At 70.9% G+C, this 57,671-nt stretch carries 58 protein-coding genes, 1 tRNA gene and 1 riboswitch (1 of these 60 running past the window's edge); of the genes, 39 read left to right on the forward strand and 20 right to left on the reverse strand.

What is annotated here, in order from left to right:
- The first annotated feature begins 675 nt into the window (after positions 1-675).
- From ACZ303_RS07445 to hemC, 32 genes are all read left to right on the forward strand, one after another.
- Entirely contained in the window at positions 676-1,197 is a 522-nt protein-coding gene (locus ACZ303_RS07445; protein ID WP_467336043.1) for a helix-turn-helix domain-containing protein, read from the forward strand.
- Positions 1,198-1,201: 4 nt separating this feature from the next.
- Complete coding sequence (locus ACZ303_RS07450; protein WP_467336045.1) at positions 1,202-2,458, forward strand: PBSX family phage terminase large subunit; 1,257 nt, start codon at positions 1,202-1,204, stop codon at positions 2,456-2,458.
- Entirely contained in the window at positions 2,455-2,631 is a 177-nt protein-coding gene (locus ACZ303_RS07455) for a hypothetical protein (protein WP_467336047.1), read from the forward strand. The genes ACZ303_RS07450 and ACZ303_RS07455 overlap by 4 nt, the downstream gene beginning before the upstream one ends.
- Positions 2,618-4,099 (forward strand): phage portal protein, encoded by a 1,482-nt coding sequence (locus ACZ303_RS07460; protein WP_467336049.1) that lies wholly within the window; start codon positions 2,618-2,620, stop codon positions 4,097-4,099. The genes ACZ303_RS07455 and ACZ303_RS07460 overlap by 14 nt, the downstream gene beginning before the upstream one ends.
- Positions 4,100-4,737: 638 nt before the next feature.
- Positions 4,738-6,984: a phage minor capsid protein gene (locus tag ACZ303_RS07465; RefSeq protein ID WP_467336051.1), complete on the forward strand. Its 2,247-nt coding sequence runs from the start codon at positions 4,738-4,740 to the stop codon at positions 6,982-6,984.
- Between the two features lie 8 nt (positions 6,985-6,992).
- The gene (locus tag ACZ303_RS07470; RefSeq protein WP_467336053.1) at positions 6,993-7,163 is read left to right on the forward strand and encodes an Rmf/CrpP fold protein; all 171 of its coding nucleotides are present in this window, start codon (positions 6,993-6,995) and stop codon (positions 7,161-7,163) included.
- Between the two features lie 97 nt (positions 7,164-7,260).
- Entirely contained in the window at positions 7,261-7,578 is a 318-nt protein-coding gene (locus ACZ303_RS07475) for a hypothetical protein (RefSeq protein ID WP_467336055.1), read from the forward strand.
- Positions 7,579-7,701: 123 nt separating this feature from the next.
- Complete coding sequence (locus tag ACZ303_RS07480) at positions 7,702-8,397, forward strand: hypothetical protein (RefSeq protein ID WP_467336057.1); 696 nt, start codon at positions 7,702-7,704, stop codon at positions 8,395-8,397.
- A 14-nt stretch (positions 8,398-8,411) separates the two neighbouring features.
- Positions 8,412-9,242 carry a N4-gp56 family major capsid protein gene (locus ACZ303_RS07485; protein ID WP_467336059.1) on the forward strand — a complete coding sequence of 277 codons (831 nt, stop codon included), beginning with the start codon at positions 8,412-8,414 and terminating at the stop codon, positions 9,240-9,242.
- Positions 9,243-9,256: 14 nt separating this feature from the next.
- Entirely contained in the window at positions 9,257-9,400 is a 144-nt protein-coding gene (locus ACZ303_RS07490) for a hypothetical protein (protein WP_467336061.1), read from the forward strand.
- A gap of 1 nt (position 9,401) precedes the next feature.
- On the forward strand, positions 9,402-9,791 hold the full coding sequence (locus ACZ303_RS07495; RefSeq protein ID WP_467336063.1) for a hypothetical protein: 390 nt from the start codon (positions 9,402-9,404) through the stop codon (positions 9,789-9,791).
- Positions 9,788-10,105 (forward strand): hypothetical protein, encoded by a 318-nt coding sequence (locus tag ACZ303_RS07500; RefSeq protein WP_467336065.1) that lies wholly within the window; start codon positions 9,788-9,790, stop codon positions 10,103-10,105. Before ACZ303_RS07495 ends, ACZ303_RS07500 begins: the two co-directional genes overlap by 4 nt.
- The gene (locus tag ACZ303_RS07505) at positions 10,102-10,455 is read left to right on the forward strand and encodes a hypothetical protein (protein ID WP_467336683.1); all 354 of its coding nucleotides are present in this window, start codon (positions 10,102-10,104) and stop codon (positions 10,453-10,455) included. Before ACZ303_RS07500 ends, ACZ303_RS07505 begins: the two co-directional genes overlap by 4 nt.
- On the forward strand, positions 10,448-10,870 hold the full coding sequence (locus ACZ303_RS07510) for a minor capsid protein (RefSeq protein ID WP_467336067.1): 423 nt from the start codon (positions 10,448-10,450) through the stop codon (positions 10,868-10,870). Before ACZ303_RS07505 ends, ACZ303_RS07510 begins: the two co-directional genes overlap by 8 nt.
- An 11-nt stretch (positions 10,871-10,881) precedes the next feature.
- Positions 10,882-11,346, forward strand: coding sequence for a phage tail tube protein (locus ACZ303_RS07515; RefSeq protein ID WP_467336070.1), 465 nt, complete (start codon positions 10,882-10,884; stop codon positions 11,344-11,346).
- A complete protein-coding gene (locus ACZ303_RS07520; protein WP_467336072.1) occupies positions 11,343-11,795 on the forward strand; it encodes a hypothetical protein in 453 nt (150 codons plus the stop codon). The genes ACZ303_RS07515 and ACZ303_RS07520 overlap by 4 nt, the downstream gene beginning before the upstream one ends.
- A gap of 11 nt (positions 11,796-11,806) precedes the next feature.
- Positions 11,807-12,001 carry a hypothetical protein gene (locus ACZ303_RS07525; RefSeq protein ID WP_467336074.1) on the forward strand — a complete coding sequence of 65 codons (195 nt, stop codon included), beginning with the start codon at positions 11,807-11,809 and terminating at the stop codon, positions 11,999-12,001.
- Between the two features lie 18 nt (positions 12,002-12,019).
- The gene (locus tag ACZ303_RS07530; protein ID WP_467336076.1) at positions 12,020-14,335 is read left to right on the forward strand and encodes a phage tail protein; all 2,316 of its coding nucleotides are present in this window, start codon (positions 12,020-12,022) and stop codon (positions 14,333-14,335) included.
- Positions 14,332-15,216: a phage distal tail protein gene (locus ACZ303_RS07535; RefSeq protein WP_467336078.1), complete on the forward strand. Its 885-nt coding sequence runs from the start codon at positions 14,332-14,334 to the stop codon at positions 15,214-15,216. Before ACZ303_RS07530 ends, ACZ303_RS07535 begins: the two co-directional genes overlap by 4 nt.
- Before the next feature lie 12 nt (positions 15,217-15,228).
- Positions 15,229-16,221: a hypothetical protein gene (locus ACZ303_RS07540; RefSeq protein WP_467336080.1), complete on the forward strand. Its 993-nt coding sequence runs from the start codon at positions 15,229-15,231 to the stop codon at positions 16,219-16,221.
- Positions 16,222-16,233: 12 nt separating this feature from the next.
- On the forward strand, positions 16,234-17,334 hold the full coding sequence (locus ACZ303_RS07545; protein WP_467336082.1) for a hypothetical protein: 1,101 nt from the start codon (positions 16,234-16,236) through the stop codon (positions 17,332-17,334).
- On the forward strand, positions 17,334-18,053 hold the full coding sequence (locus ACZ303_RS07550; protein WP_467336084.1) for a hypothetical protein: 720 nt from the start codon (positions 17,334-17,336) through the stop codon (positions 18,051-18,053). The genes ACZ303_RS07545 and ACZ303_RS07550 overlap by 1 nt, the downstream gene beginning before the upstream one ends.
- A 35-nt stretch (positions 18,054-18,088) precedes the next feature.
- Entirely contained in the window at positions 18,089-19,597 is a 1,509-nt protein-coding gene (locus ACZ303_RS07555) for a phage tail protein (RefSeq protein WP_467336086.1), read from the forward strand.
- Between the two features lie 72 nt (positions 19,598-19,669).
- Positions 19,670-20,458 carry a peptidoglycan-binding protein gene (locus ACZ303_RS07560; RefSeq protein WP_467336088.1) on the forward strand — a complete coding sequence of 263 codons (789 nt, stop codon included), beginning with the start codon at positions 19,670-19,672 and terminating at the stop codon, positions 20,456-20,458.
- A 22-nt stretch (positions 20,459-20,480) separates the two neighbouring features.
- Positions 20,481-20,714, forward strand: a complete 234-nt coding sequence (locus tag ACZ303_RS07565) for a hypothetical protein (protein WP_467336090.1) — start codon at positions 20,481-20,483, stop codon at positions 20,712-20,714.
- Positions 20,711-21,034, forward strand: a complete 324-nt coding sequence (locus tag ACZ303_RS07570; RefSeq protein ID WP_467336092.1) for a hypothetical protein — start codon at positions 20,711-20,713, stop codon at positions 21,032-21,034. Before ACZ303_RS07565 ends, ACZ303_RS07570 begins: the two co-directional genes overlap by 4 nt.
- 143 nt (positions 21,035-21,177) lie before the next feature.
- The gene (locus ACZ303_RS07575) at positions 21,178-22,407 is read left to right on the forward strand and encodes a helix-turn-helix domain-containing protein (protein ID WP_467336094.1); all 1,230 of its coding nucleotides are present in this window, start codon (positions 21,178-21,180) and stop codon (positions 22,405-22,407) included.
- A 75-nt stretch (positions 22,408-22,482) separates the two neighbouring features.
- Complete coding sequence (locus ACZ303_RS07580) at positions 22,483-22,779, forward strand: hypothetical protein (protein WP_467336096.1); 297 nt, start codon at positions 22,483-22,485, stop codon at positions 22,777-22,779.
- Positions 22,780-22,787: 8 nt separating this feature from the next.
- On the forward strand, positions 22,788-23,207 hold the full coding sequence (locus tag ACZ303_RS07585; RefSeq protein ID WP_467336098.1) for an ATP-binding protein: 420 nt from the start codon (positions 22,788-22,790) through the stop codon (positions 23,205-23,207).
- An 83-nt stretch (positions 23,208-23,290) separates the two neighbouring features.
- Positions 23,291-23,800, forward strand: a complete 510-nt coding sequence (locus ACZ303_RS07590; RefSeq protein ID WP_467336100.1) for a hypothetical protein — start codon at positions 23,291-23,293, stop codon at positions 23,798-23,800.
- A gap of 337 nt (positions 23,801-24,137) precedes the next feature.
- Positions 24,138-24,638, forward strand: a complete 501-nt coding sequence (locus tag ACZ303_RS07595; protein WP_467336102.1) for an NUDIX domain-containing protein — start codon at positions 24,138-24,140, stop codon at positions 24,636-24,638.
- Positions 24,635-25,600: a hydroxymethylbilane synthase gene (gene hemC / locus ACZ303_RS07600; RefSeq protein ID WP_467336104.1), complete on the forward strand. Its 966-nt coding sequence runs from the start codon at positions 24,635-24,637 to the stop codon at positions 25,598-25,600. The genes ACZ303_RS07595 and hemC overlap by 4 nt, the downstream gene beginning before the upstream one ends.
- A gap of 239 nt (positions 25,601-25,839) precedes the next feature.
- Here the strand turns inward: hemC and ACZ303_RS07605 are convergent, their stop codons facing one another.
- From ACZ303_RS07605 to ACZ303_RS07650, 10 genes are all read right to left on the reverse strand, one after another.
- Positions 25,840-26,811, reverse strand: a complete 972-nt coding sequence (locus ACZ303_RS07605) for a Ppx/GppA phosphatase family protein (protein ID WP_467336106.1) — start codon at positions 26,809-26,811, stop codon at positions 25,840-25,842.
- Complete coding sequence (locus ACZ303_RS07610) at positions 26,808-27,338, reverse strand: DUF501 domain-containing protein (protein ID WP_467336108.1); 531 nt, start codon at positions 27,336-27,338, stop codon at positions 26,808-26,810. The genes ACZ303_RS07605 and ACZ303_RS07610 overlap by 4 nt, the downstream gene beginning before the upstream one ends.
- A gap of 48 nt (positions 27,339-27,386) precedes the next feature.
- Positions 27,387-27,851, reverse strand: coding sequence for an FtsB family cell division protein (locus tag ACZ303_RS07615; RefSeq protein ID WP_467336110.1), 465 nt, complete (start codon positions 27,849-27,851; stop codon positions 27,387-27,389).
- 77 nt (positions 27,852-27,928) lie between these two features.
- The gene (eno, locus tag ACZ303_RS07620) at positions 27,929-29,209 is read right to left on the reverse strand and encodes a phosphopyruvate hydratase (protein WP_467336112.1); all 1,281 of its coding nucleotides are present in this window, start codon (positions 29,207-29,209) and stop codon (positions 27,929-27,931) included.
- 286 nt (positions 29,210-29,495) lie between these two features.
- Positions 29,496-30,233 (reverse strand): transglycosylase family protein, encoded by a 738-nt coding sequence (locus ACZ303_RS07625; RefSeq protein WP_467336114.1) that lies wholly within the window; start codon positions 30,231-30,233, stop codon positions 29,496-29,498.
- A gap of 3 nt (positions 30,234-30,236) precedes the next feature.
- Positions 30,237-30,419, reverse strand: a riboswitch (cyclic di-AMP (ydaO/yuaA leader).
- A 261-nt stretch (positions 30,420-30,680) separates the two neighbouring features.
- On the reverse strand, positions 30,681-31,682 hold the full coding sequence (locus ACZ303_RS07630; protein WP_467336115.1) for a transglycosylase family protein: 1,002 nt from the start codon (positions 31,680-31,682) through the stop codon (positions 30,681-30,683).
- Between the two features lie 166 nt (positions 31,683-31,848).
- Positions 31,849-33,102 (reverse strand): cytochrome P450 family protein, encoded by a 1,254-nt coding sequence (locus ACZ303_RS07635; RefSeq protein ID WP_467336117.1) that lies wholly within the window; start codon positions 33,100-33,102, stop codon positions 31,849-31,851.
- 33 nt (positions 33,103-33,135) lie between these two features.
- On the reverse strand, positions 33,136-33,585 hold the full coding sequence (locus tag ACZ303_RS07640) for a DUF6479 family protein (protein WP_467336119.1): 450 nt from the start codon (positions 33,583-33,585) through the stop codon (positions 33,136-33,138).
- 100 nt (positions 33,586-33,685) lie between these two features.
- A complete protein-coding gene (locus tag ACZ303_RS07645; protein WP_467336120.1) occupies positions 33,686-34,654 on the reverse strand; it encodes a nucleoside triphosphate pyrophosphohydrolase in 969 nt (322 codons plus the stop codon).
- 34 nt (positions 34,655-34,688) lie between these two features.
- On the reverse strand, positions 34,689-35,309 hold the full coding sequence (locus ACZ303_RS07650) for a SurA N-terminal domain-containing protein (RefSeq protein WP_467336122.1): 621 nt from the start codon (positions 35,307-35,309) through the stop codon (positions 34,689-34,691).
- 261 nt (positions 35,310-35,570) lie between these two features.
- On the opposite strand from ACZ303_RS07650, the gene ACZ303_RS07655 reads away from it, so the two are divergent.
- On the forward strand, positions 35,571-37,037 hold the full coding sequence (locus tag ACZ303_RS07655) for a DUF2079 domain-containing protein (protein WP_467336124.1): 1,467 nt from the start codon (positions 35,571-35,573) through the stop codon (positions 37,035-37,037).
- Here the strand turns inward: ACZ303_RS07655 and ACZ303_RS07660 are convergent, their stop codons facing one another.
- From ACZ303_RS07660 to ACZ303_RS07685, 6 genes are all read right to left on the reverse strand, one after another.
- Positions 37,038-37,781, reverse strand: a complete 744-nt coding sequence (locus ACZ303_RS07660; RefSeq protein ID WP_467336125.1) for an HNH endonuclease family protein — start codon at positions 37,779-37,781, stop codon at positions 37,038-37,040. It lies immediately after the preceding gene.
- 267 nt (positions 37,782-38,048) lie between these two features.
- Complete coding sequence (mfd, locus tag ACZ303_RS07665; RefSeq protein ID WP_467336127.1) at positions 38,049-41,603, reverse strand: transcription-repair coupling factor; 3,555 nt, start codon at positions 41,601-41,603, stop codon at positions 38,049-38,051.
- A gap of 128 nt (positions 41,604-41,731) precedes the next feature.
- Positions 41,732-41,995 (reverse strand): hypothetical protein, encoded by a 264-nt coding sequence (locus ACZ303_RS07670; RefSeq protein ID WP_467336129.1) that lies wholly within the window; start codon positions 41,993-41,995, stop codon positions 41,732-41,734.
- Complete coding sequence (locus ACZ303_RS07675) at positions 41,988-42,347, reverse strand: hypothetical protein (protein ID WP_467336131.1); 360 nt, start codon at positions 42,345-42,347, stop codon at positions 41,988-41,990. Before ACZ303_RS07675 ends, ACZ303_RS07670 begins: the two co-directional genes overlap by 8 nt.
- A gap of 150 nt (positions 42,348-42,497) precedes the next feature.
- Positions 42,498-45,059, reverse strand: coding sequence for an ABC transporter permease (locus ACZ303_RS07680; protein ID WP_467336133.1), 2,562 nt, complete (start codon positions 45,057-45,059; stop codon positions 42,498-42,500).
- Entirely contained in the window at positions 45,056-45,844 is a 789-nt protein-coding gene (locus tag ACZ303_RS07685) for an ABC transporter ATP-binding protein (RefSeq protein WP_467336135.1), read from the reverse strand. The genes ACZ303_RS07680 and ACZ303_RS07685 overlap by 4 nt, the downstream gene beginning before the upstream one ends.
- A 541-nt stretch (positions 45,845-46,385) precedes the next feature.
- Here ACZ303_RS07685 and ACZ303_RS07690 point away from each other — a divergent pair.
- Positions 46,386-48,149: a lytic transglycosylase domain-containing protein gene (locus ACZ303_RS07690; RefSeq protein WP_467336137.1), complete on the forward strand. Its 1,764-nt coding sequence runs from the start codon at positions 46,386-46,388 to the stop codon at positions 48,147-48,149.
- A gap of 39 nt (positions 48,150-48,188) precedes the next feature.
- Here the strand turns inward: ACZ303_RS07690 and ACZ303_RS07695 are convergent, their stop codons facing one another.
- From ACZ303_RS07695 to ACZ303_RS07705, 3 genes are all read right to left on the reverse strand, one after another.
- On the reverse strand, positions 48,189-49,094 hold the full coding sequence (locus tag ACZ303_RS07695) for a cellulose-binding protein (protein ID WP_467336139.1): 906 nt from the start codon (positions 49,092-49,094) through the stop codon (positions 48,189-48,191).
- Positions 49,095-49,288: 194 nt separating this feature from the next.
- Positions 49,289-52,363: an SUKH-4 family immunity protein gene (locus ACZ303_RS07700; protein WP_467336141.1), complete on the reverse strand. Its 3,075-nt coding sequence runs from the start codon at positions 52,361-52,363 to the stop codon at positions 49,289-49,291.
- An 8-nt stretch (positions 52,364-52,371) separates the two neighbouring features.
- A complete protein-coding gene (locus ACZ303_RS07705) occupies positions 52,372-53,349 on the reverse strand; it encodes an HNH endonuclease (protein WP_467336143.1) in 978 nt (325 codons plus the stop codon).
- A gap of 372 nt (positions 53,350-53,721) precedes the next feature.
- Between ACZ303_RS07705 and ACZ303_RS07710 the strand changes: the two genes are divergently transcribed.
- Positions 53,722-54,261, forward strand: coding sequence for a YwqJ-related putative deaminase (locus ACZ303_RS07710; RefSeq protein WP_467336145.1), 540 nt, complete (start codon positions 53,722-53,724; stop codon positions 54,259-54,261).
- 8 nt (positions 54,262-54,269) lie between these two features.
- Entirely contained in the window at positions 54,270-54,776 is a 507-nt protein-coding gene (locus ACZ303_RS07715) for an SUKH-3 domain-containing protein (protein ID WP_467336147.1), read from the forward strand.
- A gap of 107 nt (positions 54,777-54,883) precedes the next feature.
- Here the strand turns inward: ACZ303_RS07715 and ACZ303_RS07720 are convergent, their stop codons facing one another.
- Positions 54,884-56,266 carry a sensor histidine kinase gene (locus ACZ303_RS07720; protein ID WP_467336149.1) on the reverse strand — a complete coding sequence of 461 codons (1,383 nt, stop codon included), beginning with the start codon at positions 56,264-56,266 and terminating at the stop codon, positions 54,884-54,886.
- 155 nt (positions 56,267-56,421) lie between these two features.
- Here ACZ303_RS07720 and ACZ303_RS07725 point away from each other — a divergent pair, with 155 nt between their 5' ends.
- From ACZ303_RS07725 to glmU, 3 genes are all read left to right on the forward strand, one after another.
- Entirely contained in the window at positions 56,422-57,120 is a 699-nt protein-coding gene (locus tag ACZ303_RS07725) for a hypothetical protein (protein WP_467336151.1), read from the forward strand.
- A gap of 11 nt (positions 57,121-57,131) precedes the next feature.
- Positions 57,132-57,202 (forward strand) — tRNA-Gln (locus tag ACZ303_RS07730).
- Between the two features lie 115 nt (positions 57,203-57,317).
- Positions 57,318-57,671: the beginning of a bifunctional UDP-N-acetylglucosamine diphosphorylase/glucosamine-1-phosphate N-acetyltransferase GlmU gene (gene glmU / locus ACZ303_RS07735; RefSeq protein ID WP_467336153.1), read on the forward strand. Its footprint extends 1,110 nt past the window's final position; the window shows 354 of its 1,464 coding nt (coding positions 1-354); its start codon is at positions 57,318-57,320; its stop codon lies off the right edge, out of view.

The following is a 57,671-nucleotide window of genomic DNA, read 5'->3' on the forward strand; positions in this document are numbered from 1 at the left end:
GTTGGGCCCGTCTTCGGCGTGCCCGCGAACGCGAGGGTCCTGCCGACCACCTCGCCACATGACGACCCACGCCACAGCGTCAGCTAACTCCGGGATCAGCGGGTGGTTGCGGAGGAGGCTGAGGATTGAGCGACTGACGATTTCTCCGCTCAATAGAAATCGCCAGAGCCAACGCTCCCACCGCCGCCATCCCAGCCGTCAGGCTGCCGAAGGCAGCCAAAAGTTGATCCACGCCCCCGTCCTCCTTCTGCACGATGATCGTGCGGTCGCCTCCTCCCGTCGGCGGAGGGTCAGAGACAGGCCCGCGGGATCGACTGGGCGAAGGCATAGGGAGTGGAGTGGAAGGGGCGTTGGAACTTGGTACCGGCACCTGAGTTGTGGGCTTTCCCGCAGGCCGCTCACTAGGGGCCCGAGTGCCCGGTGTTCGAGTAGTGGGCGCCCTGGTATACGCCGACTCCTGTGGGCGGCCAAGGCTCGGCAAATCAGTCGGCCGGCCAGTAGGTGCGGATATCGGCGGCCCTCCGCGCTGACCCATTGATCCGTTGGTCGCGACCATGAGCAAAACCAGACTGACCCCAAACAGCCCAAATGCCAATAAAACCCAGAAACCGGACCGATACCACACACGCTTTACCATGCGAGCCCCCTGGCCCCATGATATGGAGGCGCCCACCCATGCCGCACCCAATCAACGATAATGACCGCGCACGGGTGCGCAGCCTCCACGCCCAGGGCAAGACCCGGAACGAGATTGCCCGTGCCATCAAGCGTGCACCAGCGACCGTGTCGAAAATCGCTCGAGAATCGAATCTCATTTTCGAGCGTGGCCCCGAGGTCGTGGCCGCCACCGAAGCTCGCCGAATCGATCTCGTTGCACGCCGAATTCAGCTTGCAGAAACGCTACATCGGGACGCAGAACGGCTACGGGCACAACTGTGGTCGCCATGCGTCATCGGCGCTTTTGGCGGCAAAGACAACATTTGGTCAGAGGCTCATCTCGACCGGCCCCTTTTCGCCGATCAACGCGCCATCATCGCGGCGACCGGAACAGCGATCGAAAAGTCCCTCAAACTCTCGCCGGTCGAGGGCGGTGGAGGCGCCGAGCAGGTGCGTTCAATGCTCGGAGCGCTCGGCGAAGCACTGACCCGCGCAGCCGACGATGACGTCGAGGACGACGGGGGCACCGACGGGGGGTGAGCTGGTGCTCAACCTCGACGCGTTGCCCCTGTCCCGCAAGCAGCTGCGGAGCGTCGGGCAGGCCACCCGCCGCATCAACCTGTGGCACGGCAGCGTCCGGAGCGGCAAGACAATTGCGAGTCTGCTCGCATTCGTTATCGCCGTTGCGTCGGCCGGCCCGTCCGGTCTGATCATCATCTGTGGGCGCAGCTTGCAGACGATCGAGCGAAACGTCTTCGAGCCGCTGCAAGACGCCGCTCTCTTCGGGCCCCTCGCCCGGCACGTGCACCACACCCGCGGCGCCACCACGGCGACGATCCTCGGCCGCACCGTCCACCTGATCGGCGCCGCGGACACCCGCGCGGAGGGCCGCCTACGCGGCCTCACCGCGCAGCTCGCGTACGTCGACGAGGCCACCCTCGTACCCGAGGGATTTTGGACGCAGCTGCTCGCCCGCCTATCCGTACCGGGCGCCCGCCTGTACGCGACGACGAACCCTGACTCGCCGCGGCACTGGCTCAAGACCGGCTACCTTGACCGCGCCGGCGAGCTGAATCTCAGCTCGTGGCACTTTCGGCTGAGCGACAACCCATCGTTGTCGCCGCAGTACGTCGCCGACCTCGCCGCCGAGTACGTCGGCTTGTGGCGCCGCCGCATGATCGACGGCGCATGGGTCGTTGCCGAGGGCGCCATCTACGACATGTGGGACGAGTCCCGGCACGTCGTGCGCGACCTCCCCGAGATGCGCCGCTACTGGTGCGCGATCGACTACGGCACGACGAACCCCTTCGCCGCGCTCCTGCTCGGCGAGGGCGTCGACGGCCGCCTGTACGTGTGCTCAGAGTGGCGCCACGACTCCCGCGCCGCGCACCGCAGCATGACCGACGCGCAGTACAGCACCGCCGTCCGCACGTGGCTGCACGACCTCGACGTCGCCCCCGCGTGGACGTTCGTTGACCCGTCCGCCGCCTCTTTCATCACGCAGATGTGGGCGGACGGACACCCCGGCATCGCGCGCGCCAGCAACGAGGTTTCCGACGGAATTCGCTCTGTGGCCGCCGCCCTCGCCGCCGACCGCCTACTCGTCCACGAGTCGTGCACGGGCCTGCTCGAGGAAATGCCCGGATACAGCTGGGACCCCAAGGCCACGGAACGCGGGGAAGACGCGCCGCTCAAGATCGATGATCACTCGGCGGACGCATTGCGGTACGTCCTGCACTCGACTCAGCACGAATGGCGCCACCTGCTCACCGCGCCGACCGAGGAGGCCGCCGCAGCATGACCGCCCTCACCCTGCCCGTGCGACTGTCCGTCGGCGAGCACGAGGCCGAAGTCGCCACCCTCACCCTCGAGCCCGGCGACGACATCCGGACCGCCCTCGCCGCACTGCTCCACGCCGTGGCCGAGGCCATCACCCACGCCCCCGAGGAGGTGACCCCCGATGGCACTGCCTGAGAACGGCTCACCGTGGCCACCGCCCGCATGGGTGCCGTACTACGACGAGATGCGCCTCGCTGATGCTTGGTACTCCGGTGACCGCAAGCGCCTCGCACGCGTCTACGGGCATAACCCGCGCCCCTCGGAGCGCCGCCGCCTGTGGGGGCGCCGATCGTTCGAGCACCGCGTCGACCGGCGCGACAACCGGCTACACGTGCCCCTCGCCGGCGACATCGCCAGCACTTCGGCTGACCTGTTGTTCGCCGACATGCCCGCGATCACCGTCGAGGACACAACGACACAAGGCCGCGTTGAGCAGCTGCTCGACGAAGGCCGGGCGCAACAGACCTTTCTCGGCGCCGCCGAGCAGGCCGCCGCCTTGTCCGGCGTTTTTCTGCGCGTCACATGGGATCGAGAGCTCGCCGACCGCCCCCTTCTCACCGTCATGCAGCCCGACGGCGCCATCCCTGAATTCCGGTTCGGCATGCTGCGCGCCGTCAACTTCTGGCGTGAGCTCGAGGGCAGCACCACAACGACCGTGTGGCGCCACATCGAACGGCACGAGCCCGGCCGTATCGTGCATGCCCTGTACCAAGGCACCGGCGACCACGTAGGCCGCGCCGTCCCGCTCACGGAGCACCCTGAGACGGCCGACCTCGCCGAATCGCTCGACACCGACGGCGACGGGCAGACGATCAGCACCGGCATCCGCGACCTCACCGCCGCGTACGTCCCCAACATGGGGCCTAACAGGCTGCACCGCAGTTCCCCGATCGGGCGCAGCGACTACGCCGCCCCGATCTACGACCTGTTCGACAACCTCGACGAGACGTGGACATCGTGGATGCGCGACATCCGACTCGCCCGCGCCCGGTTGATCGTGCCGGATGGCTACCTTCGCAACGAGGGCGCCGGCGCCGGCGCGTCGTTCGACGACGATCGCGAGGTATGGCACTCGCTGAAGATGCCGCCCAACGAGGGCGCGGGCATCACCCTGAGTCAGTTCGAGATCCGGGTCGAGGAGCACCGCGCCACCGTTGAGGCGATCACGCGGACAGCCGCCCAGGCCGCCGGCTACTCGCCTCAGTCATTCGGCCTCGACGGCGACGGTCAGCCCGTCACCGCTACCGAGGTCGACAGCCGCGACCAGCGAAGCATGATCACCCGGAAGAAGAAGGCCGGGTACTGGCGGCACGCCCTCGCCGACATGGTGCACGTCATGTTGCAGCTCGACGTGGTCGTGTTCGGGCAGCGCATCACGCCCGCCCGGCCGAGCGTGGAATTCGGCGACGGTATTGCCGAGTCCGAGCAGACGACCGCAACGACGCTCGACCTGCTCAACCGCGCCGGCGCCGTCAGCACTGGGACCAAGGTCAAGATCCTGCACCCCGAATGGGACGACACCGCAGTGCAGGCCGAGGTGAAGGCGATTCTCGCCGAGACCGGAGCCGCCGCACCCGACCCCGTCGGAAATTTCCCTATTTAAATTCCCCTAGCTCCCTGCGAATGTTATCCATTAGGTCATCTCGCAGCTGATTGTCTAGCGGTCGCCACTTGCCGTCATAAGCAGCCGTAGACACTTCTCTGAGCTCCCCAATGTATTTTTGGGCAGCATCCCGCAGCGGCTTCTGCGCCACAGATTCAAGCGCCAACTGAGCGCGCCCCATGCTTGACGCGACGACCCCCATTCTTTCCCTATATGTGAGCCCAACGTCCCTGATCGGCAAACGAAAGCGGTGCCTCCTCTCCAGGGAACGTATACGTATGCGCGACTCCGCAAATAGGTCATTCGACAGTTGCCAATACTCATTCGTAGCGATCAGGAAATCATTAACCGCTTCTATCTTCCTTTCTGCCCTCCTCGCGTATGCCTGCATATCTGCGGTTTCCCTGGCTACGGCTCGGTTGGACCTGGATGTAATAACTGGGCTCAGAAGAGCCACAACAAGCGCGAGACCGGCAAACCAAGGGTTGGCATCGGACGTAAATTCAGCCGCGTGAAGAGTCATATGCACACTCCCTGTTGCGATCCTTGGCCCACCGTTCCAGTAGCCGCCTGGGAACCCAGCCATGCAACCGGAGCGTCTACACAGGGCCTCACTGAGGTTGTTTTAAGGAGGTCGCATGCCCATCCATCCGGGCATGGTCGAACCCCTCGCCGAGCGCACCCGCGACCTGTACGCCGAGGCCGAGACCCGCCTACTGGACATCGTCGCTCGGCAACTCGCCGCCGACCTCGAGGCGCCCGGTTGGGCTACGCGCAAGCTCGCCGCAGTACAGGCGTTGCGCCGCGCGTCTCAGGCCGTCGTCACAGAGTTGGGCCGCGCCGTCGAGCTCGAGGTGTTCGACGTCGTCGCCGAGTCCTACAACCGCGGGCACCGCGCCGCCGTCGCCGAGCTCGGCGCCCTGTCCGACGACGCGCGCCGGCTGGTCGACGACGTCACCCCCAATGCACAGGCTGTGGACCGCCTCGCACAGGAAACGGTCGATGTGGTCACCTCGACGCACCGCTCGATACTGCGGGCCGTCGTCGACCGCTTCCGGGCGATCGTCGCCCAGGTCACCGCCACACCTCTACTCGGCACCGGCACCCGCCGACAGGCCACACAGGACGCCATGACGAGGTTCGCCGACGAGGGCATACGCAGCTTCACCGACCGCGCCGGCCGCCGATGGCAGCTCACCAGCTACGCCGAAATGGCCGTACGGACGAGCACCGCCCGGGCTGCGACCGAAGCACATATGCGCACCCTGTCCACGGCCGGTATCGAGCTGGTCATCGTGTCCGACGCACCGCGCGAGTGCCCGCTCTGCCGCCCGTGGGAAGGCCGTGTACTGGCCATCAACGGCCCGGCCGGCGCGCGCACGGTCGAGGTCGAGCACGCCGTCGACGACGGCCGGATGATCCCCGTCACCGTCGCCGGCACCCTCGACGAGGCCCGCCTCGCCGGATTCCAACACCCGAATTGCCGGCACAGCGTGAGCGCCTACACCCCCGGGCTCACGCGCACGGAGCAGGCCGAGAGCGACCCCGCCGGGTATGAGGCCGGGCAACGACAGCGCGAGATCGAGCGGCGCATCAGGAAGTACAAGCGGCGCGAGGCCGCCGCCGTGACCGCCGAGGCGAAGAAGGCCGCGGGGGCGAAGGTGCGGCAGTGGCAGGGCGCCATGCGCGACCACCTCGCCGCACACCCCGACCTGCGGCGTCTGCGTCACCGTGAGCAGCCCGGCGCCTCCAACCTCCCCACGCCCCAGCCTGCCCCTGGCGACGCGTTCGTCGAGGCCGCCCGCATCCGGTCCGGCGACGGGCAGACCACGCGCGAGATGACCGACCAGCAGCTCGCCGACGCCCTGCACTCCGGTGCGCTCGACGAGCGCGACCGGGCCCGTATCGAGGCCGAGGCCGACCGCCGCGACCTCGAGGACCTGCTCGCCCGCGTACGACCGGCCGGCCGCCTCGCCGACGACCTCACCTCTCTTTCCGACGACCAGCTCAGCCGCGCCGCCCCCCACCTCGACGACGAGGACGCCCTACGCGTCTTGGCAGAGGTGGGCCGACGCGACCTCACTGCGCCGCTCCCTGCCGTACGGCCCGAGCTAGTGGACCTGTCCGTGACCGAGCTCGCCGAGCGGACCCGGACGGCCGAAGCCGCCGAGCTCGAGCAGCTGATCGCCGAGGCCACGCGCCGCGCCCTGCTCGGCCGCCTGTTCCCCGCCGGGCACCTGCTCGGCGACCTCACCACCACCGGCGACGACGAGCTCGCGTGGTGCATGCAGTACGCGACCGCCGACGAGCTCGCCCGTATCGCCGCGGAGATGGACCGCCGCGACGAGCCGGCGCCGCTCCCGACACCGGCCGCCACCGGCGACACGGTCCTCGACCTGCTCGCCGACCGCAACGCCCTCGCCGCCGCCCTCGACCCCGCCCCGGCCCCCGACGGGTGGGGCGCCTATGCCGACGACGACGTATGGAACACCGCGGCCGGTACCGCCACCACGGCCGCCACCGTCGGTGACGACCAGGCCCTCGACGACACCGCTCCCGCCGAGGAGGAAGGGCCGCGGCTCACCCGTCGCGAGGCCCGCGCCCTCTACGACGAGTACGCGTATCGGCAGTACCTCGCCGCAGAGGAAGACTGCCGCGGATACCTGCTCAACAAGAAGGCGCAGACCGAGGGCGCCGACCCGGTGAGCCTGTTCCGCGGGCCCGCACGCATCGCCTACGCCCGCGCATCCGACGAGCTGAAGGAGTGGTGGGCGCAGCACGGCCGGTTGACTCAGGCCGAGTTCATCGAAAAGGCCACCGGCGAACGGCAGCGATGGGCCGCGGGCGCCCGACAGAATGAGTCCGAGCACCAGGCCAAGCGATAGGGGCGGACATGGGCACCCGCGAGGAGATCACCCGCGCGCTCACCAGCGGCGCCGAAGCGGGCCGCACAGGCGAGTCCCCGACCGCGTGCCCGTACCCGCGCACGAGCGTGCTCCGTACGGCATGGATCAAGGGATACGTGGCCGGCCGCCGCCCGAGCCCGCAAGGCGGCAACGAGTAGCGCTCACCGCCGGTTGCGTGCCCATACCCACCCACTCACGCCCCCAAGATGGGAAAGGCGCCCGCGAAGGGATTGGGCGTCCCCTACGGTCTGCCGCATGACCCAGGAACCGAGGGAAATCCGGCTGCGGTTGGGCTTTTTCGAGAACTTCGAAACTGTCGCCGGACTACTGCGCGACACCGGAGCCCGCCGCGAAGACTCACGGGTCTTCGTTCTCAACCAAGACATGAAGATCGAGCAAGTTGTCGCCCTCGTTCGGCTACTCGAATACAGCCGGCAGGACGCCAATCGCCCCGTGAACGTCAAGACACACCCACCCGTACCCACCAGCCTTTCCCTTGAATATCGGGACCAGAGCAAAGACCTGTACGACTGGTGGGGAACTGTCGCCGACCACAAGTGGGCGCAGCCATAGCCGTAAACCCTGGTCCACCGCACGATCAATCGAGACACCCCGGGGGCCCGCCGAGAGCGGGCCCCTTTTGCATGCCCCCAAGCCCGCCAGGAGCGGGCCCGAAAGCCCCGGGAGGGCGACCCCATGAGCAACGACGACACCGGCAACGACGGCACCCCCAGCGGACAGCAGGGCGGCGACCCCGGCACCGGGCAGGACCCGACCGGCACCGCGCCGAAGCCCGCCCCGCCCGCACAGCCGCCAGCCCCGGCCGCCGGCGACGGGCAGGAGGACACCGCCGCCACCATCACCCGTCTCGAGGCCGACCTCGCCGCCGCCCGCGCCGAGGCCGGCAAGTCCCGCGTCACCGCCAAGCAGAAGGCCGCCGATGACGCCCGCGCCGAACTTGCCCAGCAGATCGGCCGCGCCCTCGGCATCGTCGAGGACGACACCCCGCCCGACCCCGCGAAGCTCACCCAGCAGCTCGCCGACGAGCAGGCCCGCGCCCGACAGACCGCCGTCGAGCTCGCCGTCTACCGCACCGCGCGCGACGCCGGCGGCGACCCCGACGCCCTGCTCGACTCCCGAAGCTTCGCCGCCACCATCGCCGACCTCGACCCCACCGACACCGACGCCGTGCGTGCCGCCATCGCGGCCGCCGTCGCCGCGAACCCCAAGCTCGCCGCCACCCCCGCAGCCCCCACCCGCAGCGGCGCCGAGTTCAACAGCTCGCCGGCGGGAGTGACGGCCGCCCAGTTCGCCGCCATGGACTACGCACAGCGCGCCGAGCTGTTTCTGTCCGACCCCGATACGTACCGGCGCCTCGCCGGATCTGAGTAGCAAGGAGGGCCACCGTGCCCATCACCCCCGCCGCGAACATGATCGTCCCCCCGGTTTGGGCCGACATGGTTCAGGCCCGATTCAGGGGCGCCCTGATTCTGGGCAACCTCGCCACCACCGACAACCGCCTCGAGGGCAGCCCCGGCGACACCGTGCACTTCCCGAAGTTCGGAACCCTCAGCGACGCCGATGACCTCACCGAGGGCGTGGCCATGGGCACCGAGGCACTGACCACGAGCGACAGCACCGCCGTGATCAAGGAAGCCGGCAAGGGCGTCGAGATCACCGACAAGGCCCTTCTGACCGCGTTCGGCGACCCGCTCGCCGAGATCCGGCGACAGCTGGGCGTAGTCGTCGCCCGGAAGGTCGACACCGACCTTAAGGCCGCGGCCGAGGCCGCCGGCGCCTACACCGCCTCCGCCGCCGCCGTGATCTCGTGGAACGCAATCGTCTCCGCGATCGAGACTTTCGGCGACGAGTGGGACCCCGCCAACATGGCTGGGATCGTCGTGCACTCCAAGCAGCACGCCGACCTGCTGCGCGATCCGAACTTCATCAGCCGCGACAAGCTGGGTGACGCCGCCACCATCACCCGCGGCATGGTCGGCCGCGTCGGCGAAGTCGACGTGTTCGTCTCCGACCGCACGACCAAGGTCACTGGCACCCCGAACACGTACAAGGCACTCGTCATCAAGCGCGGCGCCCTGGGCCTGCTCTACAAGCGACAGCCCATCGTCGAGACCGACCGCGACATCCTCAAGCGGTCGACCGTGGTCACCACCAACGTGCACTACGCCGTCAAGCGCCTCGCCGACGACGGCGTATGCGTCCTCACCACCCAGTAAGGAGGACGCCCCGCATGTTGCTCCGCCGCCACCACCTCGACCCGCCGCCCGACACCGCGCCGCCGCCCCCCGCCAACAGCGCCCCGACCGACGCCCCGCAGACCAAGAAGCCTGCGGGGCGTTCGACGTCTCGCAACAAGGACGGCAAGGAGGGGTGACATGGGCCGCGTCTACGCCACCCCCGAGCAGCTGAGCGCATGGACCGGCCAGCCAGCCCCCGCGGGCGCCGACCGCATGCTCGCCCGCGCGTCCGAGGACATCACCGACGCCCTGCTCACCGCCGTGTATGCCACGGACACGGCCGGCATGCCCACCGACCCCGCCGTCGCCGCCGCTATGGCCGATGCCGTCTGCGCCCAGGTCGAGTACCAGCTCGCCGCCGGCGACGACGGCACGGGCGCGGCCGGCCGATGGGACAGCGTCAGCATCGGCCCCGTCAACCTTTCCGGCCGAAAGCAGGGCCCGACGGCCGCCGGCGACGTCGAGCTCGCCCCCCGCGCGCACCGCGCCCTGACGCGGACCGGACTCCTGCCGGGGGTGATCTGGTGAACGTCCCCCGGTGGCTATTGCGGCACCGGATCAAGGTCGAGCCGTATCTCGGCGACAGCGCGTACGGCCAGCAGTACGGCCCGCTCGTCGAGGACGTGCCCGCCCTGGTCGCCGAGACGATCCGGACCGTGCGCGACCGCGAGGGGCGCCAGGTCACCAGTACCGCGCAGATCATCACCGAGCCCGGCCTCGACTGTCCGGCCGAGTCGCGGATCACCCTCCCCGATGGCCGCACCACCAAAGCGATCAGCGTCGCCCACCACACCGCGCCGGGCCTGCCCGTGCCGCAGTCCACGGAGGTGATGTGCGAGTGACCCAGCGCGCCCGCCTCAGATGGAACGGCGCCGCAGCCCTGCGCGGCACCCGCGAGGGCGCCGCCCGCGGCTTGCGCATCGCCGCCGAGCACGTCCTCGCCGAGTCCCGCCGCCGCGTGCCGATCGAAGAGGGAACCCTCGAGCGCAGCGGCACCGCGTCCCTGGACGAGTCCCAGCTCAAAGCCGCCATCGCCTACGACACCCCGTACGCGATCAGACAGCACGAAGAGCTGAACTACCGGCACGACGCCGGCCGCAGTTCGAAGTACCTCGAGCGCCCGCTCACCGAGGAATCCGCGACCGTCGCCGCGATCATCGCCGCCCAGCTGCGGAGGTCGCTCCGTGGCTGACCTGCTCGACGGCATCGCCCGCTACCTCGCCGCCGCCAGTCACGGCACCTACGACCCCACCGGCACCGGCGGCGACATGTTCGTCGAGGCCCTGCCGCCGGCCCCGGACCGCGCCATCGGCCTGTGGCTCTACGACGGCGATGCCCCCGACGCCCGCAACGCCTACGACCGCCCCCGCCTACAGGTGCGCGTGCGCGGCACCGCCGACCCGCGCGTATCCCGCGTCCGGTGTCAGGCGATCTACAGCGAGCTGCACGGCCTCGCCGGCGTCCAGCTCGCCGACGGCACGTGGCTCGTGCTCGCCGCCGCCCGCGGCACCCCCGCCCCCATGGGCCCCGACACCACCGGCCGACACGAGCACGTCGTGAATTTCGACCTCGACGTGTCGGCCCCCACCCAACACCGCACCGAATAGGAGACGCACCCATGGGCCGACCCATCGACGCCCGCGGCTGGACATTCGAAGTCCGCGACGAGGTGGCCGCCACCGAGAAGTGGATTCCCATAGGGAACCTCACCAGCTGGTCACGCAACGAAGGCGAGAACGAAGAGACCGCCGACACCACGACTTTCGACAGCGTCGGCTACTACGAACAGGACGTGATGCAGCGCGGCGCCACCATCGACGTTGAGGGGCTTTACGCGCAGGTCACCACCGGCGTGCCCGACCCCGGACAGGCGTACGTCGACAACGAGTGGAGTTTCCGACTCGGCTCCGAATCCCGCGGTCGTCTCCGGTGGCGCCACAAGACGCAAAACGTGTGGGTCATCTGGGAGGCGACCGTCACCCCGGGCGAACAGTCCGGTGGCACCAACGACAAGACCTCATGGAACGCGACGTTCACGCGCTGCGGAAAGCCCACCACCGCCCCCGTGGTGGTGGCCCCGTGACCGAGCTCGACCAGGAGCAGCCGCAGCCGGCCGCCGCGGACTTCGACGCGTTTTTCAGTGAGCACGCCGAGCAGCGCGAGGGCGCCCGGCTACGCCTGTACGGGCGCGAGTATGTCCTTCCGACCTCGCTTCCACTCCTCTTCACGCTGCAAATGGAGCGACTGAAAGATTCCTCCGACCCGGGCGACATTCGCCGCCTACTGGCCAGCCTGTTCGGTCCTGATGCGCTCGACACGTGGGCAGAGCACGGCATGACCGACCGGCAACTCGGCGTCGTGCTGGTCTGGTCGACCGCGAATTGCCGGACCCCGGGAAGCGTCGACATGGCCGAGGCCGCCCGCCTCTACGACGAGCGCGAGAACGGCCCGGCGGGAAAAGCACCAGAGAACCGGGCAGCGCGCCGAGCGGCCCCCAAAGCGAAGCGGGCGACCTCTGGCAAGCGGTCCTGACGCATTGGGCCGTGATCGAGGCTGACCTCGCCCGCACATACCAGCTCGACGGCGCCCAGCTCGCCCGCATGTCCACCCGGCGCTTCCTTGTCCTACTCGGCGGACTGCCGCCCGAGTCCGGATTCGCGCGCCGGTGGCAGCGCACCCCGCGCACCGTGACCAGCCCCGCAGAAATCGCCGCCCTCACTGGCGTGGCCCCTGCCTGACGCCGAGGGGGTGAGCTGGTGTCGCTCACCATCGGCGAACTTACCGGGTACATCGACCTCGACCCGTCCGGCGCCGAGCGGGGTGTCGCCCGCGCTGACGCCGCGCTCAACGACCTTCAGCGCGGTGCCGATGGGCGCCTACGCGATATCCGCGGGCGTTTCGTCAGCGAGGCCGCGCAGATCGGCGCCGCGGTCGGTGCCGGGATCGGCGACGGCATCGCCGAGGGCGCCGACCGGGCCGAGGCCAGTCTCGCCGACATCGGCGACGCGCTCGACGAGGAGATCGGCGCAAGCGCCGACCGGGCCGAGGGCAGCGCCGCGGGTCTGGGCGCCGCGCTCGGCGACGAGGTTGGGGGCGGTGCAGACCGGGCCGAGGGCAGCATCGCCGGTCTCGCGAAGGCCGTCATAGCGCTGGGCGCGGGCGCGCCCGCCGTCGCAGCGGTTGGTGTCGCCGTTGGTGGACTGGCCGCGGCCGGCGCCGCGGCCGGTATCGGGGTGAAGGCGTTCACGGCCGCCGCCAAGCCTCAGTTGGAGTCGGTCACCGGCGCATACGACCTGTACAGCAAGGCGCAGGATGCGGCGTCCGAGGGCGGCAAGAAGGCTGCTGCCGCGCAGAAGGCGTACACGGACGCCCTCGCCGATATGCCCCCGGCGACCAGGACGACGGCGAAGTCGTTCATCGGTCTGAAAGAGGACGTCAAGGACTGGTCCGATTCGCTTTCCGGTACCACGATGCCCGTCTTCACCAAGGGCATTGAGCTTCTGCGCGACCTGCTGCCGACCCTGACCCCGTTCGTGCAGGGTGCCGCAAAGGCCCTGGGGGGTTTCCTCGACGAGATTCGGGCCGGCGTCGAGTCCAAGCCGTTCAAGAAGTTCGCGGCCGATATGGGCGAGGCGTCCGGGCCGAACCTGTCCAACTTCCTCACCGTGGTGAAGAACATCGCGATCGGAATTGGTGGAATCCTCGCTGCGTTCCTGCCCGTGTCGGCCGGAATGTCGGGCGGCCTCGCCGACGTAACCGGCAAGTTCGCCACGTTTGGGGCGGGTCTCGGAAGCTCGCCAGGGTTCGAGCGCTTCCTCGACTTCGCGCGCACCGGCGCGACCACACTCGGAAACCTCGGCGCCGCCGCGCTTCGGCTGCTCGTTGCTCTGTCGCCGCTGCTGGGCACGACCGCGCTGCTGGTGAACTCTTTCGCCGAGCTCGTCTCGGCCATCCCCGTCCCGGTGTTGTCGGCCTTGGCTACGGTCTTGACCGTCGTCGGAATCGGTATGAAGGCGTACGCCCTCTATCAGACGATCGTGGCGACAGCTACGCGCGCATGGGCTGCCGGACAGGCCGTACTCAACGCCGTGATGGCGGCGAACCCCATCGTCTTGATTCTGGGTCTGCTCGCACTGCTCGTCGCGGGCGTCGTGCTCGCCTACCAGAAGTCCGAGACCTTTCGGCAGGTCGTACAAGCCGCGTGGGCCGGCATCCAGTCCGCCGCGGCGACAGCGTGGCAGTGGCTGAAGTCGGCGTACGAGGGGATCGTTGCTGGCGGCGCCGCCGTGGTCGATTGGCTCGGTGCGCACTGGCCGCTGCTGCTGGCGATCTTGACGGGCCCCATCGGCATTGCCGTCTACCTCATCGTCCAGTACTGGGACAAGATCAAGTCCGCGTTCGTGGCCGCGTGGCAGAGCGTGTACTCGACCGGAGCATCGGCCGTGGCATGGGTCGCAGCGCTTCCGGGCCGCATCGTGGGCGCCCTGTCGGCCCTTGGCTCGCGGCTGTGGGGTGTAGCGACCGCCGCCTTCCGCCGCTTCCGTGATGGGTCGGTCGAGGTCGCACTCGCCGCCGTCGATTGGGTGCGCGGACTGCCTGGCCGGATTTCCGGCGCTCTCGGCAACCTCGGGTCCCTGCTCGTCGGCAAGGGCCAAGATGTCGTTCGCGGCCTGTGGCGCGGCATACAGAGCATGGGCTCGTGGCTGCGCTCGACGTTGTCGAGCTGGGCGCGCGACCTGATCCCTGGGCCCATCGCGAAAGCGCTCGGCATCGCCTCTCCCTCCAAGGTCATGGCGCGCGACGTGGGCCGGTGGATTCCCGCCGGTCTGGTCAAGGGGATCGAGGGCGGGCAGGGCGCGGTCGAGCGGACCATGCGGAACCTGGTCACCCCGCCCGCGGTCCCCTCGCTCTCCCCCGACCTCGCGGGCGCGGGCGCCTACGGCTCCCCGTTCGCCCCGGCCGCCGCGTCTGGCGGTCCCGCGGTTCACGTCGAGCACTGGCACGCCGCGGAGAACGGCACCCCGGACGACAACGCGCGCGCCCTGCAATGGCTCGCGAAGGGGAGGGGGTGACCGTGGCACCGGGTGACCTCCTCACCTCCCCGGGGCAACTCCAGTACGGCGGGCTCCTCCTCGGCCGCGGCACGCCGTACCGGTGGCAGAAACTCACCGGCTGGGGTGACCTGCCGGGGCTGGATTCCGGCACGGTGGCGCGCTCGGACGCACACGGCGCCTTCCCCGGGCCGCTGCTGTCACAGGCGCGCACGATCGGCCTCGACGGGCTGATCGTGCGCGCGCCCCGCGCCACAATCGGCGCCGTCATCGACGCGTTCGAAGTGGCGACGGTGCCCGTTGCTGACGAACTGCCCCTCGTCATCTGGTTGGACGACCGCGGCCCGCGCATGGTGTGGGCCCGGTGCCTGCGCCGCGCGCTCCCGGTGGAGAAGGGTTACGCGGTGGGCACGCTGCTCGGCGGCGCGGTCGAGTTCGAGGCGACCGACCCGCGTCGTTTCGAGCTTCCCGAGCGCACCGCGTCCGCGCGGCTTCCTGCCCCCGAACCGGGCCTGTCCTGGCCGCTCGAGTGGCCGTTGTCCTTCGGGACTCCTGGCAGTACGGGGAGCATGACCGCCCTGAACACGGGGTCCGCCGCGACACATCCCCTGATCGAGTTTCGCGGCCCCGTGACGCGGCCGGCGTTGACGAACCTCGGCACCGGCGACGTGCTCGAGTACGACCTCCCGCTCGCCGCCGGCGACCTGCTCGTCGTCGACACCCGCGCGGGCACGGTCGTGCTCAACGGCAGCGCGTCGCGCATCCACACGGCGACCTCGCGCTCGGTGCCGGAACAGACCTTCACTCTCGCCCCGGGCACCTCGGATCTCCACTTCCGCGCGGCCCCCGGGTCCGATCCCGCCGCGTCGGCGACCGTGCGCTTCCGCTCGGCCTACTGGTAAGGAGACATCCCCTTGACTGTGCGCACTGCATGGCTTCTGCCCGGCGGGGCCGGGCCCGGGCAGACCCGCGAGGACACCCGACTCGCGCCTACCGGCACCATGACCCCCGAGGGCGAGCTCATCACCCGCACTGGAGTGATTCCGGGCGGCGCCCCCTTCGCCGCCACGGGCGCCGGCGCCATGACGCTACAGATCGGTGTCGGCCGCGGCGCGGTACAGGGCACCACGGCACAGGGCGCCTACCCGGTGACCCTGGACGCTCCCGTCACGGTGACGATCGCCGACGGCGACGCGCTCTTTGCCCGCATCGACACCGTCGTCTTTCGCGTCTACGACCAGTTGTTCGACACCTCCGGGCAGACCCTCGCCCGTATCGAGATCGTCGCCGGAACCCCTTCCGGGGCGCCGGCCGCGCCACCCCTGCCCGCCGCGTGCCTGCCCCTGTGGGACGTGGCCGTGCCCGCGGGCGCGTCCGCGGGCGTGGGCGGCCTCAACTGGAACGCCGCTCTCACCGACCGGCGCCGCTACACGGTCGCCGTCGGGGGCGTGCTCCCCCGCGGGTCATCATCCGACATCGGCGCCTACGACGGGCAGTACAGGGACAACGGTGCGGGGCTCGACCGGTGGTCGACCTCGGCCGCGGCGTGGCAACCGCTCGAGCGGTCCGTCGGATGGACCGCGGTAAGCCTCGCGTCCGGCTACACGAACGCCGGCAACGCACAAGGGACTGTCCGGTACCGGAAGATCACCATCGCCGGCGTCCCGCACATGCAGTGGCGCGGTGGCGTGAGCTGGTCCTCGACGCCCCCGAACAACGCCTACGTGCTGTCCGCCGCCGTGCCTGCCGATTGCCGGCCGGCGAATCTGGTGTCGGTCCCCATCGCCGCCGCCGGGGTCGACATCAAGGCCGATTTTCAAACGGGTGGCCTGCTGCGCCTGATCACCTCGACCGGTGTCGGGCAATGGGCGTCGCTCATGGGCGTGCTCTACCCGCTCGACAGCTAAGGGGGGTGAGTCGTGCCCGCGGCACCTCCGTACCGCCTGCTGTTCTGCGACCTGCGATCCGACACCCTGCTCGACGCCCTGCCCGTCCAGGGCGTATCCCTCGACGACTACATCGGGAAGACCGGCCGTCTCACCGGCACCGTGCCGATCCCCAACCGGGCCGTCGCCGACCGGGCACGCCGAGCGCTCGTTCCGGGGCGTACGGGCGTGTGGGTCGAGCGCGGACGGGATCTGTGGTGGGGCGGCATCCTATGGACGACCCGGATCGCGAGCGATGCCCGGGGGTTCCTCGGCGCACAGATTCAGGTCGGCGGCTGGGAAAGCTACCTGTACCGACGCCTCCTCTACGAGACCAAGCTCGCCGCCGGAGTCGACCAATTCGACATCGTCCGACAGCTGGTCGACTACGCGCAGTCCCTGCCCGGCGGCGACATCGGCATCACCTACGACATGGCCGTATCGGGCGTGTCGCGCGACCGGACGCTTCTCCGCTACGACCTCCACCACATCGGCGACCTGATCGACGACCTTGCCACCGTCGAGGACGGTTTCGAGTGGCGTATCGCCACCTACCGCGACGAGGACGGACAGCGCGTCAAGCGGCTCCAGCTCGGACACCCCATCCTGCGCACCGGCGCCGCCGAGCTCGTGCTCGACCACCCCGGGCCGGTGCTGGAATACACGTGGTCCACCGACGCCACCGGCAAGGCGAACACGTGGCAGTCCCGCGGCGCGTCCATCAACCGCAATCAGGCCGTGACCAGCTACCCCCTGACCTCGCCCGTGCTGGTCGCCGACGCCGACCTCGACGCCGGATGGCCACGTCTGGACGGCACCAGCGACTACACCACCGTTGAGCGACAGGACACGCTCGACGCACACGCCCGCGCCGACTGGGCCGGCGCACGCAACCCGGTGACCATTCCGGAGGTCACTGTCGCGCTCGGCGGCACCATCACGCCCGCGCTGCTCGGCGCCACCGTGCGACTGCGCATCCGCGACCTCTGGCACCCCGACACCCTCGACGCCCGGTACCGCGTCGTCGGCATGTCCATCAGCCCACCCGAACGAGGCCGCCCCGAAACAGCCCGTTTGTATCTGGAGGTCTCGTAATGCCCTATGTTCCACAGGACTTGCTCGACCGGATCGCCCTGCTTGAACGGCAGGTGCGGCAGCTCACCGGCCGCGCCAACATCCGACCCGCGCTCAATCAGATTCTGAGCGGCGACGTGATTGTCGGCGAGGGCGGACAGCTGCTCGTACGGGCCCCGGGGGGCGTGGAACACCTCACCCTCGGCCAGCTGTACACCAACTACGGCGAACGGGAATACGGGCTGGTCATCCGGCGCCGCGACGGCACGGTCGCGATGTCGATCTTCAACGGTGACGACGCCACGAACCCGCAGGTTCTGAGGACCTACGACGCAAAGGGCAATCCGTTGTTGATCGAGGACATCGCCGCCGGCGGCCTGTACCGACCACACATCCCGTACACCATCCACCGCGCGCAGCTCGGCGACTGGCCGAGCACGACCTCCAGCGACTGGACGCCGCTGTGCCAGTCGTGGGCCGAGACCCAACACCCGCGCATCTTCGCCTACGCCGGCATCGCCACCGAGGCCGGCAAGGGTGGCGGGCAACACCGGCTGATCATCGATGGAACGGTCGTCTCGACGCAGACCTATCCGAACTCCATCGACGGTACGTGGAACGTCCCGAACTACCAGTTCGGCAAGACGGTCGAGGTCGTGCTCGAGGCACGCATCAGCGGCGCCACCTCCCGCGTGTGGGCCCAGCTCGAACGCCTCACCGGCGTTGGCTCGGCCGGCTGACCCTCCCACCACCATCCCCGTTAGGAGTGCCTTTCGTGCTGCCCCCGGGCATACCCACCGTCACCGTCACCGGCCGGTACCTCGCGCCGGACGGCCGCCCCCTCGCCGGACAGATCGTGTGGCGCGCCCCCGCCCTGCTGACCTTCGCCGCGGCCGACGTGATGCTCTCGGGACCGGTCACCGCGCCGCTCGACGCGAACGGCGAATTCGCCGTCATCCTGCCCGCCACCGACGCGCCCGGCATGAACCCGAGCGGCTGGTCGTACACGGTCACCGAACAGCTCACCGGCGTCGCGTCCAACCGCGCCTACCAGGTCCTATTGCCCTCGGATCACCCGAACGTTGACCTCGCCGACCTCGCCCCGACCGACCCCTCGGCCCCCAACTATGTGCCGGTCAAGGGCGCAAGCGCCTACGAGGTCGCCGTCGCCCAGGGATACACCGGCCCGGTCACCCAGTGGCTCGCCTCGCTGGTCGGCCCCGCCGGGCCCCAGGGCGCCACGGGGGCAACCGGCGCGACCGGGCCGCAGGGCGCCACGGGTGCAGCCGGCCCGCAGGGGGCGCCCGGCGTCGTGCAGTCCGTCAACGGCAAGTCCGTCGCCGCGGTCGTCCTGTCCGCGGCCGACGTGCACGCCGTGCCCGACACCGCGCCGGGCGCCCCGAACGGCGTTGCCCAGCTCGACGCGTCCGGCAAGGTCCCCGCCGCCCAGTTGCCCGCGGGCGGAGGTGGGGGCGTCCAGTCCGTCAACGGGGATGCCGGACCGGCCGTCACCCTCGACGCGGCCAAAGTCGGCGCCGCCCCCGCCAGCCACACCCACACCGCCGCCGCCGTAGGCGCCGAGGCCGCCGGCACCGCTGTTCTGCTCGCCGGCACGCAGACGATCACCGGAACCAAGACGTTCAGCACCGTCCCCAGCTCGACCGCGGCCCCGACCGCGCCGGACCACCTCGCCCGCCGAAGCTACGTCGACGCCGGCGACTTCGCCGGAAGCTGGAGCCCTGCCGACCACGGCCTCGCCGCGTGGGCATTCGACCCCGCCCTCGGCAAGTCAATCGCCATCTACCCAGGGTCCGGACCCATTCGGGTCACGGCCGTCATGCTCCGCCAGACGACCACGATCAACCGGATCGTCTGGTTCGCCACCGGGTACGCGGGCGGCCTCACCACCGGATCATGGGCCGCCATCTACAACAGCGCCGGAACCCGCGTGGGACAGACCGGCGACATGTCGACCGCCACGTACGAGCCGGCCGAGGTCCACAACGTCGGCGGGGCGACGATCTTCTCGCCTCTCACCGCGCCCGCCTCACTGCCCGCGGGCGTGTACTACCTGGCGTGGCGCTTGCAGTACAACACCACGACCAACGACGGTCCGATGATGCTCGCCGCTGAATCCGACGCCGGCGCCCCACCGAACGTGTTCGGATACACGGCCGTGAAGCGGTTCGGCGTGTACTCCACCGGCGCCGCGTCCGCCCCCGCGACGATCACCGTCGCGTCGATGGAGAACGGCGCCAACCGCTTCTGGGCAGCTCTCGCGTAGACCGCGCCGACCCGCTTACCTTCCGCCCCCGCGCACCGCGCCGGGGCGTTCTTCATGCCCGAGGAGGGCCCAGTGCAGTTCGTTTCCCGCGCCCAGTGGGGCGCCAGCCCGTCCCGCTACGCGCTCACCTACATAGGCAGCACCCGCGGAGTGAAGATTCACTACGAGGGGTCCCCCGTCCCCGCCAGCCTCGCCCGGCCGGAGAATCACCACCAGTGCGCCGGCCGCGTCCGCGACATCCAGGCGAGCCACCTCGCCAACGATGAGGAGAACTACTCCGACATCGCGTACTCGGCCATGGTCTGCCCCCACGGCTACGTGTTCGAGGGCCGCGGCGCCCACAACAAGACCGGCGCCAACGGCACAGCCTCGCTCAACGCCGCCCACTACGCCGTGTGCGCCATGGTCGGCGACGAAGGACTCACCACCCCCACCGACGCCCAGCTCGCAGGACTCCGCGATGCCGTCGAATGGCTGCGCGCGAGCGGGGGCGCCGGCCCGGAGATCAAGGGCCACAAGGACGGGTACGCGACCGAGTGCCCCGGGCCCGCCCTGTACGCGTGGGTTCAGCGCGGCGCGCCGCGCCCTGGCACCGACGGCACGCCGACGCGGCAGTACGAGCCGTTCCCCGGGACGGAGTGGTTCCAGGACGAGCCGTACTCGGACGTCGTGACCGCCATGGGCCGCCGTCTGGTCGACGAGAGGTGCTCGGCCTACTCGGAGGGCCCCGGGCCCCAGTGGACGGACTCGGATCGGCGCTCCTACGCCCGGTGGCAGCGGAAGTGTGGGTTCAGCGGCGCCGACGCCGACGGGTGGCCGGGCCCGACCTCATGGGCAGCACTCAAGGTCCCCCACGTCTGACCCCCACCTGAACGGAACCCCCATGACCGACCAGACCCGACGCACCATACGAACCGTCGTACAGACCATCGTCGGCCTCGCCGCCGCACTCCCTGTCCTCCTGCCCACACTCGGCATACCGCAGACCGCAGCCGGTTACGGCCTCACCGTCGCCGTGGCCGCCGGAATTACTCGCCTCATGGCCTCGCCGACCGCACAACGGTTCCTGCCCGTATGGCTCCGCACCGCGCCGGACACCGGAGGCGGTAAGGAGTGACGACCCCTGCCTCGCCCGCCGACCCGGCCGCCGTGGCGCTGGAGCTCGAGCGCATCCGACGAACGATCGAGGTTGGTTTCACGCGCACCGACGGCGCCCTCGCGCTGCTTGTGCAGCGCAACGAGCAGACCGACCGGCAGATCGGAGAGCACGGGCACCGCCTCGACGTGCTCGAGCGAGGCGAAACCGAGCGGCAGAAGCGCGATACGGCGCGTATCGACGGCCTTGAACGCGCCCGGTGGCCGTTGCCCAGCCTCGCCGCCCTCGTAGCAGTCACTGGCCTCGTGCTCTCCCTCTGGCAAACCACATATGCACACTGACGCAACGGTGCCCCCGTCACGGCCTCGCGCCGTGGCGGGGGCCGTTCCTCGTTGATCCGCGGCAAATACCGCCGCCCACTTGACACTCGGCGCGCGTACGCTGGCAGTAGTCCCGCGTCCTACCCACAACACAAGGGGTGCCGGTGAACGCCTTCACAAGTGAACTCACCACCGGCGACCGCATCAAGCTCTACCGAACGCGCTCAGGGCTGTCTCAGGCCGCGCTCGGGGGTCAGATCGGCCGCTCGGAGGATTGGGTAAGCAAGGTCGAACGGAACTTGATCCCGGTTGACAAGCTGTCCGTCCTGCTCGACATCGGGCGAGTGCTCGGCATCCGGGAACTCGTCGAACTGACGGGGCGCAGCATCGCGCTTACCCCCGATGGGTCACCAGAGCACGAGTCCGTACCAGCTATCCGCCGAGCTCTGAACACCATTCCCTCACAGCTCGGCGCCGACTTGCCCGGCGCCCCCCTCACAGCCGACGAGCTCGCCAACCGCGTCGGCGAGGCATGGCGTGCCTACGAGAAAGACAAGAAGCGGTACGCCATCGTCGGGCCGCAACTTCCCACCCTGCTAGCCGAAGCGCTCTACGCCTCACGCAACACCGCCCCCAGCGACGAATCAATCGTTGCCCGTACCGTCATCAGCCTGTACCACCTGCTACAGGTCTACTTGCGACGTGTTGGGGAACGGGACCTGTCAAGGGTCGCCGCCGACCGCGCCCTATCGATGGCCGACGCCACCGGCGACCCCGTACTCGTCGGCGCATCAGCGTGGAACCTGTGCAGCGTCCTGACGAGCAAAGGCGAAGTGGCCGAGTCCCGCGAACTCGCACTATCCGCGATGGACGCCACACGGCCCAACAGCGACGCGTCTCCCGAACATCTCTCTGTGTACGGTGCCCTGCACCTCGCATGCGCCGTGGCAACGATTCGGGACCGCAAGGCGCCAGCTGCATGGGACCTGCTTCACTCCGCCGACGAGGTCGCCAATCGGTTGGGAGAAGACCGGAACGACTGGCGAACGTCTTTCGGGCCGACCAACGTAGCGATGCACGGCGTTCACCTTGCTGGGGAGGGCGGCGACGCATCCGAAGCGCTGCGCCTCGCCGACAACGTCGAGGTGAACCCCGCACTGCCTCTCGAACGGCGCACGCGGTACCTCGTCGAGGTCATGAACGCGAACCGCATCAAGCGCGACGACTACGCCACGCTGTTCATGATCGGACGTATCCGCGAGACATCCCCCGAAGAGATCAAGTTCTTCCCTCTGGTGCGTGAGGCGTTGCGCGACCTGATGAAGCGCGAACGCCCCACCTACCGGGCCGAACTCCGGGATCACGCCGAGCATGTGGGAGTGTGCACCCCCTGATCACACACCCCGGAATCGAGGCGCCCCAGAACTTTTTCCGGGGCGCCTTTCGCTTGCAGCCCTACCGTCTGACGGATGGTGAACTCTGAAGAGACACCGGCCGATCACGGCGGAGAGGTCAGCGTGCACCGGGCGACCGGCTGGCACGTCGTACGGGCCCCAGGAACGCCCGCGGAGCGTACCCGCGCCGGCCGCTTCGCCATCCACCTATCCCTGTTCCGCGATGGCGCGCACGAATCCGACCTCGCGCTCGTGCTCAGCGGCACGGAGGTTGAGCAGATGTCCGCCGAGCTGGCGCGGCTGCTGAGCGGGCCGACTTCCACCGCACCGCCGGCCCCTTCGGTGCAGCCGTACCCGGCAACCGAGTGGTGATGGCAGGCATGCCCAGCACCTCGCGGAAATTCCGACGCGACCCCACCGCGATTCGTGCCGCCCGTTCCTTCACCCGCGCGGTACTGGAAACGCCCCCAGGGGCCGACCTTCTCGACGACGTCCTCGTGTGCGTTTCCGAGCTCACGACCAACGCTGTACGCCACGACGCCCGGCGCATCTGGCCCAACGCTCAGTTCCGTCTCACCGTCGACGCCGACGCCGAGCGCGTACGCGTGGAAGTACACGACCGCAACAGAGGAAGACCTCAACTGCGCCACCCCACAGGAGACGACCCGACCGGGCGCGGCCTGCTGCTTGTCGACGCCATCGCCTCACGGTGGGGCATTGCCCGCGGCCTACTCGACAAGTTCGTGTGGTTCGAGCTCGACCTCAAGAGACCAATCGATCCGCGAGGTAAGACATGGTGACTGCAACCCCGCCCGCCCCCACAGCAGGTCTGCTCTCCACTGTGGTGACCTCGAATTGGGTCGAGAACACCACCCTCGGCCGCATGGCCTATCTCCTCATCGGTCACCCGCCCGCCCGCCGCCAGAACGAGACGACCGAATCTCTCGAACAGGCCATGCGCGGACTCGGCTCGGCCCTTGGGCTGCGCCCGGCGTCCGAGCCGATCCAGCACGCCGGCGACCGCGTCATGGTGAGCGACGGCGGCACCCGAGCCGCACTCATGATCAACGACAGTAGCCAATGCCTCCGACTTCGGCCCCCCGTCGCCGAATGGTCCCGTCACGTCAAGGGCGGCGGGCTCATCTGTATCGTGCTCGGACTCCTTCCGCTCCCGCCATATGCCGATCATCGGAAGATCTCCGAGTACGTGCAGACGGCCGTCATGGCTGACCGCGCCCTGATGGGGGCCTCATGGATCACCAGTCCCCGAGAATGGGAGACCAGCGGAGGCAGGCCCGTCATCCAACCGGGCCACCCGGCCGACGACGAACCCGTGCGGCGCCGCGCGTTCATCAGCAGCCTCGCGGGCATCGCGAACGGATCGCCCCTGTGACCCGCCCCGACATCACCGCGCGCGCCAATAGGGGCATCCTCTGGCGGTTATGGTCCTGGCTCCGCCCCGGCGCAGGGAGGCGCCCGGCGCCGGCGATTACTCGTGATGCGGAAGGGCGCGAAACGAGCCCCAGGTCGCCAGTCCGCGGACCGACCCGGAGCCACGTAACTTCGCTTCCCCACACCTCCGGCCCGCCCGCCATGCCGACTCCCTGCATGCCCGCCGCGGTCCGCGCCCACTACGCGCCCGTCATGTGCAGCTGCGGGATCGCGCGCCACGCACGAGGGACGCGGTTCGTCCCTTCGACCACCCCGTGAATCCGAGAGGAAGGCGACCCATGTTGGTGAACCCGGCCGCCGAAGGTAGAAGCCGCGCTCCTGGCCACCCGATCACCGCTTCGGTGCTGTTCACGAACAGCCGAAGGCAGATCCTGATCGTGCGACCTACGAAGCAGGATGCACCGTGGCAGTTACCGGGCGGAATCGTTGAGCACGGGGAATCTCCGCTCGACGCCGCCCGCCGGGAGGTACGTGAAGAACTCGGCCTCAGCATCGACATGCGCCGCCGCGACCTCATCGCCGTCGAATGGCTAGCAGCCTCCAGCCACGAACGACGAGACCGCCTAGCGTTCGTCTTCGCCGGTCCCGAACTGGACTCCACCAAAGACGAAAGCATCACCTTGCAGCGCACCGAGCTCGCCGCGTGGCGATGGGAGCCGCCCGACAGCGCTCTGCGGCTCCTCCACCCACGGATCGCCCACCGCGTCGCGGGCCCGCTCCACAGCACCGACATGAAAACCACCTACCTCGAGACTCGACAGGCGGAAAAGACATCATGACGGACTTCCCCGAGCGCATCTTGCGTATCGGTACCCGAAGCTCACCCATGGCACTTGCCCAAACCGAACACGTATCGGCCTTACTGCGCGATCTCGTGCCCGACCTCCACATCGAGGTGAAAGCCACCACGACCGAGGCCGACCTGTGGCAAGGCGACCTCGCCCAGCTCGGCGGCAAGGGCCTCTTCGTCAAGGCCATCGATCAGCAGCTCCAGCGCGGCGAGATCGACATGGCCATCCACTGTCTCAAGGACGTGCCCGGCGACGTAGCGATGCCCGAGGGGCTGATCTTCGCCGCCATGCTCCCCCGAGCGGACGTTCGGGACGTCCTCTTGGCCCCGGAGGACTCGCCGGTGAAGTCGCTCGACGACCTCGACGCCGGCGCCACCGTGGCCACCACAGCCGTTCGCCGAAAAGCTCAGATCCTCGCGGTGCGCCCCGACCTCAACGTCGTCAGGGTCCGCGGCGCCGTCGGCACCCGGCTGGAGAAGCTGGACGGCAAAAAGGGGGACCTCAAGGCGGACGCGATGGTTCTCGCCCGTGCCGGCCTCGAGCGCCTCGACCTCGCCGACCGCATCCGGTACGAATTCCCCATTCACGAGATGCTGCCGGCCGTCGGCGCGGGCGTGCTGGCTCTGGAGTGCCGCCGCGACGACGGTCCCGTCGCCGGCCTGCTGGAGCGGCTGAACGATCCCAAGACGCAGACGGAAGCCACCGCCGAACGAGTGATGCTGCACGGCCTGCGTGGCCACTGCAACAGCCCCATCGCCGGGTACTGCGTCACCGAGCCCGACGGACAGCTCTCTCTCCGGGGCATGGTCTTCTCGCGGGACGGTTCGAAGTTCGTCCACGCCCACATCTGGGGCGAGCGAAGCAATGACCCTGGCGTCCTCGGCGCCCGTGTCTGCGCCGAGCTGCTGCGCCAGGGCGCCCGCGACATCATCGAGGGCATCCCCCACTGACGAAGGACCCGACACGATCCCCGCCCGCGCCCCTCCCCCGGGGCCGCGGGCGGGGCTCTTCTATGGCCACGGCGACATGAAGCGGGCCGGCCTGGGGGTGATCGCCCCGGGCCGGCCCGCTCTGCTGCTGTCCGAGCGCCCGCCTCAGCACACAAGAACGGGCCACCCGTGATCCTCATCACGGATGGCCCGTTCTCTTCTCAACGCCGTGCCGCCTCAGGTCGAGGCATCACCGCAGGTCAGCGGTCTGCCTTCTCGGCCCACACCGCTTCTGCTGTTTTGGCGGCAATGCCGTCCAGGATGTCGTGCTCGCTCACGACGACCTCCTCGGCCCCCGTCCGCTCCATCACGCACTGCAGGACGAGCGCCCCGGCGGCGATGACGTCGACCCGGCCCGGGTGCATCACGGGGATGGCCGCGCGCTGTTCGTGGGTCGAGGTCAGCAGCATCGCGGTGATCTCCCGGACGCGCTCCAGCGGGATGCGCGAGTGGTGGATCACCGACCAGTCGTACGCGTCGAGGCCCAGCGCGATCGCCGCGACCGTGGTGACCGAGCCGGCCAGGCCCACGAGCGTACGGGCCTCCGCCAGCGGAACTGTCTCCTCCGCCAGGTCCAGCGCCGCCTCGATATCGGCCCGTATCGCCGCGATCCGGTCGGGCGTCGGCGGGTCGACGACCTCGCCGTCCACGACGAGGTGACGCTCGGTCATCCGCACACAGCCCACGTCCACGCTGCGGGCGGCCCGCACATGGTCGTCGCCGACGACGAACTCCGTGGAGCCGCCGCCGATGTCCACGACCAGATACGGCTTGGCCAGGTCGTCACGGCCCGTCAGTTCCTTGGTGGCGCCGGTGAAGGAGAACTCCGCCTCCTGGTCACCGCTGATCACCTCGGGCTCCACGCCCAGGATCTCCACGACGCCGCGCACGAAGTCCGCGCGGTTCTCCGCGTCGCGGGACGCGGACGTCGCCACGAAGCGGGTGCGCTCGGCCTTCAGGTCGCGGATGACGTCCGCGTACTCCCGGCACGCGGCGAACGTGCGCTCCAGCGCCTCGTCCGCCAGCCGGCCGGTGCGGTCCACGCCCTGGCCCAGCCGGACGATCCGCATCCGCCGGTCGAGCTCGGTCAGCTCGCCGGTCGCCGGGTCCAGATCGGCGACCAGGAGCCGGATGGAGTTCGTACCGCAGTCGACCGCCGCGACACGCGTCACTTCTCGTCACCTCCGCAGGGGTTCACGCACGGGCCCTTCGCCCACCACTCGGGCAGCATCGCGATGGCCTCGTCGCCCAGCGGGTTGACGCCCGGGCCGGCGGCCAGCGAGTGACCGACCAGGACATGCAGGCACTTCACGCGGTCCGGCATGCCGCCGGCGCTCGGGAAGCCCTCCAGCACCTCGATGGCGTCACGGCGCGTGATGTAGTCCTCGTGCGCGGCGCGGTAGGCGGCGGCAAGCTCGGGGTCCGTCGCCAGCCGGGCGCTCATCTCCTTCATGACGCCGTCCGCCTCCAGCGTGCCGATCGCGGAGGCCGCGCGCGGGCAGGTGAGGTAGTACAGCGTCGGGAACGGCGTGCCGTCCTCCAGCCGCGGCTGGGTCTCGACGACGTCGGGGTTGCCGCAGGGGCAGCGGTGGGCGATGGCGCGCAGGCCGCGCGGCGGCCGGCCGAGCTGCTCCTTGAACGCCGCGATGTCCGCGTCGGTGGGCTCGGTGGGCTCGGTCTTCGGAGGAGGGGTGTCCATGTGCTCGCTCGTGCTCGGTCTTCTCGGAATCGGGGTTCGGTGGGCGGCTCAGGAGGCGTCCGCGGTGTCCACGCCGTCCCAGAGGTTGCTGTACCAGGGGCGGTCCGCGGTGCCCTGGTCCCTGGGCCGCTGGGCGGAGGCGCTGCCGTCGACCACGCTGTAGCCGGTCTCGCCCGGGCGTACGTAGTGCAGGTGCTCGCGCGCCTGTTGCTCGACGTACGCCGGGTCCTCCAGGCGCGCCTTGCGGTCCAGCAGCAGCTGGACCTCCTCGCGCGCCCGCTCGGTCTGGTGCCGTTGGTCGGCGATGTCCGAGCGCTGGGTGACCCACTGGCGCATGGGGTAGGCGAGCGCGACGACCAGCGAGCAGACGACGAGCGCGAGGAGGGCCGCGCGGCCGGTGAGCCGGGAGCGGCGGGGCGGCTTGGCGCGGTAGACCCGGGCCGTGGGGCCCTGGATGAGCGCCGAACCGAGCGCCTTGAGCCTGACAGCGGTGGAGAACCGGTCAGCCGCCACATCGCCTCCCCGTTACGAACGTACGTCCCCGGCCACGGTACGGGACCGTGGCCGGGGACGTAGTGAGGCTAAGCCCTTCAGCCCTTGAAGCGCGGGAAAGCGCTCCGGCCGGCGTACACCGCGGCGTCGTCGAGGATCTCCTCGATGCGCAGCAGCTGGTTGTACTTGGCGACGCGCTCGGAGCGGGCCGGGGCGCCGGTCTTGATCTGACCGCAGTTGGTGGCGACGGCCAGGTCGGCGATGGTGACGTCCTCGGTCTCGCCGGAGCGGTGGGACATCATGCACTTGAAGCCGTTGCGCTGGGCCAGCTCGACGGCGTCGAGGGTCTCGGTCAGCGAGCCGATCTGGTTGACCTTGACCAGCAGGGCGTTGGCGGCGCCCTCCTCGATGCCGCGGCCGAGGCGCTCGGGGTTGGTGACGAACAGGTCGTCACCGACGATCTGCACCTGGTCGCCGAGGCGGTCGGTGAGGGTCTTCCAGCCGTCCCAGTCGTCCTCGAACAGCGGGTCCTCGATGGAGACCAGCGGGTACGCGGCGACGAGCTCCGCGTAGTAGTCGGTCATCTCGGAGGCCGAGCGGGTCTTGCCCTCGAAGTTGTACGAGCCGTCCTTGTAGAACTCGGAGGCGGCGACGTCCAGCGCGAGCGCGATGTCCTGGCCGGGGGTGTAGCCGGCCTGCTTGATGGCCTCGAGGATGAGGTCGAGGGCCTCGCGGTTGGAGCCGAGGTTCGGGGCGAAGCCGCCCTCGTCGCCCAGGCCGGTGGAGAGGCCCTTGTCCTTCAGGACGGCCTTCAGCGTGTGGTAGACCTCGGCGCCCCAGCGCAGGGCCTCGGAGAAGGACTCCGCGCCGATCGGCGCGATCATGAACTCCTGGATGTCCACGTTGGAGTCGGCGTGCGACCCACCGTTGAGGATGTTCATCATCGGAACGGGCAGCAGGTGCGCGTTCGGGCCGCCCAGGTAGCGGAACAGCGGGAGGTCGCTGGCCTCGGACGCGGCGTGCGCGACGGCGAGGGAGACGCCGAGGATGGCGTTGGCGCCGAGCGAGCCCTTGTTGTCGGTGGCGTCCAGGTCGAACATGGCCTGGTCGATCAGGCGCTGCTCGGTGGCGTCGTAGCCGACGAGCTCCGGGCCGATCTGCTCGATGACGGCGAGGACGGCCTTCTCGACGCCCTTGCCGAGGTAACGGTTCTTGTCACCGTCACGGAGCTCGATGGCCTCGAAGGCACCGGTCGAGGCGCCGGACGGCACGGCGGCACGGCCCGTGGAGCCGTCGTCGAGGCCGACCTCGACCTCGACCGTGGGGTTGCCTCGCGAGTCGAGGATCTCGCGAGCTACGACGACGTCGATGGACGGCACGAGGGTCTCCTTCATGTGTGTCTGGAGTTCTGCACCCCGAGCCTAACGGGCCCCGGAGGGTCCCCCTGCCGTCGGATCGCCTTCTCGGGCCCGGAAAGCGGAAAGAACAACACAAACGCCGAGATCACGGGACGAATGGCCGGGGTGTTCGCCGAGCGGTGAACCGGAGCGGGAACCCTCGGGAAACGGCGGAGCCCCGCTCCGGCGCACGCCCGGGGGGCGCGTCGGAGCGGGGCGGTCCGCTGCGGGTGGAACGGGGGCGCGGCGCGGGGGCCGGCCCGCCGGGTCAGCCGAGGTGCAGCTGCTGGCCCGGGAAGATCAGGTCGGCGTTCTCGACGACGTCCTTGTTCAGGTCGTAGAGCTTCTCCCAGCCGCCCTTGACCTTCTTGGCCTCGGCGATCTTGCCGAGGGTGTCGCCTTCCTTGACCTGGTACTCGCCGTCGCCCTTCTTGAAGGACTTCGGGGCGGCGTGCTTCGGGGCGCTCTGCTTCGGAGCCGGGGCCTCGTCCTCTTCGACGGCCTGCGGCGCGGCGTGCTTGGGCGCGGCCTTCTTCGGCGGCGTCTGGCGCTCGCTGCGGTCGGCGTGCGACTTCGTGGAGGTGGTGGAGCGGTCGGCCTTGGCCGAACCGGAACCGGTGTCGACGTTCGCCTTCGCACCACCGGCGGCCAGACCGGTGCCGGGGGCGCAGCCCCAGGCACCCGGGCCCTGCATGGCGAGCAGCTTCTCGGCGACGGCGATCTGCTGGCTCTTGGAGGCCTGGTGCGGGTACGCGGCGTACTTGCCGCCACCCGCGGCGTCCCAGGAGCTCTTGGAGAACTGCAGGCCGCCGTAGTAGCCGTTACCGGTGTTGATGGACCAGTTGCTGGTCGACTCGCACTGGGCGACCTTGTCCCAGGTGTCGACGGAGGCGGCGTTCGCGGACGAGGCGATCATCAGCGGGGCCGCGACCGCGGCGCCGGTGACACCGGCGAGCGTGACGATGCGGACGGCCTTGGACGGACGACGGTGCTTGCCCTTGGACATGAGTCGTTTCCTCACCGACGCCTACGAGGTGAGCTGTCGGGTTCGGGCTAGTGAGTTCGCCCGGCCGGCTGTGCGAGCACATCCGGCTTCACCCCAAGCCGTTCCGGCCCCCGCCGGTCGCTGACCGACGGACCGTTCCGGCGCCTACCTTGGTTCCCCCGCTCCTGCCTACGGCGCTTAACGCGACGACTCCGCCGGCCGCCGGCAGGATTCGGCGTGGCGGCCGTGGTGCTCGCGGTGGCGAGCGGTCACGACGGTAAACACAGTCGGGCTGAGGGTTCAAACCCCTCTTTCCAGCCACAGTTGACCCAAGTTACCCCCGGAAACATGACATTTGCGCAGGTGGGAGCAGGTGGCTGAAGTTCGGGAGGATGCCCTTCCGTCAAAAGGCAGGGAGACCCATGTCTCACTTTCGACTGGAACGGACATTCCCCCCGAACTATCGCACTATTTACCTATCTCAAGGCGCTGACCAGGAAGGATCAGATCCGGATCGGATCCGACCACCTTCTCGTTGCCCTCGTACAGCGAATGCCAACCACCCTTGACGGAGTGCTCCTCGGCGATGGCTGACAAGTTGTCACCCGGACGCACGGTGTAGTCGCCGGCCTTCGGCTGCTCCGTACGGGCGTCGCCGCGGGACGGGCGCCCGTCGTCCGAACGCGGCGGTTCCGCGCGGTGCTTGCCCGTGCCGTCCGAGCCGTCCGCATCGTCCGAGCCGTCCATGGCGGAGCTGCCAGGGAGGTGCGAGGGGGGCGGAAGGGGCAGCGGGGGCATGCTCGACGGGGAGTTGGAGGGCGACGGCGTGGACGAGTCGCCGGGAGCCGGGATTTCGGTGGGGTCGTTCGTGGGATCACCCGTGGGGTCGCCCGTGGGCGTGGCGCCGGGGTCCTTGCGGTGCTTGCCGCCCTCCGGCTGACCGCTCGTCGGGGCGGAGGGCTCGGGCTTCGGCGAGGTGGGCGCGGAGGGGGTGTGCTCCGGCGTGCGCGAGGCGGGCGCCTCCTTGGCCGGCGCCTCCTTCGTGGGCTCGTCCTTCGCCGGCTCGTCCTTCGCGGGCTCCTCGGCCGGCTCCTCCGCGGGCTCCGGGGACTTCGCGCTTCCGGGGTTGACCTCGGGGGCCTTGCTGTCCTTGGCCAGGCCGGCCGACGTACCGCAGTTCTGCCAGGTATCCGCGCCGCCGCTCTGGAGGATCTTCTCCGAGACGGCGATCTGCTGCGAGCGGCTCGCCAGGTCGGGGCGCGGGGCGTACACCCGGCCGCCGTACTGCTCCCACAGCTCCTGCGTGAGCTGGAGTCCGCCGTACGAGCCGTTGCCCGCGTTGGCGCTCCACATCCCACCGCTCTCGCACTGGGCGACGCGGTCCCACGTCGGGGCGTCGGCCGCGTTCGCACCGGTGGCCGCGAGCAGCGGCATGGCGAGCGCGGAGCCCGTCACGCCGGCCGCGACCACGATGGCGGGTACCTGGCGGGGTCTGCGATGTCGACCGTTCCCGGAGCGCATGCGATGGCCTCTCGTGTGGCTGGGCGGATGTGGTCGTCGAACATAGCGACGGGCCCCGTGAGTCACAAGCAGATGTAGCGCAGGTCACGTGCAGGTCACGTGATATGAGGCGGGGTCATCTGGTAGGTACATCGAACTCGACGGGCAGCGTGCGCAGTCCACGCATGATGAGCCCGCCGCGCCAGCGCAGGTCGTCCGGATCGGCCGCCAGACGCAGGTCGGGAAGGCGGCGCAGCAGGGTCGCGAGGGCGGCCTGGCCCTCCAGCCGGGCGAGCGGGGCGCCCAGGCAGTAGTGGATGCCGTGCCCGTAGCCGAGGTGCTGGTTGTCGCGGCGGGCGAGGTCCAGGGTGTCGGGCTCGGCGAACCGCTCCGGGTCGCGGTCGGCGGCGGCCAGGACGACGAGGACGGGGTCGCCCTCGGTGATGCGCCGCCCGCCGATCGTCAGGTCCTGGGTGGCGAACCGCCAGGTGGCGAGCTCCACCGGTCCGTCGTAGCGCAGCAGCTCCTCGACGCCGGTCGCCAGCAGGCTCTCGTCGCCTTCCGCGAGGGCGCGTTGGAGGCGCTCGCGCTGCTCCGGGTGGCGCAGCAGCGCGTAGGTTCCGTTACCGATCAGGTTCACAGTTGTTTCGAAACCGGCGAAGAGGAGGATGAAGGCCATGGCCGCGGCCTCGTTCTCGGTGAGGTGCTCGCCGTGGTCACTCGCCCGGATCAGTCCGGAGATGAGGTCTTCGCCGGGGTTCTCCCGCTTGCGGTGGATGAGTTCCGCGAGATAGGTCCGCATCTTCTTCACCGCGCGGGCGACGCCGCCGCGCGGCCCGCCGCCGTGGCGGATCATCATGCCCGCCCAGTCCCGGAAGTCGTCCTGGTCCTCGCGCGGGACGCCGAGCAGGTCGCAGATGGCGTAGATGGGGAGCGGGAAGGCGAACTCGTGGATGAGGTCGGCCTCCCCTCTGTCCACGAACGCGTCGATGAGCTGATCCGTCAGCTCCTGCACGCGCGGGGCGAACTCGGCGACCCGGCGCGGGGTGAACGCCTTGGAGACCAGCCGGCGCAGCCGGGTGTGGTCCGGCGGGTCGATGTTGAGCAGGTGCGTCATCAAATTGGCGCTGCGCTCGCCGGGGATGCCGACCTTGCCCTTGCCGTGGGCGGACTCGGAGTGGTGCACGGGGTTCTTCGAGAGCCGCTGGTCGGCGAGGGCCTGGCGGGCGTCGGCGTAGCGGGTCACGAGCCAGGCCTCGACGCCGCTGGGCAGGGCGGTGCGGTGCACGGGGGCGTGCTCGCGCAGCCAGGCGTACGCCGGGTAGGGGTCGGCGGCGAATTCCCAGGTGAACAGGGGCGGGGCGGGGGGCGTGGCGTTCTTGTCGGGCACGCCCCGACGCTACTAGGGGTGTCCGGGCGCGGCTCAGTGGCCGCCGGGCCCACGGCTGCCGCCGCTGCCGAAGCTGCCGCTGCTGCCCGGGTTCCACTTCTTGCGCTCCTCGGAGGGCTCCTCCGGGTGGCTGCCGGGGTTGCGCACCTCGTGCGGCAGGACGCGCTCGCCGTCCGCCTCGGGGTGCAGCTCGTCCGACTCGTGGTGCTGGGTCACATAGCCGACCGTGCCGTCCTCGTCGTTGTGGCCGGGCCCGTGGTCGGGCGACTCCGGGCCGGTCTCGTGTTCCTCCCGGGTCTGCCAGGAGCCCATGCGCCGCTGCGGCTGGCTGGGGGGCGGCGGTTCCTGCTCCCGCTTCCGCAGGCCCTTGGCGACGGCGGCGATCAGCAGGGCGACGACGAAGAGGCCGACGATGAAGGGGGCGATGCCGCCCAGCCAGTGCGGGGCGGCGATCTCTGTGTGGTCGATGTTGTCGATGCGCATGCGTCTCGGGTACCCGGAGGTCGCCCGGACAAGTCGGCACCTAGGCCGAACGGGTGCCCGAAGAGTCGCCGCCCTCCGTCGGTGGCCCCTCGGCGGGCCGTCAGGCCCCGGCCCTGTCCTCCGCCGCGCGGATCGCGTCGCGGAAGGTGCGGGCCGCGGCCCGCAGGGCGGTCTCCGGGTCGACGCCCTCCGCCTCGGCCCGTACCGCCAGCGCCAGCAGTTCGTAGCCGACGCCGTCCCCGGACGGGAGGGTGACGTCGATGCCCTCCGAACGGACCCGGGAGGCCAGCTTCGCGGCGAGGGCCAGGGCCGGCTGACCCAGCGGTACGCCCTCGGTGACCGACGCGCGGCCCTTCTCGGCCGCCTTCGTCCGCATCCAGTGCGCCCTGACGTCCTCGGGCGTCTCGGCGGACTCCTCGCCGAAGACGTGCGGGTGGCGGTGGACGAGCTTGTCGACGATCACGGCCGCCACGTCGTCGACGGAGAACGGTTCGTCCGCGTCGTCCTGTGCGATCCGGGCGTGGAAGACGACCTGGAGCAGCACGTCGCCGAGCTCCTCGCGCAGCGCTTCCCGGTCACCGGTCTCGATGGCCTCCAGGAGCTCGTACATCTCCTCCAGCGCGTACTTCGCCAGGTCCTCGTGGGTGCGGACCCCGCTCCACGGGCAGGCCGCCCGGATCCGGTCCATCACCTGGACCAGGTCCAGGAGCCGGGCACCGGGCAGGTCGTACGAACCGGGGAGCAGCTCCAGGGCCGGCATCGACTCGCGGCCGGAGCCGGCCAGGCGGGCCAGGCCGTCGGTGAGCGCCGGCTCGCCGTCGGCGGCGGCCAGCACCACGGCGCCGCGCCCTGCGAGGCAGTAGTCGACGAGCTCGCGGGCGGTGGCCGAGCCGTGCTCGACCTCGATCCCCGCCTCCCGCAGATAGGGCAGCTGCGGGTGGGCGGGGTCGGCGCACAGCACCCGGTCGGCGGCGCGGAGCGCCTGCCAGGCCGGCCAGGACAGCAGCCCGGGGGCGACCCGGTGGCTGGTGGTGAGCAGGACGATGCGGCCAGGTGCGGAGTCGTTCACGCTGCCGAGCCTAGGCGACGGCGGGCACGGCGGCTCAGGCCGGGCGCTCCCCCAGGGGCGGGGTGGCGGCGCGCAGCCACGGCTCGCGCGCGGGCTGGGTCGTACCGCGCCTGGCGTCCCAGGTGCCGTAGCGGGGATTGACGTCGACGCGCAGGGAGTCGGACGTCCGCATCAGCAGCTGGTTGGTGCGCTCGGCGCCGAACTTGGCGTCGAGCTTCGTGCGGACCAGCTCCATGGCCAGGGCCTGGTCGATCTGGTCGGGCGCGATGCCGAGCGCGAGGAACCGGGCGTGCACCGCCTCCGCGCCGCCGTTGGCCCGCTCGACCTGCGTGCGCTGCTCCTGGAGCTCGCGACGGCCCGCCTCGACGCCGTTGTCCTTGCCGGCCTTCTCCACGATCCGGTACTGGATGAGGCGTACGAGCGTGTCCTGGCCGAGCCGGGCGCTGTTCGCCGTCAGCTGCTGGCTCTGCGGCGAGGACCGCTGCGCCTCACGCACGTCCGCCACCTGGCGCTGGAGCTCGGAGACGGTGATCCGGTCGTCGCCCACGACGGCCGCGGCCCCCGGGTGCGCGGTCGAGCCGCAGGCGGTGAGGGCGGGCGTCGCGGCGAGCAGCGCGACGGCGGAGACGGCGAGCGCGGTCCTTCGGCGGATCATGAAGCCTCCCGGCAAAGATCGTGCGACGGTTCCTCGATGTTAGGGAGTCGGTGTGATCCGGACCACCGATTCGACCAACGATTCGCGGTTCGTGGGGATGCGCGGACCGGAAGAAGACGGGATGAACGGGGGCTGAACCAGACCCGGGGGTGGCCCGTCTCATGAAGGGGGACCGGACGGGCGCGGGCTCCGCGTATCTTTTCCGACAGTTCTTTTTCACCCCCGCTCCATCCCCGCGGACTCACAGAAACGGACTCCCCCATGGACTCGGCCGCAGCCGCCACCGTGCCGGCGACGGGCCGGCGAGCGGCCGCGGCGGCGGACGGCAGCCGGTCGCGCGCCGCCGCGCTGCGCTCGCCGCGGCTCGATCCGTACTGGGTGTCCGCCGTCCTCTTCGTCCTCTTCACCGCGGTGTCGGTGTGCCGGCACCGCCGGATGCTGACGATGTCCTGGGACCTGGGCATCTTCGAGCAGGCCATACGCGGCTACGCCCACTTCCAGGCCCCGATAGCCGACCTGAAGGGGCCGGGGACCAACGTCCTGGGCGACCACTTCAGCCCGGTCACCGCGCTCCTCTCACCCCTCTACCGGCTGTTCCCCTCCCCGGTCACCCTGCTCGTCGCGCAGGCCGCGCTCTTCGCGCTGTCCGCCCTGCCCGTCACACGGCTCGCCGCCGGGCTGCTCGGACGCAAGCGCGGACTGGCGATCGGCATCGCGTACGGGCTCTCGTGGGGGGTGCAGCGCGCCGTCGACTTCGACTTCCACGAGATCGCCTTCGCGATGCCGCTGCTGGCCTTCTCCCTGGAAGCGGTGGTGCGCGGCCGCTGGCGGGCGGCGATGTGGTGGGCGCTGCCGCTCGTCCTCGTCAAGGAGGACCTCGGGGTCACGGTGGCCGCCGTCGGCGCGGTCGTCCTGATCAGGCTGCGCGGCACCCGCGGGGAGCCGCGCGCGGCCGCGCTCGCCATCGGCCTCGTCTCCTTCGGGCTCGCCGCCACCGCCCTCGCGCTCGGCGTGGTCATCCCCGGCTTCAACACCGGCGGCGCCTACGACTACTGGAACAAGATCGGCGGGGGTGGCGGCCCCGCCCCGGTCATACCCGTCGACACCGCCGTCCGCACCCTGCTGTGGGTGCTGCTGCCCACCACCGGCCTCCTCGCGCTGCGCTCCCCGCTGCTGCTCGTCGCGCTGCCCACCCTGGGCTGGCGGTTCGTCTCCCACGACGACCACTACTGGGGCACCGACTGGCACTACAGCGCGGTGCTGATGCCCATCGTCTTCATCGCCCTGACCGACGCGCTCGACGGCGCCCGGCGAAGCCGCCGCCCCTGGCTGACCTCCTACGCGCACCACCTGCCCGGCGCCGTCCTGGCCGCGGCCCTCGCGCTGACGGCATCCCTGCCGCTCTACGGGCTGACCGAGCCCGCCACCTACCGCGTCGACGAGGGCGTCCGCGCCGCCGAGCGGCTCCTGGCGCGCATCCCCGACGGTGCCACCGTCGAATCCGACATCGGCCCGATAAGCCGGCTCGCCGGCCGCTGCCGGGTGCTGTGGATCGGTGACAGCCGTGGCATCGTCCCCGATTACGTAGCCCAGCACGGCACCGACGGCAGGACCGCGCGGGATCTGATCGACGACGCGCAGAAGATGCACCCCGGCAGCCGGTACGCCTTCGTGGGCGCCGAGGGCGGCTACACGGTGCTGAAGCGGGTCACGGGGCCGTACGGCTAGTCACTTCGCCGTGAAGCGGGGCGGCGCCTCGGTGGGGTTGCCGCCGGAGGGCAGCTTGTGGGTGGGGCAGGTGGTGAGGACCTTCACCATCGCGTCCTTCTCCGCGTCGGTCACCCACAGGCCGTACTTCTTCTTCACCGCGACCTGCTGGGAGATGTAGTCGCAGCGGTACGCCTTGTTGTCCGGCAGCCAGGACGCCGCGTCGCCGTCGCCCTTGCTGCGGTTGGCGGAGGCGTCGGCCGCTATGAGGTTGAGGGGGTCGTTGGCGAGCGCGACGCGCTTCGCGCCGGGCCACCGGGCCGCGCCCTTCTGCCAGGCGTCGGACAGCGCGACCACATGATCGATGTCGATCCTGCTGCTGCCGCGCTCGAACTTCACCGACTTGCCGGTGTACGGGTCCTTGGCGAGCGTGCCGGAGGTGACCTGGCAGCGGCCGTCGCCGAACGTCACCCCGGTCAGATCGCGTTTGAGTATGTCGTCGCGGGTGCCGCAGCGGTTCCCGTCGGTGTCGGCCCACGCCTGACCGAACTTGCTCCGGGTGTAACCGTCCTTGGACGCGCTCTTCTTGACGTCCAGCGCGGAGACGGCCTTCAGGGCGCTGCCGTCGCCTCCCTTGGAGCTGCCCCCTTTCTTTCCCCCGCCGTCGGAGGAGCAGCCGGCGACGGCGAGCAGCGCCGCACAGGCGAGGGCGGCGGCGGGGCGGGCCTTGTGAAGGGATGTCAGGGGCAGCGTGAAGCGTGGCAAGGGAGGTGTCCCGTCTGTGGAGCGGCGGCGTGGGCCGGGCGCTTGGACCGCCCCCACCCGAACGACCCGATCGTAGGAAACGTGTCCCGGCCATGACGTCGACAAACGGCGCGAAAGGCGCACACCCGCTCACATCGCTGACGCCCGCGGCGGTGCGCCCCCTGCCCGGGAACACACCCGCCCGCGGGCGCCGGAAAGCCGCCCCCGCCGCGTACGACAGCGCGTATGACCTTTACGCACAACCGCCGCGTACGAGCCCTACGAGCCCTACGAGCCCAGGATCGTCGTCAGGAACTCGCCCGTCCACGCCAGCAGTTCCCGCCCGACCAGCGGCTTGCCGCCGATCTGACGGGTCGCCGGGCGCGGCACCAGGATCTGCTTGGTGGCCGGCTTCATCACCGTGCGCGGATACAGCCGCTTCAGCCGCAGCTCCTGCGACTCCCGCAGCTCCACCGGGCCGAAGCGCACGTTCGAGCCCTGCAAGGTGATGTCCGCGACGCCGCACGCGCGGGCCAGCATCCGCAGCCCCGCGACCAGCAGCAGATTCTCCACCGGCTCCGGCAGCTTGCCGTAACGGTCGGTGAGCTCCTCCCGGACCGCCCGGATGTCCTCCTCGGTCCCGGCGGAGGCGATGGCGCGGTAGGCCTGGAGGCGCAGCCGCTCACCCGGCGCGTAGTCGTGCGGCACATGGGCGTCGACCGGCAGCTCGATCTTGACCTCCAGCGGGGCCTCCTCCTCCACGCCGCCCTCCAGAGAGGCGCGGTAGTCCGCGACCGCCTCCCCGACCATGCGGATATAGAGGTCGAAGCCCACGCCCGCGATGTGCCCGGACTGCTCGCCGCCGAGCAGATTGCCGGCGCCGCGGATCTCCAGGTCCTTCATCGCCACGTACATGCCCGCGCCCATCTCCGTGTGCTGGGCGATGGTGGCCAGGCGCTCGTGGGCGGTCTCGGTGAGCGGCTTCTCCGGCGGGTAGAGGAAGTAGGCGTATCCGCGCTCGCGGCTGCGGCCCACCCGGCCGCGCAACTGGTGCAGCTGCGACAACCCGAAGTTGTCGCCGCGCTCGACGATCAGGGTGTTGGCGTTGGAGATGTCGATGCCCGACTCGACGATCGTCGTGGAGACCAGGACGTCGAACTTCTTCTCCCAGAAGTCGACGACGACCTTCTCCAGCGCGCTCTCCCCCATCTGGCCGTGCGCCGTCGCGATGCGCGCCTCGGGCACGATCTCCCGCAGCTTGGCGGCCGCCCGGTCGATGGACTCGACGCGGTTGTGGATGTAGAAGACCTGGCCCTCGCGGAGCAGCTCACGCCGGATGGCGGCGCCGATCTGCTTCTGGTCGTACGGGCCGACGAAGGTCAGCACCGGGTGGCGCTCCTCCGGCGGGGTGGTGATCGTCGACATCTCGCGGATGCCGGTCACCGCCATTTCGAGCGTACGGGGAATGGGCGTGGCGGACATCGTCAGGACGTCGACGTTGGCGCGCAGCTTCTTCAGCTGCTCCTTGTGCTCGACACCGAAGCGCTGCTCCTCGTCGACGATGACCAGGCCCAGGTCCTTGAACTTGGTCTCGGAGGAGAACAGGCGGTGGGTGCCGATGACGATGTCGACCGAGCCCTCGCGCAACCCCTCCAGGACCGCCTTCGCCTCGGAGTCGGTCTGGAACCGCGACAGGGCCTTCACCACGACGGGGAACTGCGAATAGCGCTCGGAGAACGTGCCGAAGTGCTGCTGCACCAGCAGGGTGGTGGGGACGAGGACGGCGACCTGCTTGCCGTCCTGCACGGCCTTGAAGGCGGCCCGGACCGCGATCTCGGTCTTGCCGTAACCGACGTCGCCGCAGACGAGGCGGTCCATGGGGACGGACTTCTCCATGTCCTCCTTGACCTCGGCGATGGTGGTGAGCTGGTCGGGCGTCTCCGCGTACGGGAAGGCGTCCTCCAGCTCCCGCTGCCAGGGGGTGTCCGGGGCGAAGGTGTGGCCGGGGGCCGCCATCCGCGCGGAGTAGAGCTTGATCAGGTCGGCGGCGATCTCCTTGACGGCCTTCTTGGCGCGCGCCTTGGTCTTGGTCCAGTCCGCGCCGCCGAGGCGGTGCAGGGTGGGCGCCTCGCCGCCGACGTACTTGGTGACCTGCTCCAGCTGGTCGGTGGGGATGTAGAGGCGGTCGCCGGGCTGGCCGCGCTTGGCGGGCGCGTACTCCACGAGGAGGTACTCGCGGGTGGCGCCCTGGACGGTGCGCTGCACCATCTCGACGTACCGGCCGACGCCGTGCTGTTCGTGGACGATGTAGTCGCCGGCCTGGAGGGTCAGCGGGTCGATGGTCTTGCGGCGGCGGACCGGCATCCGGCCCAGGTCCTTGCTGGCGGACTTCTGCCCCGACAGGTCGGTCTCGGTCAGGACCGCGATCTTCAGGGCCGGGTCGACGAAGCCGTTGTCGAGGCTGGCGCACGTGACGTGGACGACGGACGGGGACAGCGCCGGCAGGTCCGCGTCGAGGCGGGCGGCGATGCCCTCGCCGCCGAGGACCTCGACCGTACGGGCGGCGGGGCCGTGGCCCTCGGTGATGAAGACGGTGCGCCACCCGTCGGCCAGCCAGCCCTTGGTGTCGGCCAGGGCGCGGGCGGTGTCGCCGCGGTAGGTCTCGGGGGCGTGCATGCCGAGCTTGAGGGTGTCGCCGCCACCCGCCGCGTCAGCGGCATGGGTCAGCGTCTCGTCCGCGGCGAAGGGACTGACCGACCACCACATCATGCCCAGCTCGCGGGCGTGGTCGCGGACGTCGGCGATGCCCCACAGGGAGGCGGCGTCCACGTCGATGGGGGCCTCGCCGCCGCCGGCGGTGGCCGCCCAGGACGCCTGGAGGAACTCCTGGCTCGTGGCCACGAGATCGGCGGCCCGGGTCCGGACCCGCTCGGGGTCGCAGACGACGGCCATGCTGCCGGCCGGCAGGACGTCGAGCAGCAGCTCCATGTCGTCCACCAGGACGGGGGCGAGGGACTCCATGCCCTCCACCGCGATGCCCTCGGCGATCCTGCCGAGCAGCTCGCCCAGCTCCGGGTGGGCCTCCGCCAGGGCGGCGGCCCGCTCCCGGACGGAGTCGGTCAGCAGCAGCTCACGGCAGGGCGGCGCCCACAGGCCGTGCTCGGCGGCCTCCAGCGACCGCTGGTCGGCGACCTTGAAGTAACGGATCTCCTCGACGTCGTCGCCCCAGAACTCGACCCGGAGCGGGTGCTCCTCGGTGGGCGGGAAGACGTCCAGGATGCCGCCGCGGACGGCGAACTCGCCGCGCTTCTCGACCAGTTCGACCCGGGCGTACGCGGCGGCGGCCAGCGCTTCGGTGACCTCGCCGAGGTCGGCGCTCTGCCCGGTGCGCAGGGAGACGGGCTCCAGGTCGCCGAGGCCCTTGACCTGCGGCTGGAGCACGGAGCGCACGGGCGCGACGACGACGCTGACGGGGCCGGCGGCCGGGTCGTCCTCGCGCGGGTGCGCGAGGCGGCGCAGCACGGCGAGCCGGCGGCCGACGGTGTCGGAGCGCGGGGAGAGCCGCTCGTGCGGCAGCGTCTCCCAGGAGGGGTAGTCCACCACGCCGTCCGGCGGCAACAGCGAGCGCAGCGCCGCCGCCAGGTCCTCGGCCTCCCGGCCGGTGGCGGTGACGGCGAGCACGGGCCGCTTCGCCCCACGGGCGAGCGCGGCGATGGCGAAGGGACGCGCGGCGGGCGGGCCGACCAGATCGACGTGCGGCCGCTTGCCGTCGGCCGCGGCCTTCACCGCTTCGGCGAGCGCCGGATCATTGACGACGGCGTCGAGCAGACCGTGCAGGCTCATGAAGGGTTTCCGTCCCGGTGGGGCGAGGGGTGGACAACGCGAACGACCCGACGCGTGCGATACGGGTCGGGGTCACCCCAGCGTACGACGGGGCGCCGACGGGCGCGGCCGGACCGGGCCCGCCCGCGTCAGTGCGGCCAGGGGGTGACGTGGACGATGTAGAGGCGTTGCTGCCGCACGGCGGTCAGGTACTGGAACATTCCGTTCGGGAGGATCTCCTCCCGAACGCCGGGCGAGTGGCCCTGGTAGGCGGTGCCGTCGAGGTAGAGGGCGGCCGCCGCCCGGACCAGTTCGTCGGCGCGCTCTTCCACCAGGGCGACGAAGGCGAGATTCGGAGTCTCCCCGATCACGTGCCGGGCGTCCGGGTCGTACTCCCAGCCCCAGTCACTCACCGGCGGCCCTCGTACGGGCGGCGTCCATGATTTCCCGGATCTCGTCCATGGCGGCCCGCCACGCCGGGTCCTCCTTGTCGAGCGTCTGGGCGGCGTGCTCGGCGCCGTGCAGGCGCCGGGCGGTGTCCGGGAAGCGCTCGACCTCGATCACGGTGGCCCACTTGAGCTGGAACATGGCGATGGGCCCGAAGCTGTTGGCCTGGGTGGCCATCGTGAAGACCGTGTCGCGCTCGGTCGTCATCTCCGCCAGCCGGGACGGCGCGACCTGTGCGAGCGCCGCCCGGAGCGCGGGGAACGTCTTCTCGGGTCTGGGGATCAGCGCCCCACCGTCGTGCACCGGCTGCGTGGTCATACGTCCTCCCAAGGTCGCCCGATCACCGTACGGCAATCCGGCGGGCCGGACGGGCCGGACGGTGACACCCGGCGCCACCCGGAAAACGCCCGGCCCGGACGCGCACCCCCGTGGCGCGTCCGGGCCGGGCTGTTTCCGGTGGTCCCTCGGTCAGTCCGTCGCGATCGCGTTCAGGACGTTCATCCGGCCCGCCCGGAACGCCGGGACCAGGGCGGCCAGCAGGCCGACCACCGCGGAGCCGATGAACACCGAGGTGATCGTCGGCCAGGGGATCTCCAGGACGCCGAGGCCCTGGAGGGCCAGGAGCTTCTGGGCCGTGACGCCCCAGGCCATGCCCAGGCCCAGGCCCAGCAGCGCGCCGAAGAGGGCGATGACCACCGACTCCAGGCGGATCATGCGGCGCATCTGGCGGCGGGAGAGGCCGATGGCGCGCAGCAGGCCGATCTCCCGGGTGCGCTCGACGACCGACAGGGCGAGGGTGTTCACGACGCCGAGGACCGCGACGATGATCGCCAGGGCCAGCAGCCCGTAGATCATGTTGAGGAGCTGGCCGACCTGGTCCTTGATGAGCTCCTTGTAGTCGGCCTGGTCGCGGACCTTGATCTGCGGGTAGTCCTCGACCGCCGTCTTGAGGGCGGCGGCCGCCTCCTTCGCCTGGCCGTCGACCGCCTTGGCGAACATGATCACGGGCGGCGGCATCTTGTCGGCGGGCAGGTACCGCCGGGCGGTGGCGATGTTCACGTACATCGCGCCCTTGTCGAAGGAGGTGTCGTCCGAGGTGATCGCGTTGACCTTGAGCTCGACGCGGCGGCCGTCGATCATCGCGACCGGCAGCCGGTCACCGAGCTTGATCCCGTGGTCCTTGGCGAAGCCCTCGGGCACCGACATGCCGTCCGCCGCGTAGGCGTCCTTGAGCTTGCCCCGGACCGTCTCGATGCGCAGGTCGTCGGCGTACGTGGGGCTGGCCGCGGTCAGCCGCTGCGTGTCGGTCCCGCCGTCGGGGGTGGTGACCTTGGCGCTGACGGACGTGGACTCGGTGACGTGCTCGACGTGGCCGGCGGACTTGACCGCCTTGACCATGGCGGGGGTCAGCGGGCCGTTGTTGCCGTCGATGATGAAGTCCGCGCCCACCGACTTGTCGAGCTGTTCGGTCGCCGAGGCGACCATGGAGGAGCCGACCACCGACAGGGCGGCGACCAGCGCGAGGCCGATCATCAGGGCCGAGGCCGTGGCGCCCGTACGGCGCGGGTTGCGCAGCGCGTTGCGCTCGGCGAGGCGGCCGACCGGACCGAAGACCCGCAGCACGACCGCGCTGATGGCGCGGACGACGAAGCCGGCCAGCAGCGGTCCGACGACCACGAAGCCGAGCAGGGTCAGCAGCACGCCCAGGCCCAGGAACGAGGAGCCCGCGCCCGCGTCGTCGGCCTTCCCGCCGGCCACCAGCGCGGCCGCGCCGGCGGCGGTCATGAGCAGACCGAGGGCGGCCCGGACCTTGCCGGCCTTGGCGTCGGCGGGGTTGCCCGAGTCGCGCAGGGCGGCCATCGGGGAGATCTTCGAGGCCCGGCGGGCGGGCAGGTAGGCGGCGAGCACGGTGACGACGACGCCGATGAGCAGGCCCACGACCGGGGTGAGGGGCTTGATGGTCAGCTCGGAGGTGTCGAGCTTCATGCCCATGGAGCCCATGAGCTCCATCAGGCCGACGGCGAGCGCGATGCCGCCGCCGATGCCGAGCACCGAACCGACGACGCCGAGCAGCAGCGCCTCCACCAGCACCGAGCGGTTGATCTGCTTCCGGCTGGAGCCGATGGCCCGCATCAGGCCGATCTCGCGGGTGCGCTGGGCGACCAGCATGGAGAAGGTGTTGACGATGAGGAAGATGCCGACGAGGACGGCGATGCCGGCGAAGCCGAGCAGCGCGTACTTCATGACGTCGAGGAAGGAGCCGACCTCGTTCTTGTTCTCCTCCTTCGTCTCGGCGGCGGTGTGCACGGTGTAGCCGGTGCCCACGGCGGCGGTGACGCTCTTCTTGAGCTGCTCGTCGCTGACGCCGGAGGCGGCGGTCAGGCCGTAGCCGCTGTACGCGCCGGTGGTGCCGAGCAGCCTGGTCTGCGCGGTGGGGGTGTCGAAGTAGAGGACGGCCGCGCCGGGGTTGGTGGTCCGGTAGGTGGCGAGGCCGACGACCGTCACGGTGAAGTCACCGGGAGCGGCGGACACGCGCAGGGTGTCGCCCGTCTTCACGTGGTGCTTGGCGGCGGTGTCGGAGTCGAGGACGACCTCCTTCGCGCCGTGCGGCTCATGGCCGCTGGTGATGTCGACGGACTTCTTCTGGCTCTCGTCCCAGTTGGTGCCGACCGTGGGGGCGCCGGAGCTGGGGCTGATGCTCTTCTTCTTGGCGTCGGCCGCGGAGATCTGCTGGCTGGTGGCGTGCGGTTCGACCTTGGCGACGCCGGAGACCTTGGCCAGGCGGGACTCCAGGGACGCGGGGAGCGTCGGGGGCCTGCCGGTCTGCTGGGCGTCGTCGTTCTTCTTGGGGCCGACGTGGACGTCGGCGGCGGTCGAGGCGAAGAGCTTGTCGAACGTGGCGTTCATGGTGTCGGTGAACACCAGCGTGCCGCAGACGAACGCCACGGACAAAAGCACCGCGACGGCCGAGAGCGCCATGCGGCCCTTGTGGGCCAGGAAGTTGCGGAAGGAGGTCTTGAGGACGGTCATGACACCCGCCCGCGCGCGTCGAAGTTCTTCATGCGCTCCAGGACCGCGTCCGCGGTGGGGCTGTACATCTCGTCGACGATCCGGCCGTCGGCCAGATACAGCACGCGGTCCGCGTAGGAGGCGGCGACCGGGTCGTGGGTGACCATGACGATGGTCTGGCCCAGCTCGTCGACCGACTGCCGCAGGAAGCCCAGCACTTCGGCGCCGGCCCGGGAGTCGAGGTTTCCGGTGGGCTCGTCACCGAAGATGATCTCGGGGCGGGCGGCGAGGGCGCGCGCGACGGCGACGCGCTGCTGCTGGCCGCCGGAGAGCTGGTTCGGCCGGTGCTTGAGGCGGCCCGCCAGACCCACGGTCTCCACGACACGATCCAGCCACGCCCGGTCGGGCTTGCGGCCGGCGATGTCCATGGGGAGCGTGATGTTCTCCAGGGCGTTGAGCGTCGGCAGCAGGTTGAACGCCTGGAAGATGAAGCCGATCCGGTCCCGGCGCAGCTGGGTGAGCTTCTTGTCCTTGAGCCCGGTTATCTCGGTCTCGTCGATGAAGATCTGCCCGGAGGTGACGGTGTCGAGGCCGGCCAGGCAGTGCATCAGCGTCGACTTGCCCGAGCCGGACGGGCCCATGATGGCGGTGAACTGCCCACGGGCGATGTCCACGTCCACGCTGTCGAGGGCGACGACGCGGGTCTCCCCCGCTCCGTACGCCTTGACGACCTGGCGCGCCCTCGCCGCGACGGCCGCATGCCCTCCACTGCCCCCGGTCCTGGGAATCGATACAGCGGTAGTCACGGTGAGTCTCCTATGTCGTATATATCCACTGCGCCCGCGCTACCGGGTCACGTACTCAGCCTGCGGGATCGGGGTTCCGGCCACGATGGTGCCCGTCCGTGTATCCGTGGTGGTGCTAACCCCACCACGGCGCTCGCCGCCCATGGAAAAGGCTAGACATCGCCTTCCCGGCGCTCCTCCTGCTGGGGTACGAACCGCGCGGGGGAGAAAGTGAGGAACGACCCCTAGGGGAAACGGCATTGCCCCGGCCCCTCGCCTCAGGGTCGCGCCCACCCCCTGCGACCAGGAGCCCTACCGAGCAAAGGGGAGAGCCGCACATGCGTGCACAGGGAACGCGCCTCGGGGTGGACGAACGCCGGAAACAGCTGGGAAACGGACGAAGAAACCATTCCGGCCGGGGAACGAAGAGCGAAGAATACGTGAAGCCGTGCCCCGGACAAGACAATTGGGGCCTGCGGGAATTAGTGTTCGGGTCCATGGCCGAGGGGGCATCGTGCGACCCCCTCCGCACCGGCCGCCGGCCTCGAAGGAAGCAGCATCCGTGAAGATACTCCCGACTCGCGCTGCCAGCGTCTCCCGGCAGGGACTGTGCACGGCCCTGCTGATCGCCAGCCTGACCGCGGCGGTCGGCGTCAGCCCCCCGCACAACACCGCCGACGCCGACGACAGCACCCCCGGCCCGGACAACCCCCAGGGCCTGCCGCACGGGACACCCAACCTCACGCTGCCCGACCTCAAGCCCCGCTCGCCGGGCGGCCTCCCCAAGCCGGGTGAGGCCGGGGCGGACGGCGCCACGGGCATCCCCTCGACGGCCCTGGACGCCTACCGCAAGGCCGCGCAGGCCATACAGACCCAGCGGCCGAACTGCCACATCTCCTGGGAGCTCATCGCGGGCATCGGCCAGGTGGAGTCGGCGCACGGCACCCTGGGGGGCAGAAAGCTCCTCTCCAGCGGCCTGAGCGACCGGAAGATCCTCGGCCCCCGCCTGACGGGCGGCGAGTTCGCGACGGTCAGGGACACCGACCGCGGCCGGTGGGACGACGACACCGTCTACGACAAGGCCGTCGGACCCACCCAGTTCATCCCGTCCACGTGGGAGGGCTTCGCCTCCGACGGCAACGGCGACGGCGTGAAGGACCCCAACAACATCTACGACTCGTCCCTGGGCACCGCCAAGTACTTGTGCGCGGACGGCCGGGACCTGAACGACCCCAAGGACCTCCGCAAGGCGATCCTCGCCTACAACCCGTCCTCGGCGTACGTCAATTCCGTCACCGCCTGGATGCGCAAGTACCAGAGCGGCAACATCTCCGCGCTGCCCACCGTCCCCGGCACCCCCAGCCCCAGCAGCCCCGAGGGCAACACTCCCGGTACGGTGCCGACACCCGGGCAGCGGCCGAGCACGCCCAGCGGCCCGACCGGGCCGAGCACACCGAACGCCCCGCACACGCCGAGCACGCCCGGCAAGCCCGGCTCCCAGAAGCCGTCCGAACCGAGCAAGCCCGGCCCCGGCGACACCGGCAAGCCCGGCGGTGGCGATCAGAAGCCCACCCCGCCGGCCCCCGCTCCCGTCACCCGCATCGAGCGCCTCGGCGCCGACAAGTGGGAGACCACGGCCGGCGAGACCTTCGCCGAGCGGGCGCGCGTACGGGCCCTGGACAAGTCCGGTAAGCCGACCACCGGCACCCGGGTGCGCTTCGAGATCATCGGCGACACCGCGGCCCGCTTCCACGACGGCAGCAAGAAGATCACCGTCAGCACCGGCGCGGACGGCGTCGCCGCCGCGCAGCGCGTCATCGCGGGCGACAAGGCCGGCCAGTTCACGGTCCGCGCCACCGTCGAGGGCCGGGACCTCAAGGCCGTCGACTTCCACGCCACCGTCAAGGCCATCCGCGCCGACGCCCTCGTCCGCATCGGCGGCGAGGACCTCAAGGCCACCCCGAACGGCTCCTTCGCCGAGCGCGTCCGCATCCGGGCGCTCGACAAGGACAAGACGGCCGTCAAGGGCCTCGGCGTCACCGCCACCGTGGCCGCCGCCGACGGGAAGACCGACGTCAAGAGCGGCCCGTTCTTCAAGGACGCGAACGGCAAGCCCGTACGCACCGTCGACCTCGGCAAGACCGGCGCCGACGGACAGCTCACGCTGCCCGAGCTCTTCACCGACGCGAACACCGGCGCCTACACCCTGCGCCTCACCGCCGCCGACGGTACGACGCTCACACTGCACCTGACCGTGGTCGCACCCCAGCCGGACAAGACGACACAGCCGTCTCCGGCTCCGGCCACCGCCACCCCGGTCGGCTGACCACCCGCTGTCCCGCCCCGCCCGGGGCGGGACAGCACCTCACACCTCGCCCGCGCCCGCGTCCTCCGCGACCGGCTTGCCCGTCAGCGCCGCCAGGCTGTGCCGTACGTGCGCCATGTGCGCCCGCAGCTCCTCGCGCCGCTCCTCGTGCTCACGCAGCATCCGCTCCGTGTCACGGTGCACCCGCTCCTCGCGCACCCGCGCGTGCGAGATCAACGCCGCGCCCTGCGCCTCGGCGTCCTCCTGGCCGTGCCGCGCGGCCTCCTCGGCCTCCGCGTAGCGGCGCTGCGCCTCCGCCAGCGCGTGGCGCGCGTACTCCTCCATCGCCGTGACCCGCGCCTCCATCGCCGCCTCGCGCTCGGCGAGCTCACGCCCTGCCGCGTCCCAGCGCTCCGCGTGGTCCTTCTCCAGCTCGGCCAGCGCCGCCGCCGTCCGCTGCCGCATCTCCTGAAGGGCCGCCAGCGCCGCGCCCCGCTGCTCCTTCACCTCACGGTCCGCGGTCACCCGCACGTCCTCGGCCACGGACCGCGCCGTCTCCAGCGCCCGCCGTGCCCACTCGTCCGCGTCCGCGCGCACCGCCGTCGCGTACTGCTGCGCCGCGTCCCGCACCGCACGCCCGTGGTTCTTCGACGCGTCGATCAGCTCCGCGGCCGCCGCCTCCGCGCGCTCCCGCAACCCCGCCGCCTCGGCCTGCGCGGTGAACAGCAGCCCCTGCGCGCGGTGCCCGAGCGACTCGTACGTCTGGGGCGGCAGCTGCTCGACCACCCGGCACAGCCGGGCGACCTCGTCCTCCATCTCCCGGGCCAGCACCGTCAGACGTGCCGCGCGCTCCCACGCGGCATCCCGCTCCCGCGCGTACTCGACGAGGGCGCGCTCCACCTGATCCGGTCGGTAGCCACGGCCCCGTACCACGGCGAAACCGTCAGGAGATACCGATGCACTCATCCTTGAAGCCCCTTATATCCCGGATAACCGGTATGTGACGCGGTCCGGCGCACATCATTCCTGGACAACGGAAATGTCCGAAACGCGACACTCCGCCCGCTTCTTCTGTCAAGAATGCGCCAACCGACGCCACAGGGCGCCCGACCCCTCACCAAGGGTCGAACGCCCTGCGCCTCAACACATCGGCCGGCCCCCTAGAACAGACCGTCCCACATCTGCTCCACCAGCACGGCCCACCAGTTCTCCGGCGACGACAGCGCCGCGCCGTCCAACGCCAACAGCTGCTCCTGGAAATCCACGGTCCAGCGTCCGGCCTGCTCCGGCGTCAGCCCGTAGCGCCAACGCCACATCTTCCCGAGCAGAGCCAAAGAGCGTACGAACTGAGGGAGGCTCGTGTTGACGAACTGCGGCGGCACCGGCCCGCCGTCCGGCCCCGCCTCCAGCGGGACCGCCACGATGTGCGCCGTCCCGTACTGCACACACAGCTGACGGCCGAAGTCACTGCCCATCACCAGATACGAACCCGCGTCCGGCGCCGGCCGCACCCCACGCTCCGCCGCCAGCTCCGCCAGCGTCGGCACCGGCCGACCCGGCTGCGCCTGACCCCAGAAGAACGGCCCGAAGTCCACCGGCAGCCCCGCCCACACGAGCGTCTGCGCCACGATCTCCGGCACACCCTGCCGCGACACCGCGCGCTGGTCGAACCGGAAGACACCCTGCGGACCGAACGACTCCGCCAGCTCGTGAGCGACCGCCTCCGGACCCACCGGCGGCGCCTGCCGCACCTGACCCGGATGCGGCAACGGCACCCGGTTCGGCGCCGGACGCGCCGGCCCGTCCGCGACCTGATGCAACTCGCCCTGGTGCTCCACCAGGTGGCGCACGCCCTGCTGACGCGTCAGGTGATCCCGCCCGTACGCGGCCGTGTGACTGACCCGCACCTGCGGCCAGGTCTCCCGCACCATACGAGCGCAGTAACCACCCGGCAGATCACACGACTCCAGCTCCGTGTGCAGCTCCAGCACCTGCTGCGGCGGCACGTTCATCGCCCGCAGCTCATGCAGGATCTGCCACTCCGGATGCGGCGTCCCCGGCGCGCTGCGCCGGATCAACTGCTGCTCCGAACCGTCGGGCGCGCGATAGCGCAGGACGGCCATGTAGCCGGGGCCCACGGTCGGCAGCCCGGAGGGGGCTTGCGGGTAGCCGTACGCGCCGGGCGCGCCGGGGACGCCGGGAGGCGTGGGGGCGCCCGGGGTGCCGGGGCCCGCGAGCATGGTCGCGGCGTGGTGCACGGGGTTGGCTGCGCCGGGGGCGCCAGGTGCTCCAGGGGCGTGCGGACCGGGTGCTCCGGGGGCGCCGGGTGCACCGGGCATGCCCAGGGCGTTGGGGTCGGCCAGCATGGTCGCCGCGTGGTGCACACCGCCGGGGCCCTGCGGGCCGGCCCCGCCGGGGGCACCGGGCGGATTCGGGGCACCGGGGCCGGCCGCGCCGGGCCGACCCGGGACGCCGGGAGCGTGCGGAGCGGCTGCGCCGGGGGCACCCGGAGCGTGCGGCGGCTGGCCGGGAGCGCCGGGCATGCCCGGCGTACCGGGGCTCGCCAGCATGGTCGCCGCGTAGTGCACACCACCGGGGCCGGGGGCACCGGCCTGGCCGGGGGCACCCGGGGCCTGCGGCGCGCCGGGGCCACCCGCACCGGGCACACCCGGCACGTGGGGGCCACCCGCACCAGGCTGACCCGGAGCTCCAGGAGGCCCGGGCGGCACAGGGGCGCCCGCGCCGGACCGGCCCGGAGCGCCGGGCGCACCCGGCACGTCGGAGCCACCGGCACCGGGCTGCCCCGGAGCACCAGGGGCCTGCGGCGCGCCAGGGCCGCCAACGCCGGGCTGACCCGGAGCACCAGGAGGCCCAGGCGGCACAGGACCACCCGCCCCCGGACGACCCGGAGCACCCGGGGCCTGCGGCGCGCCGGGGCCACCCGCACCGGGCGCACCCGGCACGTTGGGACCGCCCGCACCGAGCTGCCCCGGAACGCCGGGAGGCCCGGGCGGCACGGGACCACCCGCCCCCGGACGGCCCGGGGCGCCGGGAACCCCCGGCGCCTGCGGAGCACCAGGCCCACCCGACCGACCCGGGGCACCCGCACCATGCGGCCCGGGAGCACCCGCACCGCCGGAGGCACCCGCACCCGCACCATAAGGAGGCGTGCCCGGCGCCCCCCGCAGCGGTGGCGGGGAGCCGGCCGGGTCCTCGATCGCCGGGGCGATGGCCGTCGGCGGCAGCGCGCTGCCCGACGCCATCAGCGCCGTCTTGGCATCCGGCCGGACACCCGGCGGCGGAGCGTCGTCCTCGTCCGTACCCGACAGGGCCGGCGCGAGGACCGTCGCGGGCAGGCCGACGGAACGGTCGCCGTCGTCCCCACCCATGTTCGTGTCCGCACCGGCCCACGGGGTCGCGGACTCGTCCGACGCCTCCGCACCCGGCCACGGGGTCGCCCCCACGGGCTCCGCGGAAGCGGCCGACGAGAAGGAGGACGAAGAGTCCGTACCCGCGTCCGGCCAGGAGGCCGCCCCGACGGGCTCGCGGGAACCGGCCCCCGGCCCGTCCGAGGCCGACAGCGACTCCGGCTCGCCTTCCGCCGCGGCGGCCGACGCCCCGGCACCCGGCTCCGAACCGGCGGCCGCAGGCACGCTCGAAGGAGCGGCACCACCCGAGGACGAAGCCCCACCCTGCGCCGGAACACCCGGAGCGGAGGAACTCTCACCCGACGACGGGGCGTCACTCGGCGCGGGAACACCCGAAGAAGCGCTCCGACCCGGAGCGGGGACACCGGAGCCCGAAGACGCGCCCCCACCAGGCGCAGCCGACCCTGAACCCGAACCCGACCTCCGGTCCGGAATGCCGATCGCGTCCGCCGCGTCCTGCAACCACTGCGGCGGACTCAACAGGAACGACGTCGCCTCCAGATCCACCCGCTTCGGCGGCCCCTCGGCCACCGGTACCGACTCGTCCACGGCCCCGTACTCCTCCTCGTACCGCCGGATCACCTCGCCCACCGGCAGCCCCGGCCACAGCGTGGTCTCGCCGCTGTCCCGGGCGATCACCAGCCGGGCCCGGCCGCCGTCCGACGTCGGACCGTCCTCGCGGTCCTCCGCCCAGACCACGAAGCCCAGGTCGAACTCCCGCACCCGCACCTCACGGTGCTGGTACGCCGGCACATCGCCGTTGACCCAGCGCTCCGCACGCTCCTGCGCCTGCGCGAACGTCACCATCCCCGCGCTCACCCCTCCACCGGTACGGCGTACGCGAAGCCACCGTCGACCATCAGGTTCGCCACCGTCTCCAGCTCCGGCGGACCGCCCGCCAGCCGGGACAGGAACTCGTCGAAGTCCTCACCACACGGCAACAACAGCCGCTCCACCCGCTCGTGCACCGTCCAGCCGTCCTGGTCCCGGGCGTCGTCGTACGGGCAGAACCACACCGAGCCGATCGCCTCGCCCTTCACCTTCACGGCGAGGACACCGCCCTGCACGAAGGCGACACCCAGATAGTCCTTGGTGAAGTGGTCACGCAGGCACTTGTTCACATAGACGAGGTCGTTGACCGCCGCCTCGTCCCGGACCGTGAAGAACGGCTGGTCGACCAGCAGGCCCAACTCCGCGTCCAGCGCGGCACCCACCGGCGCACAGCCGCCCGCCGCCTTGAGGAAGGCCCGGTACGCGCCCGGCAGGCGGTAGCCGAGGTCCTCCTCGACACCCTGGACCTGCTCCTCCGTCACCGCCAGGTCACGCTTCGGCAGTACGAAGTGCACCGGCCGGGTCTCCTGCAACGGACGCGTGCCCCGCTTGTCCTGGTCCACGGCGGCCGTCGCCAGCCCGCCGTGGTGCCTCAGCAACGCCTTCACCTCGGCCGGCACCAGCTCCAGCCGGCGCGTGCCCGCCACGTGATGCCACGTCCAGCCGTGCGGCGTCGCCACCGACGGCAGGCTGGCCCACAGCTCATGGCCCTCCGCGTGCAGGGCCGCGTTCGCCGACACATAGTCGGTCAGCCGCAACTCGTCCACGCCGAAACCCTCCGGCGGCTCCGCGATCTCCGCGGCGGCACGCGCGTACGGCGAGAAATCCGGGAAACCGTCGTCGTCCACCCGCACACCCTTGGGGTAGCGGCCGGCCCGTACCGGGTCCGGGAAGTGCACGACCTGCCCGGCGTAGGCCGTGTTCGGTGGCGCGGCCTGCTGCCCGAGCCGACCTGTCGTCATGGCGGATGCCCCCTGCTGACTGTGTCCCCTGCCGGCCCGGACATGTGCGGCGGACGCCGCGGGCCACCAGACCCCGGCCGTGCCACGGGGCGGCCCGGCCGGTCGGTGTCCCCATGGCCGAGAACACCCCGTGCGGCACAGCCTATGCGGTGCCGCAAGACGGGGACCGCGCCGCGGACCCCGTTTGCGGCCGCACTCACCGCCCATCGGCACCCGCCGCCACCCGTGTGACGAGCCACGCCCCACAACGATCACCCGCCACATGAACACCACACGGCACTCACCCAACCCCGACCTGACTTCCACACCCGCCACCCCGTTTGGCAGGCTGATCCCCGCAACAGGGGGATTGCACGGGAGGGAAGAACCACCATGCACACAACACAGGACCGCCGGCCCGCCGACGAGGGTGCCACCGCACCCGGCGACCCCCGGCTCACCTGGAGCGCCACCGAGGACGCCGACCGGCCCCCCGCCCTGCTCCACCGCCGCGACGGGATCCTGCCCGCCGTCGCCGCCGCGCTCTCCGTCCGCGGCGAGACCCTCACCTGCACCGGCGGCAAGGCCGACCAGCCCCCCGTCCTCCACCCCCTCGTCCAGGACTTCCTCGACACCCTCACCAGCGACCGCCGCGAACGCTTCACCGGCCGCTGCCCCGAGGCCCTCCTCATCACCCGCTACCTCACCGCCTTCGAAGGGGCCCGCAGCAAACGCGCCTCCCGCAAACCCCTCACGCACGGCGAGGCCAGACGCGCCCTCAAACACGCCAAACTCACCGCCCGTCACATCCGCGAGGACGGCGACCCCCACCACGGCCACTACGCCGCCCCCTGCCGCTCCTGCACCGCCCTCCTCACCCACTTCGGCGTACGAGCCGTCGACCCCGCCGCCCCCAACAACAGCAAGAGCTGACTGAACCCATGCGCGCCTTCGACCGCACCGCCGCCACCCGATTCCCCGTCGCCGTCGACGCCGCCCTCCGCGAGGCCGGCTGGCAGCCCGGCCGCTGGGACATCAAAGCCGCGGAGACCTGGGCCGACGCCCTGCGCGCCCACACCTCGCCCGCCGGCCACCGGCACACCGTCTTCCCCGCCGCCGTCGAGGCGTGGGCCGAATTCGGGGGCCTGCACATCACCGCGCCCGGACCCGGCCGGCACATCGCCCCCACGCCGTTCCACATCGACCCGCTGCACGGGCTCCACCTCGCCCGCACGGTCGCCGACCTCGGCCGCGCACTCGGCGCCGACGTCTGCCCCCTCGGCCAGGAGGCCGACGGCCAGGCGCTGCTCACCATCGACGCCCACGGACGCGTCTACAGCCTCGACCACACCGGCGACTGGTACCTCGGCTCCGACATCGACCGCGCCATCGGCGCCCTCGTCACCGGCGTCCGCCCCGCCCGCCTCTCGGCCGGCCCGCGCCCGTAACCCCACCCACCGGGCCACCACCCACAAGGCCGCCCCCAAGGGACGAGAACCAGCCAAAACCAGGGCGAAAACCGGCCGAACCCAAATCGGCGCACACCAGACCGGACTCAGCCCTGGCCAGGCTCCCCGCCGACCACACCCGCCACACCCGCCGGGATCACCGCCGACACCCGGAAACCCCCCACATCCGTCGCACCCGACACAAACACACCCCCCAGCGCGAGAACCCGCTCCCGCATCCCCACCAGGCCATTGCCACCACTCGGCAAACCCGCGTCCGCGCCACCCTCCGACGGACCGTTCTCCACCTGAAGCGCCACCTCGCCCTCCCGGTGCGCCAACCGCACCAGCGCCTTCGCACCCGGCGCGTGCTTATGGACGTTCGTCAGCGCCTCCTGCACCACGCGATACGCCGTGCGCTCCACCCGCGCCCCGTACGCACGCTCCTCCCCCTCCACACACAGCTCCACGGCCATCCCCGCCGCCCGCGACTGCCCCACCAGATCCTCCAGCCCACCCAGCCACGGACCGTCACCCACCGGACCCTCATCGACCACCGACGGCACCCCGGCCCCCACCGAAACCCGCGCCGACGCCGCCGCCGCGACCTCCGCCAACCGCTCCGAACCCGCCGCCGACTTCCCCGCCACGACCCCGTCCGACGACGTCCGCAACACGCCCAACATCTCCCGCAACTCCGTCAGCGCCTGGCGACCCATGTCCCCCACCAGACCCGCGTTCCGCGCCGCCTTCTCCGGATCCTTCAACGCCACCGCCTGCAACGCCGCCGCGTGCACCACCATCAACGACACCCGGTGCGCCACCACGTCGTGCATCTCGCGCGCGATCCGCGTCCGCTCCTCGTTGCGCGCCCACACGGCCCGCTCCTCGGCCCGGTCCGCCAACAACGACAGCTCCCGCTCCAACCCGTCCGCCCGCTCCCGCAGACTCTCCACGAGCCGCCGCCGCGCCCCCACGTACAGGCCCAGCAGCACGGGCGGAGCGGACAGCCCCAACGCCATCAGCGCGGAGAAGAACGTCACCAACCACATGCCCGGCTGATAGGCGTCCTCGGCCAGGTCCCGCTGGAACCGTACGAACGCCACCACGAACGTCCCCAGCACCGACGCCCCCGCCAGCACCACCGTCAGCCGACGCGGCACCTCGGACGCGGCCAGCGTGTACAGCCCCACGACACTCATCAGCAGACCGAGCTCCGCCGGCGTCGTCGCGATGGACAGCAGCACCACCGCTATCGGCCACCGCCGCCGCAACACCAGCACCGCCCCGACCGGCACCCCCAGCACGACCCCGGCCACCTCAGGCAGCCCGATCTCCCCCGCGAAGTCCATCCCCTCGAACGCGCACTCCACCGCCGACAGCAGCGCCAGCACGACATCCAGCACAAAACCCCGCCGCCGCGCCCACCACCACGGCCCCCCGGACGCGCCCCGCGCGCCCGCTTCCGCGATTGCCCCCGTTGTGGTCATACCACCCAGACTACGGGCGCTCGCCACCGGTTTTCCTGTCCGCGCGGCAGCACGGGGAGTGTGCGACCGGGGGCGAAATGGACCCCTTTCCCTCGAACTATTGAATCGACCGTGTTTTCGTCATTTGCGCGTGCACGTGGCATGAGTCTGATGCCATGACCCAAGCGAAGACAGAGCTCCAGGCACGTGCCCGCGAGCTTCGACGGGCGGGCAGGACATACGACGAGATCGTGGCGGAGCTGGGGGTGGCGAAGAGCTCCGTGTCACTGTGGGTGAGGGATCTCCCGAGACCGGCCCGGAAAGTGCGGGAGCACTGCCGGGCGATGGCCGAGGCCCGCTGGGAGCCGATCCGCAGGGCGCGCGACCTTCAACGCCAGGAGACGAAGAGTGCCGCAGCCGACGAGATAGGCGCGCTCTCCGGCCGTGAGCTGTTCCTGATCGGAGTCGGCCTCTACTGGGCCGAAGGCACGAAGACGAAGGCACACAGGCCAAGCGAGCGCGTCACCTTCATCAACAGTGACCCCAACATGATCAACATCTACCTGGCCTGGCTACGCCTCCTCGACGTCGACCAGAGCCGCCTGCGGTTCCATGTCATGGTCCATGAGTCGGCCGACGTCGCAGGCACGGAACGCTTCTGGCTCGAACACGTCGGCGCAGGCGTCGGCGCGTTCGGCAAGACGACTCTGAAGAGACACAACCCGAAGACCGTCCGGAAGAACGTCGGGGAGGACTACCGGGGCTGCCTGGTCGTCCGCGTTCTCGGCAGCGCCGACCTATACCGTCGCATTGAAGGCTGGTGGTACGGCATAGTGGTGGCTGCGCGAATGCCCGATCAAGCGATTCGGACATAGCGGACGAACCATCCCGGGTCGTCTAATGGCAGGACAAATGGTTTTGGTCCATTGAATGAGGGTTCGATTCCTTCCCCGGGAGCTCAAAGTTCGAATCCACGGGTCCTGACCTCCAGGTCAGGACCCGCCCGCGTTTCGTCCGGTAAACGCACCGGTATCCTTCGGATGTCCACCACCCGAAGCCGAAGGGCACACCCGTGAGCGCCAACCGCCCGGCAGCCGTCGTCGTCCTCGCAGCGGGTGAGGGCACCCGCATGAAGTCGGCGACCCCCAAGGTCCTGCACGCCATCTGCGGACGCTCTCTCGTCGGACATGTCGTCGCCGCCTCCCGCGAGCTGGACCCCGAGCACCTCGTGGTGATCGTCGGGCACGCCCGTGAGCAGGTCGCCGCGCACCTGACGGAGATCGACCCGGACGTCCGTACCGCCGTGCAGTACGAGCAGAACGGCACCGGCCACGCCGTCCGCATGGGCCTGGAGGCGCTCGGCGGGAGCGGGGTCGTCCTCGACGGCACCGTGGTCGTCGTCTGCGGCGACACCCCGCTGCTGACC

It is taken from the genome of Streptomyces sp. NPDC023527, assembly GCF_055560115.1.

Coding starts and splice junctions, on each gene's coding strand:
- ACZ303_RS07445 (WP_467336043.1), top strand. CDS start 676: ATGCCGCACCCAATCAACGATAATGACCGCGCACGGGTGCGCAGCCTC.
- ACZ303_RS07455 (WP_467336047.1), top strand. CDS start 2,455: ATGACCGCCCTCACCCTGCCCGTGCGACTGTCCGTCGGCGAGCACGAG.
- ACZ303_RS07460 (WP_467336049.1), top strand. CDS start 2,618: ATGGCACTGCCTGAGAACGGCTCACCGTGGCCACCGCCCGCATGGGTG.
- ACZ303_RS07465 (WP_467336051.1), top strand. CDS start 4,738: ATGCCCATCCATCCGGGCATGGTCGAACCCCTCGCCGAGCGCACCCGC.
- ACZ303_RS07470 (WP_467336053.1), top strand. CDS start 6,993: ATGGGCACCCGCGAGGAGATCACCCGCGCGCTCACCAGCGGCGCCGAA.
- ACZ303_RS07475 (WP_467336055.1), top strand. CDS start 7,261: ATGACCCAGGAACCGAGGGAAATCCGGCTGCGGTTGGGCTTTTTCGAG.
- ACZ303_RS07480 (WP_467336057.1), top strand. CDS start 7,702: ATGAGCAACGACGACACCGGCAACGACGGCACCCCCAGCGGACAGCAG.
- ACZ303_RS07490 (WP_467336061.1), top strand. CDS start 9,257: ATGTTGCTCCGCCGCCACCACCTCGACCCGCCGCCCGACACCGCGCCG.
- ACZ303_RS07495 (WP_467336063.1), top strand. CDS start 9,402: ATGGGCCGCGTCTACGCCACCCCCGAGCAGCTGAGCGCATGGACCGGC.
- ACZ303_RS07515 (WP_467336070.1), top strand. CDS start 10,882: ATGGGCCGACCCATCGACGCCCGCGGCTGGACATTCGAAGTCCGCGAC.
- ACZ303_RS07550 (WP_467336084.1), top strand. CDS start 17,334: ATGCCCTATGTTCCACAGGACTTGCTCGACCGGATCGCCCTGCTTGAA.
- ACZ303_RS07565 (WP_467336090.1), top strand. CDS start 20,481: ATGACCGACCAGACCCGACGCACCATACGAACCGTCGTACAGACCATC.
- ACZ303_RS07580 (WP_467336096.1), top strand. CDS start 22,483: ATGGTGAACTCTGAAGAGACACCGGCCGATCACGGCGGAGAGGTCAGC.
- ACZ303_RS07585 (WP_467336098.1), top strand. CDS start 22,788: ATGCCCAGCACCTCGCGGAAATTCCGACGCGACCCCACCGCGATTCGT.
- ACZ303_RS07590 (WP_467336100.1), top strand. CDS start 23,291: ATGGCCTATCTCCTCATCGGTCACCCGCCCGCCCGCCGCCAGAACGAG.
- ACZ303_RS07595 (WP_467336102.1), top strand. CDS start 24,138: ATGTTGGTGAACCCGGCCGCCGAAGGTAGAAGCCGCGCTCCTGGCCAC.
- hemC (WP_467336104.1), top strand. CDS start 24,635: ATGACGGACTTCCCCGAGCGCATCTTGCGTATCGGTACCCGAAGCTCA.
- ACZ303_RS07610 (WP_467336108.1), bottom strand. CDS start 27,338: ATGGACACCCCTCCTCCGAAGACCGAGCCCACCGAGCCCACCGACGCG.
- ACZ303_RS07625 (WP_467336114.1), bottom strand. CDS start 30,233: ATGTCCAAGGGCAAGCACCGTCGTCCGTCCAAGGCCGTCCGCATCGTC.
- ACZ303_RS07640 (WP_467336119.1), bottom strand. CDS start 33,585: ATGCGCATCGACAACATCGACCACACAGAGATCGCCGCCCCGCACTGG.
- ACZ303_RS07650 (WP_467336122.1), bottom strand. CDS start 35,309: ATGATCCGCCGAAGGACCGCGCTCGCCGTCTCCGCCGTCGCGCTGCTC.
- ACZ303_RS07655 (WP_467336124.1), top strand. CDS start 35,571: ATGGACTCGGCCGCAGCCGCCACCGTGCCGGCGACGGGCCGGCGAGCG.
- mfd (WP_467336127.1), bottom strand. CDS start 41,603: ATGAGCCTGCACGGTCTGCTCGACGCCGTCGTCAATGATCCGGCGCTC.
- ACZ303_RS07675 (WP_467336131.1), bottom strand. CDS start 42,347: ATGACCACGCAGCCGGTGCACGACGGTGGGGCGCTGATCCCCAGACCC.
- ACZ303_RS07680 (WP_467336133.1), bottom strand. CDS start 45,059: ATGACCGTCCTCAAGACCTCCTTCCGCAACTTCCTGGCCCACAAGGGC.
- ACZ303_RS07695 (WP_467336139.1), bottom strand. CDS start 49,094: ATGAGTGCATCGGTATCTCCTGACGGTTTCGCCGTGGTACGGGGCCGT.
- ACZ303_RS07700 (WP_467336141.1), bottom strand. CDS start 52,363: ATGGTGACGTTCGCGCAGGCGCAGGAGCGTGCGGAGCGCTGGGTCAAC.
- ACZ303_RS07705 (WP_467336143.1), bottom strand. CDS start 53,349: ATGACGACAGGTCGGCTCGGGCAGCAGGCCGCGCCACCGAACACGGCC.
- ACZ303_RS07710 (WP_467336145.1), top strand. CDS start 53,722: ATGCACACAACACAGGACCGCCGGCCCGCCGACGAGGGTGCCACCGCA.
- ACZ303_RS07715 (WP_467336147.1), top strand. CDS start 54,270: ATGCGCGCCTTCGACCGCACCGCCGCCACCCGATTCCCCGTCGCCGTC.
- ACZ303_RS07720 (WP_467336149.1), bottom strand. CDS start 56,266: ATGACCACAACGGGGGCAATCGCGGAAGCGGGCGCGCGGGGCGCGTCC.
- ACZ303_RS07725 (WP_467336151.1), top strand. CDS start 56,422: ATGACCCAAGCGAAGACAGAGCTCCAGGCACGTGCCCGCGAGCTTCGA.